Here is a 47,629-nt window from a genome sequence, read left to right as displayed (position 1 = left end):
GGCCGCTCCTACAAAGAACAGCGCGCGGCCTGCAAGAAATGAATATGTTCTATTTGGCAGAGCGAGAGTGGATGTGAGCAAACGAGCCTTTAACTTCTGCGCAGGCCCTGCCGCGCTTCCTGACGCTGTGTTGCAGCGCGCCCAGGCCGAGATGCTGGACTGGAACGGCAAGGGCTTGTCGGTGATGGAAATGAGCCATCGCAGCGACGACTACGTGGCCATCGCCGAAAAGGCCGAGCAGGACCTGCGTGACCTGCTGTCCGTCCCCTCCAACTACAAGGTCCTGTTCCTGCAGGGCGGTGCCAGCCAGCAGTTCGCCGAAATTCCGCTGAACCTGCTGCCGGAAAACGGCACTGCCGACTACATCGAAACTGGCATCTGGTCGAAAAAGGCCATCGAGGAAGCGCGCCGCTTCGGCACCGTCAACGTCGCCGCCAGCGCCAAGCCCTACGATTACCTGGCCATCCCGGGCCAGAATGAGTGGAAGCTGACCAAGAACGCCGCCTACGTCCACTATGCGTCCAACGAGACCATCGGTGGCCTGCAGTTCGACTGGGTTCCGCAAACCGGCGACGTGCCGCTGGTGGTCGACATGTCTTCCGACATCCTCTCGCGCCCCATCGATGTCTCGCAGTACGGCATGATCTACGCTGGCGCGCAGAAGAACATCGGCCCGAGCGGTCTGGTGGTGGTGATCGTCCGTGAAGACCTGCTCGGCCGTGCCCGCAGTAGCTGCCCGACCATGCTCGACTACAAGGTCGCGGCTGACAACGGCTCGATGTACAACACCCCGGCCACCTATTCCTGGTACCTCTCTGGCCTGGTGTTCGAGTGGCTCAAGGAGCAGGGTGGCGTCGAGGCCATGGAGCAGCGCAACCGCGCCAAGAAGGACCGCCTGTACGGCTTCATCGATGCCAGCGAGTTCTACACCAACCCGATCAGCCTCAACGCCCGTTCGTGGATGAACGTGCCGTTCCGCCTGGCTGACGAGCGCCTGGACAAGGCCTTCCTCGCTGGTGCCGACGCCCGTGGCCTGCTCAACCTCAAGGGGCACCGTTCGGTTGGCGGCATGCGCGCCTCAATCTACAACGCCCTGGGCCTGGAAGCGGTTGAAAGCCTGGTGGCCTACATGGCCGAATTCGAGAAGGAGCACGGCTGATGTCCGAACAGGAACTCAAAGCCCTGCGCGTTCGCATCGACAGCCTCGACGAGAAGATCCTCGAGCTGATCAGCGATCGCGCCCGCTGCGCCGAAGAAGTGGCGCGGGTCAAGACCGCCTCCCTGGCCGAGGGCGAAAAGCCGGTGTTCTACCGCCCGGAGCGTGAAGCCGCCGTGCTCAAGCGCGTGATGGAGCGCAACAAGGGGCCGCTGGGCAACGAAGAGATGGCGCGGCTGTTCCGCGAAATCATGTCGTCCTGCCTGGCCCTGGAAGAGCCGCTCAAGGTCGCCTACCTCGGCCCGGAAGGCACCTTCACCCAGGCCGCGGCCATGAAGCACTTCGGCCATGCCGTGGTCAGTCGCCCGATGGCAGCCATCGATGAAGTCTTCCGCGAAGTGGCGGCCGGCGCCGTCAACTTCGGCGTGGTGCCGGTGGAAAACTCCACCGAGGGCGCGGTCAGCCACACCCTGGACAGCTTCCTCGAGCACGACATGGTGATCTGCGGCGAAGTCGAGCTGCGCATCCACCACCACCTGCTGGTGGGCGAAAACACCAAGACCAACAGCATCACCCGCATCTACTCCCACGCGCAGTCGCTGGCCCAGTGCCGCAAGTGGCTCGACGCGCATTACCCGAACGTCGAGCGCGTTGCCGTTTCGAGCAATGCCGAGGCGGCCAAGCGGGTGAAGGGCGAGTGGAACTCGGCGGCGATCGCCGGGGACATGGCAGCCAACCTGTATGGTTTGACTCGCCTGGCTGAAAAGATCGAAGACCGCCCGGACAACTCCACGCGCTTCCTGATGATCGGCCAACAGGAAGTGCCGCCAACCGGTGACGACAAGACCTCGATCATCGTGTCGATGAGCAACAAGCCAGGTGCGCTGCACGAGCTGCTGGTGCCGTTCCACGATAACGGCATCGACCTGACCCGCATCGAGACCCGCCCGTCGCGCAGCGGCAAGTGGACCTACGTGTTCTTCATCGACTTCGTCGGCCACCACCGCGACCCGCTGATCAAGGCGGTGCTGGAGAAGATCAGCCAGGAGGCTGTGGCGCTCAAGGTGCTGGGTTCCTATCCAAAGGCGGTGCTTTGATTTGAGAGTGTTGGGGCCGCTCCGCGCCCCATCGCGACACAAGGCCGCTCCTACAGGAGTGCGCGGTACCTGTAGGAGCGGCCTTGTGTCGCGATGGGCTGCAGAGCAGCCCCAATGGCCCTCACACACTGTCTAGCTTTCTGAACAGGGTTCGCACCAGTGGTAAATGCAGCAAAAACCAAACCCGCGCCAATCATCAATCGCCTGGTCGTGGTCGGCCTCGGCCTGATCGGCGGTTCCTTCGCCAAGGGCCTGCGTGAAAGCGGCCTGTGCCGCGAAGTGGTCGGTGTCGACCTCGACGCCCCGTCGCGCAAACTGGCCGTGGAGCTGGGCGTGGTCGACCGCTGCGAAGCCGACCTCGCCGCCGCCTGTGTTGGCGCCGACGTCATCCAGCTCGCCGTGCCGATCCTGGCCATGGAAAAGGTCCTGGCCCGTCTGGCCCAGCTCGACCTCGGCGATGCGATCATCACCGACGTCGGTAGCGCCAAGGGTAACGTCGTACGTGAAGCGCGTGCCGTTTTTGTAAACGAGAGCGGTGAGCGCCTGCCGCGCTTCGTGCCAGGCCACCCCATCGCCGGCTCCGAGCAGAGCGGGGTAGAGGCCGCCAACGCCACCCTGTTCCGTCGCCACAAGGTCATCCTCACGCCACTGCCGGAAACCGACCCGGCCGCCCTGGCCCTGGTCGACCGCCTGTGGCGCGCGCTGGATGCCGATGTCGAGCACATGCCGGTGGAGCGCCATGACGAAGTGCTGGCTGCCACCAGTCACCTGCCGCACCTGCTGGCCTTCGGCCTGGTCGATTCGTTGGCCAAGCGCAATGAAAACCTCGACATCTTCCGGTACGCTGCGGGAGGTTTCCGCGATTTCACCCGAATCGCCGGCAGCGACCCAACCATGTGGCACGATATCTTCCTCGCCAACCGCGAGGCTGTCCTGCGCACCCTGGACACATTTCGCAGCGACCTCGACGCCTTGCGCGACGCGGTCGATGCTGGGGACGGGCACCAGCTGCTGGGTGTTTTCACCCGTGCGCGCGTTGCCCGCGAGCATTTCAGTAAAATCCTGGCCCGCCGGGCCTATGTGGACGCTATGAACGCCAACGATCTGATTTTCCTGGCCCAACCGGGTGGCCGCCTGACCGGGCGAATCCGCGTACCGGGCGACAAGTCGATTTCCCACCGTTCGATCATGCTCGGCTCGCTGGCCGAAGGCACGACCGAAGTCGAAGGGTTCCTCGAAGGCGAGGACGCCCTGGCGACCCTGCAGGCATTCCGCGATATGGGTGTGGTCATCGAGGGGCCGAACCACGGCCGCGTGACCATTCACGGCGTCGGCCTGCACGGCCTCAAGCCGCCACCAGGTCCGCTGTACGTCGGTAACTCCGGCACATCGATGCGCCTGCTCTCCGGCCTGCTGGCCGGTCAGTCGTTCGATGTCACCATGACCGGCGACGCCTCGCTGTCCAAGCGCCCGATGAACCGTGTGGCCAACCCGCTGCGCGAAATGGGTGCCGTGGTCGAGACTGGCCCGGACGGCCGCCCGCCGCTGACCATTCGCGGTGGCAGCAAGCTCAAAGCGCTGACCTACACGCTGCCGATGGCCAGTGCCCAGGTCAAATCCTGCCTGCTGCTGGCGGGCCTGTACGCCGAAGGCAAGACCACGGTCACCGAGCCGGCCCCGACCCGCGACCACACCGAGCGCATGCTGCGCGGCTTCGGCTACTCGGTCGAAAGCAACGGCCCGGTCGCCTCGCTGCAGTCCGGTGGCAAGCTCACCGCCACTCGCATCGAAGTGCCTGCGGATATCTCTTCGGCAGCGTTCTTCCTGGTCGCAGCGTCGATCGCCGAAGGCTCCGAGCTGGTGCTCGAGCACGTCGGCATCAACCCGACCCGTACCGGCGTGATCGACATCCTGCGCCTGATGGGCGGCGATATCACCCTGGAGAACCAGCGTGAAGTCGGCGGCGAGCCGGTGGCTGACCTGCGCGTGCGTGGCGCCAAGCTCAAGGGCATCGACATCCCCGAGGAGCTGGTGCCATTGGCCATCGACGAGTTCCCGGTGCTGTTCGTTGCCGCCGCCTGCGCCGAAGGGCGTACCGTGCTGCGTGGCGCCGAAGAGCTGCGGGTGAAGGAATCCGACCGCATCCAGGTGATGGCTGACGGCTTGATCACCCTGGGCATCAAATGCGAACCGACCCCCGATGGCATCATCATCGACGGCGGTCAGCTCGGTGGTGGCGAAGTGCACGGTCATGGTGATCACCGTATCGCCATGGCCTTCAGCGTTGCCTCGCTGCGTGCCAGCGCGCCGATCCGCATCCATGATTGCGCCAACGTCGCCACCTCGTTCCCGAACTTCCTCAAGCTGTGTGCCGATGTCGGTATCCGTGTCGCCGAAGAGGGAAAAGCGTGAATACTCAGGCTCCGGTCATCACCATCGATGGCCCAAGCGGCTCGGGCAAAGGCACGGTCGCCGGGCTGCTGGCTCGCGAGCTGGGCTGGCACTTGCTGGATTCGGGTGCGCTATACCGGTTGCTGGCCTTCAATGCCAGCAATCACGGCGTCGACCTGACCAACGAAGAGCTGCTCACCAAGCTTGCCGCTCATCTGGATGTGCAGTTCATCGCTGCCCAGCCCGGTAAGCTTCAGCAGACCATCCTCGAGGGCGAGGACGTCAGCCAGGTCATTCGTACCGAAACCGTCGGTGCTGGCGCTTCGATGGTCGCGTCGTTGCCGGCGGTGCGTGATGCACTGCTGGAGCGTCAGCGGGCGTTTCGTGAAATGCCAGGCCTGATCGCCGACGGCCGCGACATGGGCACCGTGGTGTTCCCGGACGCGCCGCTCAAGGTCTTCCTCACCGCCAGCGCCGAGGAACGCGCCCGTCGCCGTTACCTGCAGTTGAAGGGCAAGGGTGAAGATGTTAGTCTGTCGAGTCTGCTAGATGAGATTCGTGCGCGCGACGAGCGTGACACCCAGCGTGCAGTGGCCCCGCTGAAACCAGCGGCCGATGCCATTCAGCTGGACTCTACCGAGTTGTCCATCGAGCAGGTGCTGCAACGTATCAGGAGCGAGCTCGCCCAGCGCGACTTGGTCTGATAGCCAGGAGAGCAGGCAGGGGCACCAGTCAACGTCCTGCCTGCTTTCCTTTACTTAAAACAAACCCACATTGTCTGGAATGTGGCGAGGGGCGTCTGTTTCGCCCGAATCTACAGGAATTAAAATGAGCGAAAGCTTTGCAGAACTCTTTGAAGAAAGCCTGAAAACCCTCAATCTTCAGCCGGGTGCAATCATCTCCGGTATCGTTGTCGACATCGACGGCGACTGGGTTACCGTACACGCTGGCCTGAAGTCCGAGGGCGTCATCCCGCTCGAGCAGTTCTACAACGAAGCTGGCGAGCTGACCATCAAGGTCGGTGACGAAGTTCACGTTGCGCTGGACGCGGTCGAAGACGGCTTTGGCGAAACCAAACTGTCCCGTGAAAAAGCCAAGCGCGCCGAGTGCTGGATTGTTCTGGAAGCAGCTTTCGCCGCCGAAGAAGTGGTCAAGGGCGTTATCAACGGTAAGGTTAAGGGCGGCTTCACTGTCGACGTTAACGGCATCCGTGCGTTCCTGCCGGGCTCCCTGGTTGATGTCCGCCCAGTGCGCGACACCACCCACCTGGAAGGCAAAGAGCTGGAATTCAAGGTCATCAAGCTGGACCAGAAGCGCAACAACGTTGTCGTTTCCCGTCGCAGCGTGCTGGAAGCCGAGAACTCCGCCGAGCGCGAAGCCCTGCTGGAAACCCTGCAGGAAGGCCAGCAAGTCAAAGGTATCGTCAAGAACCTCACCGACTACGGCGCATTCGTGGACCTGGGCGGTATCGACGGCCTGCTGCACATCACCGACATGGCCTGGAAGCGCATCAAGCACCCATCGGAAATCGTTAACGTTGGCGACGAAGTCGACGTACGCGTTCTGAAGTTCGACCGTGAGCGCAACCGCGTTTCCCTGGGTCTGAAGCAGATGGGCGAAGATCCGTGGGTAGCTATCACTGCACGTTACCCAGAAGGTACTCGTGTACAGGCTCGCGTTACCAACCTGACCGACTACGGCTGCTTCGCTGAGCTGGAAGAAGGCGTTGAAGGTCTGGTACACGTTTCCGAAATGGACTGGACCAACAAGAACATCCACCCGTCGAAAGTCGTTCAGGTTGGCGACGAAGTGGAAGTCATGGTTCTGGACATCGACGAAGAGCGTCGTCGTATCTCCCTGGGCATCAAGCAGTGCAAGTCCAACCCATGGGAAGACTTCTCCGGCCAGTTCAACAAGGGTGACAAGATCACCGGTACCATCAAGTCGATCACCGACTTCGGTATCTTCATCGGTCTGGACGGCGGCATCGACGGCCTGGTTCACCTGTCCGACATCTCCTGGAACGAAACCGGCGAAGAAGCCGTACGTCGTTTCAAGAAGGGCGACGAGCTGGAAACCGTCATCCTGTCGGTTGACCCAGAGCGCGAGCGCATCTCCCTGGGCATCAAGCAGCTGGAAGACGATCCGTTCTCCAACTTCGTTGCTGTCAACGACAAGGGCGCTATCGTCAAGGGCATCGTGAAAGAAGTTGACGCCAAGGGCGCCATCATCACCCTGGCCGACGACATCGAAGCCACTCTGAAAGCTTCCGAAATCAGCCGTGACCGCGTTGAAGACGCGCGTAACGTCCTGAAGGAAGGCGAAGAGATCGAAGCCAAGATCATCAGCGTTGACCGCAAATCGCGCGTCATCAGCCTGTCGATCAAGTCGAAAGACGACGCTGAAGAGCGTGAAGCCATCCAGAGCCTGAAAAACGCTCCGGAAGCGGCTGCCGACACCACCATGGCTGCGCTGCTGCGCGAAGCGATGGCCAAGCAGAACTGAGTTCTGTTTGATCGGTAAAAAGGGGTGGCCTTCGGGCCACCCTTTTTTTATGCCCGAATTTCTATCCCAGGCCATGCGCAACCCCTGTAGGAGCTGGCTTGCCTGCGATGGGCTGCAAAGCAGCCCCAGTTGCAATGGACCTTATTTCCTGACACGTCGATCTTGAATTTTTTTATTAAGTCAAGAACCGGCCTGTTCAAATCCCTCCGAGCGTGCTACAAACTGATTAAGCAATGATCTAGCTGCTTGATAACGAAGGGAAAAATATGACGAAGTCGGAGCTGATCGAACGTATTGTCACCCATCAGGGGCTGCTCTCGTCCAAGGACGTGGAGCTGGCCATCAAGACCATGCTTGAACAGATGTCCCAATGCCTGGCCACAGGGGATCGCATCGAGATCCGCGGTTTTGGCAGCTTCTCGCTGCACTATCGCGCCCCCCGCGTGGGTCGCAACCCGAAGACGGGGCAGTCGGTCAGCCTGGAGGGCAAGTTCGTGCCGCACTTCAAGCCCGGCAAAGAGCTGCGCGACCGGGTCAATGAAGAAGACGAAGCTGAAGCCTGATCAACAAGGAGTAATCTGATGCGTAACCTCAAGCGCGCCCTGGCGGCGGTATTCGTGCTGCTGTTGGCGGCTGTGGTGCTGTTCTTCGTATTGGAGAACCAGCAGGCGGTTGCGCTGGTACTGTTTGGCTGGTCAGCGCCGGCGATGCCTGTTGCGGTGCCCGTGTTGGCGGCTTTGGTCGTCGGCCTGGCGGTTGGGCCGCTGCTGGGGGCTTACGGTGTGCAGCGCAGCAAGCGCAAGATCCGCGCATCGGCACGTCAGGCAGCACTGAGCGGGGACTGACGAAATTTCCTACATCTATGTAGGAAAGTCTCACCTATGCATGCGCCCGTCGAAATGGAGTAATAGGCACCTCATTTCGGCCTTGGCGAGCGTGCAGCAGTATGGAGTTTCCCGCCCTTTCCCATCATGGTGGCACCCGAAGCGTCACAGGGTCGTGCCATCAGCTTCATCTCGACCCGGCCACCAGCCTGTTGATCGATTGTGGTCTGGAGCAGGGGAGCGAGGCTCCTCCAGGCGCTGAGTTTGCGCCTATTGGTTTCGATATCGCCGGTATCCAGGCACTCGTCGTCACCCATGTCCATCTCGACCATGTCGGTCGTATCCCGGCGCTGCTGGCCGCGGGGTTTCGCGGGCCAATCCTCTGCAGCGAACCCTCTGCCAAGCTATTGCCGTTGGTGCTGGAGGATGCCTACAAGCTAGGTATCAGCGCAGATCCAGTCCAGATCGATCGTTATCTGACGCTGTTGGAGCGCCTGATCGTTCCGCTTCCCTATGAGCAGTGGCATTGTGTTGTCGAGCGGGGTGGTGTCGCCTGCTCCATTCGCCTGCAGTGTGCCGGCCATTTGCTCGGTTCGGCCTATGTGGAGTGTGATGTGCGGGGCGGGGGCGATGAGCCTAGTTCACGCGTCGTCTTTTCGGGTGACCTTGGGGCGCCCGGCAATCCACTATTGCGCCCTGTGCAGCCGCCAGAACGGGCCGATATCCTGGTGTTGGAAAGCACATACGGTGATCGGCTGCATGCAGACCGCAGCGATCGCCAGCAGCGGCTCGAAGCGGTGATCGATCGGGCGCTGGCCGATAACGGTACCATCCTGATACCGGCTTTCAGTCTCGGTCGCACCCAGGAGCTGCTGTACGAGATTGAAGATATCCTCCATCGCAAGGCGCTGCTCAACGAGTCTCGGCAGGCCCCTGGCGACGATCCGGTGCAAGCGATCGACTGGTCGCGCTTGCCGATCATTCTGGACTCGCCGCTGGCCCAGCGCATCACCCAGGCCTACCGCGAACTGCATGAATACTGGAATCACGAGGCTCGGAAGCGGCTGAGCGAGGGCAGGGCGCCGCTGGGGTTTGCCCAGTTGGTGTGCGTGGATACCCATGCACAGCATCAGAAGGTGGTGAACTATCTCAAGAGCACTGGCCGGCCAGCGATTGTGATTGCCGGTAACGGGATGTGTTCGGGGGGACGGATCGTCAATTACCTGAAAGCGATGCTGGGGGATGCTCGGCATGAGGTGGTGTTTGTTGGCTACCAGGCGAAAGGCACGCCGGGGGCGGTGATACAGGCGAGCGAGGGGGCGGAGGGGTTTGTGCAGATTGATCTGGATGGGCGGATGTATGACATCAAGGTCAAGGTCATGACTCTGGGAGGGTATTCCGCACATGCTGATCAAAAGGGGCTCGCTGCGTTTGCGACAGCAATGGCGGCCGCACCTGCCCAGATATTGCTTGTGCACGGAGATATGAAGGCGAAGAGAATGCTAAGAAATGTGCTTGAACAAATGTTTGCAAGCAAGGGGGAGGTGCCGCAGATGATGATACCGTACTGACCGTTCAGCGCCTCGTACCAGGTGCAGAATCAAGCTGAGGAACATCTGGCATCATCGCAGATCTAAGACCGTCTGCGAATTTCGACCTGCCGCGTTTGCTTGGAAGGGCGCAATCGTGTACAGATAGCAGGCAAAATGCCGCACTGCCCAGACAGCCCGCACAGTGCGTGCGACGGTCGATGCTTTGATGATTTTAGACGGACCTCAGGATAATCAGAATAAATGCTTAACGAACCACAGCACCCTCGGCGGGACGATGAAATTGAACTTGTTGACTTGGTGCAGGGCATCTGGCGCCAGAAGGTATGGGTTGCACTAGTTGCAGCGCCCATTGTGGCGGCTGGTGTCGCCTATGCGTTGAAGGCCATGCCAGTCTACGAAGCGAAATTATTCGTCGAGCCGCCGACACAAAATGATATCGCACAGCTGAATTTCGGTCGTGGCGGTGCGTCTGGTCTGGCGCCTGTAACTGTAAAAGAGGTATACGACACCCATCTGCAGGCGTTGCAGTCGGAAGCTGTGCGTAACAAGTTTTTCCGAGAAGTGTATTTGCCTGGTTTGAGCGAAGAGCAACGTCGTGGTTCGCGAGACGCACAATACGGTGACTTTAACAACTCGCTCTCGGTGGCACTCGCGGGCAAAGGGTCGTCTACCCGTTACGCCGTCACTGCATCAGTTTCAGACCCTCAGCAAGCTACGCAGTGGGTGGTAGCCTTTAACGAGCTGGCCTCAGAAAGCGCGAAGCGTAAGGTACTGCAAAGCAATCGCAGCGACATGTTGATCAAGGCAGATAACCTGCAAAATCAGATTAACAGCGCGAAAAGCAGCGCGCGCAAGGAGCGAGAAGATCGGATCGCTCAGTTGAAGGAGGCATTGGTTGTTGCCAAATCCGTGGGCCTTGAAAAGCCTCCGCTTATTTCAGAGCCGTTGTCATCCCAAGTGTCTTCTGCAATGGGCGGTTCTCTGACCTACATGCGCGGCAGTAAAGCGCTTGAGGCTGAAATCTCTACGCTTGAAGCTCGCTCTTCAGATGACCCGTTCATCGAAGGATTGCGAGCAAAGCAAGAAGAAATAGCGTTTTATCGTAATCTCAAGCTTGATCCAGCGGTGGTTCAGGTTTTTGAGCAGGACGGTGCGGTCGAAGTGCCTGATCAGCCAGTCAAGCCGAAAAAGTCTCTAATCGTCATGCTGAGCTTGGTGCTGGGGCTTGGCGCAGGATTCCTGACTGCGATTGTCAAGGATTTGTGGGTCAGACGTAGTGAACGCCGGGCTTAGTTAGCTGGCTAAGTATAAAGTCGGTGCCCAGTGCTTTGCTGCTGCTGGGCCGACGCAATCGGCGGTAGCTCAGTTAACTGAGACGGTGTACTGTGATCCGGCAATGGTCATCAGAAGCTTGGCAGGCGTCCATCTACTGTAGGTTGGTGCGAGAGCTCACAGCGCGTCAAAAGCAAGAGTACGCTGTGTTTTTAGCTGGAGCTTACCCGGTCAATGGGTGACCTGGACATTTTTAGCACCCCGTCTCCCGCCATGCGCGCAGACGGGTAATATAAAGGGTGAGTTGCGCGATATGACGGATATCAAAAAGCAGGCGGTTGAAAAGTTCCAGAGCAAAGCAGCCTTGATCGGTATTGTCGGGCTCGGCTATGTGGGTCTGCCGTTGATGCTGCGTTACAATGCTACGGGCTTCAAAGTATTGGGCATTGACATCGATGCAGTCAAAGTTGATCGGCTCAATGCGGGTCAGAGCTATATTGAACATATCCCGGCCGAAAAAATCGCGGAAGCCCGCCACAGTGGATTTGAAGCCACTACTGACTTCAGTCGCGCCACCGAGTGTGATGCGCTCATTCTTTGTGTTCCAACACCGCTGAATAAGTACCGTGAACCGGACATGAGCTTTGTCATTAACACGACGGATGCGATCAAACCGTATCTGCGTGCGGGGCAAGTCGTCTCATTGGAAAGTACGACCTATCCCGGCACCACTGAAGAAGAGCTGCTGCCTCGTGTGCAGGAAGGCGGCTTGAAGGTGGGCGAAAATATCTTCCTGGTCTATTCACCAGAGCGTGAAGACCCGGGCAATGTCAACTTCGAAACGCGCACTATCCCAAAGGTCATCGGTGGTCATACACCCGATTGCCTGGAGGTAGGTATTGCCCTCTATGATCAGGCGATCGATCAGGTAGTTCCGGTCAGTTCGACCAAGGCTGCCGAAATGACCAAGCTGCTTGAGAACATACACCGTGCGGTGAATATCGGCCTGGTCAACGAGATGAAAATCGTTGCTGATCGAATGGGAATCGATATCTTCGAAGTCGTGGACGCAGCAGCCACCAAGCCGTTTGGTTTCACAGCCTATTACCCAGGCCCTGGGCTCGGAGGGCATTGCATTCCAATCGATCCCTTCTACCTGACCTGGAAAGCCCGTGAGTATGGCGTCAATACTCGTTTTATCGAGCTGTCGGGCGAGGTAAATCAGGCGATGCCAGAGTACGTCCTAAGCAAACTCATGGATGGGCTCAACAACACTGGCAAGGCGTTGAAAGGTAGCCGAGTTCTTGTGCTGGGTATCGCATATAAGAAGAACGTCGATGATATGCGCGAATCGCCTTCGGTGGAGATAATGGAGTTGATCCAGGCGAAAGGCGGTGTCGTTGCTTACAGTGATCCCCATGTGCCTGTATTCCCTCGCATGCGCGAGCACCATTTCGATCTCAGCAGCGAGCCGCTGACGGCGGAGAACCTTGCTTCCTTTGATGCTGTCGTGCTTACCACGGACCACGACAGGTTTGATTACGCTTTGATCGAAGCGAAGGCCAAGTTGATCGTCGACAGTCGCGGCAAGTATCGCACGCCGGCGGCTCATATCATCAAGGCTTGACCCGAAGATAGGCCCGATACTCCGCCCGGTCAGCCACCGGGCGTATTCAATGCTTTCGAAGGAAGAATCATGAAGAATTTCGCTCTGATCGGCGCAGCTGGTTATATTGCTCCTCGCCACATGCGCGCCATCAAGGATACTGGCAACCGCCTGGTTTCCGCCTACGACATCAACGACTCGGTCGGGATCATCGATAGCATCTCGCCGCAAAGTGAGTTTTTCACCGAGTTCGAGTTTTTTCTCGATCATGCTCATGCCCTGAAGCGTGACGCGGCGACTGCGCTGGATTATGTTGCCATTTGCTCGCCAAACTACTTGCACTATCCACACATCGCGGCAGGTCTGCGCCTGGGTTGTGACGTCATCTGTGAAAAGCCACTGGTGCCCACCCCGGAAATGCTCGATCAGCTTTCACTCATCGAGCAGGAAACAGGCAAGCGTCTGTACAACATCCTGCAGTTGCGCCATCACCAGGCGATCATCGACCTGAAGAACAAGGTGGCGGCCGAGCAGCGTGACCACAAGTACGAAGTCGATCTTACTTACATTACTTCACGCGGCAAGTGGTACTTGAAGAGCTGGAAAGGTGACCCTCGCAAGTCGTTTGGGGTGGCAACCAATATCGGTGTGCATTTCTACGACATGCTGCATTTCATCTTCGGAAAGCTGCAGCGCAACGTTGTGCATTTCTCCTCGGAGCATAAGGCTGCCGGCTACCTCGAGTATGAAAAAGCACGGGTGCGCTGGTTCCTCTCCGTCGATGCCGATGATCTGCCGGCGTCTGTCAAAGGCAAGAAGCCAACCTACCGCTCCATTACCGTCGACGGTGACGAGATGGAGTTTTCCGAAGGCTTTACCGACCTTCACACCACTAGCTATCAAGAAATCCTTGCTGGGCGGGGTTACGGCATTGAAGACGCACGCCACTGCGTGGAGACCGTCAACGTTATCCGCAGTGCCCCTGTGGTTCAGGCCAAAGACAACGAGGCGCATCCGTTTGTGATCAGCCTTGCTCGTTGACATAACGTAATACCGGCGGTCGTGAGATCGCCCATATCCTCGCAGCGCATTGTTTTCAGGGTCCTGGGTAGCGTGTCTAACAATAACGAAACATCGCTGAAAGCATCGAGTCTGCTGTCACCGAGCAAAAATACCCGCATGGATGTCCAAGGTCTGCGAGCGGTAGCGGTTCTTGCTGTACTGGCTTACCACATGGACAATTCATGGCTCCCATCGGGGTATGCGGGTGTCGATGTCTTTTTCGTCATCTCAGGGTTCATCATCACGGCGTTGCTGACGGAGCCGGGCAGCAAGATCCATTTGCCGTCGTTTTATATAAACCGCATCAAGCGAATTGTTCCTGCGTACGCCATCATGCTGGCTGTTGTCAGTCTAGTGTCGGCCATTCTATTTTTAAGCGCCGATTTCGAGTTCTTCCGTCAGAGCTTGAGGTCTGCAGCGCTCTTTACCAGTAACCATTATTTTTCGAGTTTCGGCAGTTATTTTGCTCCTCGCGCAGAGGAATTGCCCTTACTGCATACCTGGTCGCTTGCGATCGAGATGCAGTTCTATCTCTTCTTCCCTATGATGCTGCTGTGCTTGCCGCCCGCTTGGCGGCTACAGACTCTGTCATTACTCACCGCAGGTCTATTCTTGTGGGGTGGCATCAAAGTCTCGGGCGGTGAGCAAGCTAGCGCGTATTTTTCGTTGCTCGCCCGTATGCCTGAATTCCTGCTCGGTGGGGTAGTCGCGGTTGGTCTGCGGCATCGAGAAATGCCTGTTCAGCTTGCTGTCGTGCTTGGCTTGCTTGGTGCTGCCTTGCTTACGATCAGTTTTGTCCTGATTGATAACTCGCAGTTCCCAGGTTATTGGTCGGTCCTGCCCTGCGTCGGGGCGGCGCTTGTGATCGCGGCGCGGCGCGGCCCAGTCAACAGGTTGTTGTCCATTCCGGTGCTGGTGTGGATTGGCGGCATTTCCTATTCACTGTACCTGTGGCACTGGCCGGTATTGGCGTTCATTCGCTATTACGTCGGCCAGTACGAGTTGAGTGAGGGATGGCTTCTCGTCGCATTGGTCGCATCGTTCGTCCTGGCGTGGCTTTCCTGTCGATTCATCGAGCAGCCAGCCCGCAAGCTGTCGGCGGTTCGACGTTTGGCTCCCAGATTTGCGATCGCAATGGTCGGGATTGTCTTGATTGTCATGCTGAGTATCAGGTTGAACCCGCAGATTGTCTCGCCAGTGCCTCTGGAGCAAGCTCGTTATGCGGCGCCAGAGCTGATCTGCCACGGGCAACAGGTAGGGGAGTGCAAACGGGGCCTACTCAGCGCCATGCCATCAATTCTGGTGATCGGCGACAGTCATGCTGCTCAGCTCAATTACTTTCTGGATGAGGCGGGTACCGAACACGGTGTAGCGTATCGCGTGCTTACCGCTAGCAGTTGCGTGCCCATTTCTGGTTTCGACGTTGAGCGTTTACCTGAATATGCCCAGCAGCCTTGCCGGTCACAAATCATCGCGGTGAAACAGGCGTTGCTGACAATGGATAAAGTGGTCATTGCAGGTATGTGGCAATATCAGATGCCGAGCCCAGCATTCGTCAAAGCGCTACAGGCATTCTTGAATGATGCGTCAGCGGCCCATAAGCAGGTTGTGGTCCTGGGGCAGATTCCGATGTTCCGCACGGATGTGCAACGGGTTCGACGCTTCAGGGAGCTCGGGTTGCCCGCTTCCCTGGTGTTTAATAATGAGTGGAGGACAGCTAACCAGCAGGTCGCGGCGCTCACCATGGGCATCCCGGGCGTGCATTATGTGGACTTCTCCAATTCAAGCTTCTTCGCTGACGCACCCTACGAAAAAGGTGATCTTATCTACCAGGATACCCATCATCTCAATGAGATTGGGGCGCGTCGCTACGGGCATTTTGCCGGTGGGCAGCTACAACGGTTGTTCGACCCAACTCAATCCAGCGTGAGTCTCAAACAATGAATCATTATCAGCACCCCAGTGCCATCGTCGATGAAGGCGCGCAAATTGGCAAAGACTCGCGCGTCTGGCATTTCGTACATGTGTGTAGCGGCGCGCGGATCGGCGCAGGGGTTTCCCTCGGACAAAACGTCTTTGTTGGTAACAAGGTCGTGATCGGTGACCGCTGCAAGATTCAGAACAACGTGTCGGTGTACGACAACGTCACTCTGGAGGAAGGGGTGTTCTGTGGGCCGAGCATGGTGTTTACCAACGTCTACAACCCACGTTCACTGATCGAGCGCAAGGACCAGTATCGAGACACGCTGGTGAAGAAGGGCGCGACACTGGGGGCGAACTGCACGATTGTTTGCGGGGTTACAATTGGCGAATTTGCTTTTGTAGGTGCGGGCGCGGTAATCAACAAGGATGTACCGGCCTATGCGCTGATGGTCGGGGTGCCGGCGAAGCAGATCGGCTGGATGAGTGAGTTTGGTGAGCAACTGGATGTAGGTGCAAATGGCCAGGCCACTTGCTCACACACAGGGGCAACGTATGTAGTGCGCGGCAATTTCCTTGAAAAACTGGATGTTTGACCATGATCGAATTCATTGACCTGAAGCAGCAACAAGCACGCATCAAGAGTTCTATCGATGCCGCTATTCAGCGCGTATTAAGTCATGGCCAATACATTTTGGGCCCCGAAGTGGCTGAGTTGGAAGAGCGTCTGGCGGCTTATGTAGGCGTGGATCATTGCATCACCTGTGCCAACGGTACCGATGCCCTGCAAATTGTTCAAATGGCACTCGGTATAGGGCCCGGTGACGAAGTGATCACACCAGGGTTTACCTACATTGCGACGGCTGAAACCGTCGCGCTGCTTGGCGCCAAGCCCGTGTATGTCGATGTTGATGAGCGTACTGGCAACCTGGATGTCAAGAGGTTGGAGGCCGCCATCACGCCGCATACGAAGGCGATAGTGCCTGTGTCTCTGTATGGGCAATGCGCTGATTTTGATGCGATCAATCAGGTTGCAGCTAAATATGATATCCCGGTTATTGAGGATGCTGCTCAGAGCTTCGGCGCGACTTACAAAGGGCGACGTTCCTGTGGGTTGACCACAGTGGCATGCACCAGTTTCTTCCCAAGTAAACCGCTCGGCGGTTATGGCGACGGTGGTGCGATCTTTACTGATGACCCTGAGCTTGCTCTGATTATTCGTCAGATTGCTCGCCATGGCCAGGAAAAGCGCTATCACCATGTAAGGGTAGGCGTGAACAGCCGGCTCGATACTCTACAGGCCGCAGTGTTGCTGGCGAAGCTCGATATTTTCGATAGTGAAATAGTGCTTCGTCAGAAGGTGGCAAAACGCTACAGCGAACTGTTGAGTGGGCAGGATTCAATCAAGCTTCCTCACATCGCAGAAGGTAATACCTCGGTCTTTGCGCAATTTACCGTTCAGGTAGAGGGGCGTGAAAAGGTCCAGGCTGAGCTGAAAGCGTGCGGTGTGCCAAGTGTGGTTCACTATCCCATCCCGCTTAACAAACAAGCTGCAGTCGCTTCTGACGCTTACCTTCCGGTAGGGGACACGCTGGCGACCAAGGTTTTGAGTTTGCCGATGCATCCCTACATGAGTGAGACCGATATTCAAACCGTAGTGGGCGCTCTGATTGCCGCGTGCGGTACGATTATATGAAAGCTTTGAAATATGTCTCGTCGTACTGGCGAGACATTTTCTTGCAAGCTTCAGGCAATACGATTGCACAAATCGTCGGGGTGTTAGGCATTCCGCTGTTGTCGAGGCTGTATGCGCCTCAAGAGTTTGCAGTGCAGAACATTTTCCTGCAGCTTGTGATGTTCTTTGCGGGAATTATGACCTGGCGATATGAGTATTTTTTCCAGATGCTTAAAGACGACCAGCAAGCACGCTGGCTGTTCTCCGGGGTATTGAGGCTTGGTATTGTTATAGGCGTCTTGCTGACAGTGGCACTGTACGTCTTCTCGGCGCAAATTGCTCAACTGTTGTCGCTGGAGCAAGGCGTTAACTTGCTGGTTGTTGCACCGATTAGCGCATTGCTAGTGTCGCTGGCGCTGGCGTTTCAACATAATGCCCAGCGCTTAGGTGCTTACAAGATCTCCGCGCTGTCGGAAGTATTTGGCAAGTCGGCATATGTTGCATCTGGTGCGCTCTTGGCTGCGGTAACCACGAGCGGCCTGCTTTTTACTACACTGTTTAGTGCGTTGGGCAAAATTGGAGCTCTTCTGCCTTACTCTAAAAGTATTATCTCTGGGTCGTGCGCGCATGCACCTGATGCTGTGAGCCCTTTAAAAAAACATGCCAGTGGTGCCAACGCTCTGGTGATGTCTCATGTTCTGGTTACCGTGAGCAGCGCAGCACCTGTTTTCTACATATCAGCCGTGTACGGCACAGAGATACTTGGACAATTTTCGATGGTCATGGCGACTATCTTCCTTCCCTCCGGATTGGTTGGCGCAGCCATTGGTCAGGTATTCTACCAGCGTGCGGCCTTACACGCGGAAGAACCCCTTGTTCTTAAGGGGCTTTGGAATATGACCATTCGAAAATTGGCGCTATTCGGTATACCCATATATTTGTGTGCTGGTATTTTGTCCCCTTGGATTTATCCATTTGTCTTGGGGGGGCAATGGCATGATGCGGGGTTGTACGCGCAAGTGTTGATGGTTGCCGCGCTCAGTGCCTTCGTCAGTACCCCCTTGGATCGCGTTTCACTGGTGCTTCGCTACAATTGGTATTTGCCCTCATTGCATGTGTTCAGACTAATGGCTACCGGGGTGCTACTCTCGCTCGCCACTCATTTAGCCCTCGATTTCGAAGACTTCTTGCTGTTTTATGTCGTGCAGGTTTCGGCGGTATATCTTCTGGATCTTTTATTTGCTCATTTCTTGATCAGGCACGCCGCCCGTAAAGGAGCGACGACAATGGAGGAAGTTTGATTGAATATTGGAAGCAGTCAAGGCCTTTGGTATGGGGCTGGCGTGATTGGCAAGTAAATGGTATCGCCTGAAATGACGATGCGCCGGCTAACGGAAAGAGAGATCAGGATGGACAGTGAAATTGCGGGTCGTTTCAGGGAGCAAGATGCCTCAATGTTGCCAAGCTCTCTGGCAGTGGTAAACGTGGCGCGCATAAAACTTCTGGCGGCTGTTATGTTTTATGTTTTTGCTCTTGTTTATGGTCACGATAAATACCTCTCTCTGGAACAGGCCTTTTGGGGGTTCAATGCGCCTCATTTTAATTTGAGCAGTATGCTGCTGATTATCATGTTGGCGGTAGTTCCTGTTTTCGTCATGCCATTATACTTTACCAGGCCGTCCACACTGTTTATCTATGCCTTGGTGTTCTGCGTATACCTGCCAGGGATCGTCACTGGCATGCTTAATCACGAGGACTCCATAGACCGGTATTTTGGGGTGTTCTTTTGTTTTTGCATAGGTCTCGTTGCTTGTTGCTTGGCTGTACGCTGCATTCCGCTGCGCAGTAACGCTTCCAGATCGTTCTCGAGGCCCTTGTTGCTTACCTGCGTCTCGGGATCACTAACGTGCTTCCTCGTATTGTTCTTGACGTACAGAGATATTCTTTCATTTTCGGGAGTGAATGATATTTATGCGCAACGGGAGAAGGGGGCGGCGACTTCCTTGTTCATAGGATACTGCCAGGTTTATCTGGCATATTTTTTCTCACCGGTGCTGTTTGCTGCCGGTTTGATGTCGAGGCGTGTCCTGCTTGCGCTGCTCGGTTTTGCTGGCTTCATCTTTGTGTTCATGATAACCGCTGAGCGAACAGTGCTGCTGTTGCCGTTCGCAATGTTATTGATGGCGCTCATTTTCAAGACGCGTAGTGCGAATCCCAATGCCCCGGTGTACTTGTTTGCGGGCGGTGGCGTGGTAGTTTTCCTTATTGCAGCGCTCCATGATCAAATTGGGGTTTTTCGGGAGTTGGGGTTCTATTTCTATACGCGGCTGATCGCTTGCCCAGGGTTGTTTGTTACCCAATATTATGACCTGTTCTCCACGCAAGGCTTTACATACTGGGCTCACGTGTCGGGTATCGGTCGGCTTGCTGAAGTTCCAGCAGCGTACGCAATGGATGAAAAATGGCCTGCTCTGGGTAAAATTCTGGCTGAGCGGGTGCTGGGTGTGGAGAGTCAGTCCAATGCCAGTTTTATCGCTACCGACGGCGTCGCCGCCGCCGGTGGTCCAGGCGTGCTGGTCATCTTCATGCTTTACACTGCCTGGTTGATTGCACTGGATTGGGTCTCCCAAGGGTGGAACAAGGTGCTGCTGCTGACGGCGCTTTTTCCGCTCGCATTTATTAGTACTAATGGTCCTTTTTCTACCATGCTGGCTTCCTTTGGCGGGGGGCTGTGGATTGCCATGCTATGGTTTGATAAATTCAGAATAAAGCTATGGGGGCATCGGCTGTGATTGGATATGTGATCTCGCGAATACTTAAAAAATCACGAGGCGTTGCGTTGATCGATTCGCAAATTCCTCGTAGTTCGAAAGTAGAGTCGGGCAGTACGGTGATTTCTACACATTTTGGTGAGCATAGCTTCTGCGGCTATGATTGCACGTTCATAAGAACGACTGTTGGGTCATTTTGTTCAGTTGCAAACAATGTTGTGGTGGGCGGCGCGCGGCATCCTATTGAGTACGTTTCGACCAGTCCTGTGTTTCTGGCACATAAAGAGAGTATCAAGAAAAAGTTTTCCCGGCATGAGTACAGTTGGGAGCCGACCACGACCATTGGGCACGATGTCTGGATTGGCGAGGGCGTTTTGATCAAGGGCGGGGTTACGATCGGAACTGGGGCTGTGATCGGCATGGGCAGCGTAGTCACCAAGGATGTCCCTCCTTATGCAATCTATGGTGGAAATCCTGCACGCCTGATACGTTTCAGATTTACCGAGTCGATAATCGAGGGGCTTATGAAAAGCCGTTGGTGGGAGCTATCGGATCAGCAGTTGAGTGCAGCAGCTGTCCACTTCACCGACCCGGAAGCTTTCTTGAAAAGTCAGAACTTGCTATGAAAATTATTCACTTATGTGTCTCGTGTTTTTATATTGATGGTTATCGGTACCAAGAAAACGAACTGGTCCGAGAGCACGTAGATACCGGCCACGACGTATTGGTGGTAGCGTCCACGGAAACCTATCTGGACAATTTGACCCTTGGCTACACCGCGCCAGGTGATTATATGGGAACGGATGGTGCTCGGGTCATACGTTTGCCCTACACTGGGCTCGCCCCGTTCTTCATTAAAAAGAAGCTCAGAGTTCACAATGGCCTGGGGCATATTCTTGAGACGTTTGCTCCAGACGTGATCATGTTTCATGGGCTGTGTGGTTGGGAGTTGCGCACCGCTGCACGGTATAAACGCAAGCATCCGGATGTGAAGCTGTATGTCGATAGCCACGAAGACGCAAATAACAGTGCGGTGAGCAAGTTGTCAAAATTGCTGCACAATTTTTATTATCGTCCCATCATCAGGGCGGCGCTGCCCGCCATAGATAAAGTGCTTTGCATTTCTCAGGAAACGCTAGATTTTTGTCGCAGGCAATATGGGATCGACGATTCGGCTATGGAATTTTTCCCGTTGGGAGGAAAGATCGCCGATAATTCGAGCTATGCAAATATTCGTTCTGAAACGCGCGCGGAATTGGGTATTGAGGCGGGCCAGACAGTGTTTATACAGTCTGGCAAGTTCGATGCCAAAAAGAAGCTGATTCAAAGCCTTCGGGCATTCTCGCAATTGCGATCTGAAAATTTCCGATTTTTGATTGTCGGTCAATTGCATGACGCCATTGCCGAGCAGGCGCGTGCGCTCATCGCTACGGACCCGCGAGTCATGTTTTTGGGCTGGAAGCCTGCTGACGAGTTGTACGGCTTGTTGTGCGCTGCTGACGTATACGTCCAGCCGGGCAGCCAGTCAGCGACGATGCAGATGAGCCTCTGCGCTCGTCGACCTGTTATTGTTGCCGACGTGCCCAGCCATGTTCCGTTTGTGCAGGGGAATGGATGGACCGTTCGTGACGAAAGCGACCTGCTCCGCGCCTTTGCACAGATTGAGGCAGACCCTGGAATACTGGATACTTACTCGAGGCGGTCTTACGAAATTGCCTCGAATCTTTTGGACTATCGCCGTATGGCAAAGCGCCTGCTGACCTAATTGCTGGAAGCTAATATGAAGAATTACAAAATCTGTACGCGTTGCATCATGGACACCAGCGACCCGAACATTCGCTTTGATCAGCATGGCGTTTGCGAGTACTGTGCCAACTTCGACAGTGAAATCAAGCCCAATTGGGACACTGGCGCCCGTGGCGAATCTGAATTGATGGCGCTGGCAGAAAAAATCAAGCAGCATGGTAAAGGTAAGGACTTCGACTGCATTATTGGTTTGAGCGGCGGCCTGGATAGTTCGTATGCCGCCTATGTAGCCAAGAATGTCATGGGCCTGAGGCCGTTATTGTTCCACGTCGACGCGGGCTGGAACACTGATCAGGCGGTTGGCAATATCGAGCGCTTGGTCGACGGGCTCGGCCTGGATCTCTACACCGATGTCATTAATTGGGAAGAAATGAAGGACCTTCAAGTGGCCTTCCTGCGTTCGCAGATTTCCGATCAGGACTTGCCGCAGGATGCTGCGTTCTTCTCCTCGCTTTACAAATTTGCACACAAGCACAAGATCAAATATGTCCTGACCGGTGCCAATTACTCGACGGAATGCTGTCGTGAGCCCGAAGAATGGGGAGGCTACCCAGGGATTGATAAAACGCTGTTCAATGACATTCATGGCCAATTCGGCAAGCGGTCACTGAAGAGCTTCCCGCTTGTTGATATTCTCACCTACAAGGTTTATTACCAGCGCATACTCGGTATGCAAATCGTCAAGCCGCTGAATCTCGTACCCTACGTCAAGGCGGATGCAGAAGCCACGCTGGAACGCCTTTTCGGCTGGAAGCGGTTCAAGCATAAACACCACGAGTCGCGCTTCACGCGCTTCTACGAAGACTACTGGATGCCGCGCAAGTTCGGCTACGAAAAGCGCCGCGCGCATTTTTCCAGCCTGATCATGACCGGCCAGTTGACGCGTGAGGCAGCGCTGGGGCGCATCGCCCAGCCTGAAATGGACGAAAATTTCCTGAAATCCGAGTTTGAATACGTTGCGCACAAGCTGGACTTGACTGTGCCTGAGCTTCAAGGCATTTTCGAAGGTCAGAACAAGACCTTCCGTGACTACAAAAACAAGCGTTTCGTGATCGGCATTGGTGCAAGAGTGCTCAGTGCAATCGGATTGGAAAGAAGGCTGTTCAGATGATCACCATCATTGATTACGGCTTGGGTAACATCCAGGCCTTCGTTAACGTCTATCGACGCTTGCACATTCCAGTGGCGATTGCGCAAACCGCAGCGCAACTGGACGGTGCAACCAAGTTGATCCTTCCCGGTGTCGGCGCCTTCGATCATGCGATCGAGCGGCTGGATGCGTCGGGTATGCGTCCCGCCCTCGAAGAGCTGGTGCAGCAGCACAGGGTGCCTGTGCTTGGTATTTGTGTGGGCATGCAAATTCTCGCCAACAGCAGCGAAGAAGGACGCCTGGCAGGCCTGGGCTGGGTGCCAGGGTGCGTTCGCTCCTTCAAGTCAGTCCCCAACCTTGCAGACCTGCCGTTGCCTCACATGGGCTGGAATGACGTGGCTGCCCTCAACGACAACCCCTTGTTCAAAGGCTTCGAAGAAGAGGCGCGGTTCTACTTCCTGCACTCGTTCTTTTTCGACTGTCAGCAGGAACAACACCGTGCGGCGATGTCTTCATACGGCCTTGAATTCAGTTGCGCCGTTCAGGCGGCGAACGTCTATGGCGTTCAGTTCCACCCTGAGAAGAGCCACCATTTTGGTGTCGGCCTGCTGAAAAACTTCGCGGAACTGTGAGCGGATACTGACAATGCTAAGACCCCGGATCATTCCATGCCTGCTCATTCAAGATGGTGGGCTGGTCAAGACGGTCAAATTCAAGGATCCGAAATACGTCGGAGATCCTATCAACGCGGTGAAGATCTTCAACGAAAAGGAAGCCGATGAGCTGATCGTGATCGATATCGACGCTACGGCACATGGCGTCGAGCCCAACTACACGCAGATTGCCAAGCTCGCCGCCGAATGCCGTATGCCGCTGTGCTACGGTGGTGGAATTCGCACTGCGGCGCAAGCCAAGAAAATCATCCAGCTGGGGGTAGAGAAGGTCGCCATCAGCTCGGCTGCCCTGGAAACACCTCAGCTCGTTACGCAGATCGCTGAAGAAATTGGCAGTCAGAGCGTAGTCGTGGTGCTGGACCACAAGTCACGCTTGCTGAGCAAGCATCAGGATGTGTGGACACACAATGGCACTCGTAATACCAAACGCAGTGTGCTTGAAGTGGCCCAGGAGCTGGAAAAGCTTGGTGCAGGAGAGATTGTCCTCAATTCCATCGAAAATGATGGAAAGATGAAGGGCTACGACCTGGATCTGGCGACCAAGCTACGCGCGGCAGTGCACATCCCGATCACTATCCTTGGTGGTGGGGGGTCGCTCGATGACATGGCCAGTGTGGTCAAAGCGTGCGGCGTGGTTGGCGTAGCGGCGGGTAGCTTCTTCGTGTTCAAGGGTGCCTATCGAGCGGTGCTGATCAGCTATCCGAGTGCCCAGCAGAAAGACGATATTATTTATTCAGCTCTCCGCGCTCGATAATCACTCGAGCACGACGCAAGGGTCAGATCATATGTTCAAGGGTAAAAAACTTCTTATCACCGGCGGCACCGGATCTTTCGGCAACGCGGTCCTCAAACGGTTTCTCGATAGCGACATCGCTGAAGTTCGTATTTTCAGTCGAGATGAGAAGAAACAGGACGACATGCGCAAGCTCTACGACAGCGCCAAGCTCAAGTTCTATATTGGCGATGTTCGGGACTATCAGAGCGTATTGAACGCCACCCGCGGTGTCGACTTCATCTACCATGCTGCAGCGTTGAAGCAGGTGCCGTCTTGCGAGTTCCACCCGATGGAAGCCGTCAAGACCAATGTCATCGGTACCGAGAATGTCCTTGAAGCGGCCATTCAAAACGAAGTGCGACGCGTGGTGTGCCTGAGCACCGACAAAGCGGTTTACCCGATCAATGCAATGGGAATTTCCAAGGCCATGATGGAAAAGGTCATGGTCGCCAAATCTCGCAACCTGGATGAGGCCAGGACGGTGATATGCGGGACGCGCTACGGCAACGTGATGGCATCACGTGGGTCGGTGATTCCGTTATTCATCGATCAGATTCGCGCGGGCAAGCCTTTGTCCATCACCGACCCGAACATGACCCGCTTCATGATGACCCTGTCTGACGCGGTAGACCTCGTGCTGTATGCCTTCGAGCATGGCAACAACGGTGATCTGTTCGTGCAGAAGGCTCCGGCAGCCACGGTGCAAACCCTGGCATCGGCATTGACCGAGCTGCTTGGCAAACCAGAGCACCCTATTCAGGTCATTGGTACCCGCCATGGTGAAAAGCTCTATGAGGCGCTGCTTAGCCGGGAAGAAATGGCATGTGCCGAGGACATGGGGGCTTACTATCGTGTGCCGCCAGACCTGCGTGACCTGAACTACAGCAAGTTTGTCGAGCAGGGCGAAGAGAAGATCTCTCATACGGAAGATTACAACTCGCATAACACTCATCGCCTCGATGTGGCGCAGATGCAGGCTTTGCTATTGAAGCTCGATTTCATCAAGGCCATCCAGCGTGGCGAGCATGCGATGCCGGAGGAGTGATCCATGAAGGTTCTGGTCACTGGGAGCAATGGTTTCATCGCCCGCAACTTGCTGGTTCACTTGCGCGAGCGCAAGGACGTTGAAGTCATCCTTTACACGCGTGGTGATGATCAGCAATCGCTGAAAGCCAAGGTTGCGCAAGTCGAGTTCGTCTTTCACCTTGCCGGCGTCAATCGTCCTCAGGATCCTGCGGAGTTCGGCAGTGGCAACAGTGAGCTGACCCAACAGCTGTGCGAGGCGGTGAAGGCCACAGGGCGAAACATTCCGATACTCTATACCTCGTCTATCCAGGCAGTGCTAGACAACCCTTACGGACTCAGTAAGCTGGCAGCCGAACAGGCGTTGACTGCACTAGCCCAAGCGCATGGCAATGACGTCTATATCTTCCGTTTGCCTAACGTTTTTGGAAAGTGGGCACGCCCCAATTACAACTCGGCGGTCGCGACCTTCTGCCACAATATTGCTCATGACCTGCCTATCCAGATCCATGACGCCTCTGCAGCTGTGAGCTTGGTTTACGTCGATGATGTGGTCAGCAAGTTCTTGGCCGTCATGGATGGCGAGAGCGTGGGCAGTGGCAAGGTCGATGTCGAACCGGTCTACAGCACCACGGTGGGCGCGTTGGCAGAGCTGCTGCGCAGTTTCCGTGAGAGCCGCTCGACGCTGATCACCGGAAATGTAGGTGTGGGCCTTGCGCGCGCGCTGTATTCCACCTACCTCAGTTACCTTCCGCCTGCAGCGTTCACCTATGAAGTACCCAAGTACGGCGACCCACGCGGTGTTTTCGTCGAAATGCTGAAAACGCCTCAAGCGGGTCAATTTTCCTACTTTACGGCTCATCCAGGCATAACGCGCGGCGGTCATTATCATCATTCCAAGACCGAAAAATTCCTCGTGATCAAGGGCAAGGCGAACTTCCGTTTTCGCCATGTTGTCACCGAAGAGTTCTACGAGCTTCAAACCAGTGGCGAGTCACCGACGATCGTCGAGACAGTCCCAGGTTGGACCCATGACATTACCAATATCGGTGATGACGAAATGATCGTCATGCTATGGGCCAATGAAATTTTCGATCGTGAACACCCAGATACTTATGCGTTGCCGGTTTGCCCGTGACTCGGTTGGCGTATGAAATGAGGACAGTATGAAAAAGCTGAAAATTGTCACTGTTGTTGGAACCCGTCCCGAGATCATTCGCCTGTCGCGGGTAATGAGTGCGCTTGATCAGCATTGTGAACAGGTACTGGTGCATACCGGCCAGAATTATGACTACGAGCTGAATGAAATCTTCTTTCAGGATCTGGGTATCCGCAAACCTGACCATTTCCTCAATGCTGCCGGAGCCTCTGGTGCAGAGACAATTGGCAATGTGATCATTGCGGTGGATCGCGTGCTGGCCGAGGTGCAGCCTGAAGCGTTGCTGGTTCTCGGGGATACCAACAGCTGCATGGCGGTGATTCCGGCCAAGCGTCGCAAAATCCCGACCTTTCACATGGAAGCAGGCAACCGTTGCTTCGACATGCGTGTCCCTGAAGAGATCAACCGACGCATCGTCGACCACACGGCTGACATCAACCTCACCTACAGCACTATCGCGCGTGACTACCTGCTCCGCGAGGGCCTGCCGCCAGACATGGTGATCAAGACCGGTAGTCCGATGTTCGAGGTACTCAACCACTACCGTCCCTCGATCGACGCTTCCGATGTACTGCAGCGCCTTGGATTGGAAGAGGGGCAGTTTTTTGTCGTCAGCGCGCACCGCGAAGAGAACATTGAGACGGACAAAAACTTCCTCAAGCTGGTGGATGTGCTCAACACCGTGGCCGCTGAGTTCGACCTGCCGGTGATTGTCTCTACCCACCCTCGCACGCAGAAACGAGTCGATGCGCTAGGTGTCAAGTTTCACGCCAACGTACGCCTGCTCAAACCGCTGGGCTTCACTGACTACAACAAGCTGCAACTGGCATCCAGAGCGGTCTTGTCAGACAGTGGCACAATCAACGAAGAATCGTCGATCCTCAATTTCCCCGCACTGAACTTGCGCGAGGCACATGAACGCCCGGAAGGTATGGAAGAGGCTGCGGTGATGATGACAGGACTTGAGGTCACGCGCGTGCTGCAGGGGCTGGCGGTGCTGGACAGCCAATCACGTGGCGAGAGCCGAGGCCTACGCCTGGTGGAAGACTACAGCATGCCAAATGTATCGGAGAAGGTGGTGCGAATTATCCACAGCTACCGTGACTATGTAATGCGTACCGTCTGGAGAAGGTACTGATCCCCCATGGCTACACGTATCCTTCTGTTGACCCAGTGGTTTGATCCAGAGCCGACCTTCAAGGGGCTGGTTTTCGCTCGTGAGCTGGTGGCCCAGGGGTTCGAGGTCGAAGTCGTCACCGGCTTCCCCAATTACCCAGGCGGTAAATTGTACTCGGGGTACAAGGTCAAACTCATACAGCGTGAAGTGATCGATGGCGTCAAGGTGACGCGCGTGCCGCTTTATCCCAGCCATGGGCAAAGCGGTATCGGGCGTGTACTCAACTACGCAAGTTTTGCGGCGACCAGCCTGCTCTATGGGGTGTTCGGTGCGCGCAAACCGGATGTCATCTATGCCTACCACCCGCCGTTGACGGTCGGTATGTCGGCAGCACTCATACGGCTGTTCCGTAGAGTACCGGTGGTCTATGACATACAGGACATGTGGCCGGATACCTTGAAGGCTACGGGTATGTTCTCCAACGAGAAGGCACTGCGGCTGGTCAGTCGGGTATGCGACTGGGTGTACCGGCGTGTTGACCAGATCGTGGTGCTTTCGCCTGGGTTCAAGCGGCTGCTCATCGAACGTGGTGTCTCGGCTGCAAAGATCGATGTGATCTACAACTGGTGCGCTGAAGACATGGTGCGTACTGCTGATGCAGCCAAGCCTGGCAACTTCCCGGAAAGCGACACCTTTCGGGTGTTGTTCGCCGGCAACATGGGCAAGGCGCAAGCTCTTGATGCACTGATGGACGCCGCTGCGATTCTCAAGCAAAGAGCGGCCAATGTATCGCTGGTCTTTCTCGGCGGTGGCGTTGAAGTTACGCGTCTGCAGAATGTTGCGCAGCAAAGGCTGCTCGACAACGTGACTTTTTTGCCAGGCGTACCCATGGCAGAGGTTGGGGCGTATCTGGCCAGTGCTGATGCGTTGATGGTACACCTGAAGAAGGACCCGCTCTTCACCATTACCATACCGTCGAAGACTCAAGCTTACATGGCTGCCGGCAAGCCGTTGATCATGGCAGTGGAAGGGGACGCGGCGCAGCTGGTGCGCGATGCCGACTGTGGAGTGATTGCCGAGCCGCAAAACCCTCAGGCGCTGGCGGATGCCTGCATCGAACTTAGTCTGCTGACTGAGCAGACCAGGGCTCAAATGGGCCAGAGAGGCGCGGAGTTTTATCGTCAGAAGCTCTCCTTGAAAGTGGGCGTACAACGCTTTGGCGAACATTTCAGGCGCTTGGGCAAATAATGGTGCAAACCTTGGTCGGGCCGATGAATTTGGTTAGGTATTGAGATGTTGAAACGATTGTTCGATGTGGTCGCCGCCACGGCTGGCCTGATAGTGCTGTCGCCAGTAATCGTCATCGTGGCGATGATGATCCGCCGTAAGCTTGGCTCACCGGTATTGTTCCGTCAGGTACGGCCGGGTATGCATGGCAAGCCTTTCGAGATGGTCAAGTTCCGGACGATGCGCGATGCGCTCGATAGCAGAGGCAATCCGCTACCTGACGCCGAGCGCATGACCCGCTTCGGTAGCTTCTTGCGTTCCAGCAGCCTCGATGAGTTGCCCGAGTTGTGGAATGTCGTGAAAGGCGATATGAGCCTGGTCGGCCCCCGCCCGTTGCTGATGGAGTACCTGCCGTTGTACGACACCGAGCAACTGCGACGTCACGATGTACGTCCGGGCGTTACCGGCTGGGCGCAAATCAACGGTCGTAACGCATTAAGCTGGGAAGAGAAGTTCAAGCTGGACGTCTGGTACGTAGATAATCGCTCGTTCTGGCTGGACCTCAGAATCATCTTTCTTACGGTAAAAAAAGTCGTCGTACGCGACGGTATCAGTGCGCAGGGCGAAGTCACCATGTCCAAATTCACCGGTTCGCGAAAATGAACCGGTTGGCGATTCTGGGTGCCAGCGGCCATGGAAAGGTAGTGGCCGATGCTGCAGCGCTGTGTGGCTGGGAACAAATCGACTTCTTCGACGATGTCTGGCCTAAGCGCACGGTGTGTGGCGCGTGGTCTATTGTAGGAGGCAGTGCACAGTTGCTTGATGCAGTTGATACTTACGAGGGCGTGGTCGTGGCGATTGGCAACAATGCCATCCGCTGCGCGAAACAGCAGTTGCTCGTGCAGGCTGGCGCCAAGATGGCAACGATCATTCATCCTGCTGCCGTAGTCAGCAAGCACGCGCATCTGGGCGCTGGTAGCGTGGTGTTTGCCACTGCTGTAATCAACCCGTTCTGCGAAATCGGTGACGGTGCCATCCTCAATACCGGTTGCAGTGTCGATCACGATTGCAGCCTAGGGGCGTTTGTTCATGTCAGCCCTGGCGCGCGCCTGGCAGGCCAGGTGCAGGTTGGCGACGAAAGTTGGGTCGGCATTGGTGCCAGTGTGCGTCAACTGACCCGCATCGGCGAGCGTGTCACCGTTGGCGCTGGTGCGGCGGTGGTGTCGGCTGTTGCAGATGACCTGACGGTTGTCGGGGTTCCAGCACGAGCAGTCGGCAAATGACAGCGATCAGCGTTAACGAACCAAGCATTTATGGCTGGCGCAGTAAGTCGTCAGTCTTGTCGAAAATTTTGGATAGCGAGTAGATCACTGTGTTGAATACTTCTTTTGCCCCTTGGCCATCATTCACCGATGAAGAGGCCAATGCAGTCCGCGATGTTGTGCTGTCCAACAAGGTCAATTACTGGACAGGCCAGGAATGCCGCCAGTTCGAGCAGGAGTTCGCTGCCTGGGCCGGTACCGCCCATGCGGTGGCGCTTGCCAACGGCACTGTTGCACTGGATTTGGCGTTGAACGCGTTGGGCATTGGCAAAGGTGACGAGGTGGTCGTTACGCCGCGTACTTTCCTCGCCTCGGTGTCCAGCATCGTCAACGCTGGGGCGGTACCGGTTTTTGCAGAAGTCGACAGGGACACGCAAAATATCACTGCTGAAACCATCCGCGCAGTGCTGACGCCGCGTACACGGGCTGTGATCTGCGTGCACCTTGCCGGTTGGCCATGCGACATGGATCCCATCATGGAGTTGGCGGCCCAGCATGATCTGAAAGTGATCGAGGATTGTGCACAGGCGCACGGTGCAAGTTACAAGGGGCGTTCGGTTGGCTCTATCGGGCATGTCGGCGCTTGGTCGTTTTGCCAGGACAAGATCATGACTACCGGTGGTGAAGGCGGCATGGTCACCACCAACGACCGTGAGCTTTGGGCAAAAATGTGGGCGTTCAAGGATCACGGGAAGAGCTGGGAAGCGGTTTACCAGCGCGAGCATGCCCCCGGATTCCGCTGGTTGCACGAGAGCTTTGGCACCAACTGGCGCATGATGGAAATGCAAGGGGTTATTGGCCGAATTCAGCTGCGCCGCATGCCTGGCTGGAGCAAGGCACGTAAGGAAAATGCCAGCACTATCTGGGAATGTGCGAAGGGGCTCAAGGGCTTGCGGGTGCCTGTTCCAGAGCAGGACATCGGCCATGCGGCCTACAAGTGTTACGTTTTTGTCGAGCCTGGTGCCCTACGCCCGGAATGGTCGCGTGACCGCATTCTGGGGGCGATCATGGAGCGCGGTGTACCTTGCTTCTCCGGCTCTTGTTCGGAGGTCTACCTGGAAAAAGCCTTTGATGGCACCAACTGGCGCCCAGAGCCGCACCTGAGTGTTGCCAGGGAGCTGGGGGAAACCAGCCTGATGTTCCTGGTGCACCCGACTTTGAGTGCTGCGGAAATCGAAAAAACCTGCCAGGCACTGAAAGACGTGATGGCGTTGGCAGCAGCGTAACGCTCCTGCAAATGTAGGAGTTTTGTGATGAATGGCATGGAAGTGCAAGCATGATTAATAGACCGCGCGCCTGGTTGCTAGCCTTGCCAAGGCGTCACAAGCGCCTTGTGCAGGTTGTAGCCGATATCCTGCTGGTTTGGGCAGCCCTGTGGCTGGCTTTCCTCGTCAGGTTGGGTATCGATGAACTGGCCAACCCGGTTCTGGAACATGCATGGCTGTTTGTCGCGGCGCCTGCCGTTTCCATTCCGCTATTTATTCGCTTCGGCATGTATCGGGCGGTCATGCGCTACTTTGGCAACGAAGCCCTGATCGCAATTATCAAAGCGGTCAGCCTGTCTGCGTTGATACTTGGGCTTGTGGTGTATTGGTACAGTAACCATGAACATCTGGTGCCAAGGTCGGTCATTTTCAACTATTGGTGGCTCAGCCTGATCATGGTGGGCGGGCTGCGCCTCGCCATGCGTCAGTACTTTCTCGGCGACTGGTTCACTGCTGCGCAACATGTACCATTCGCTAACCGGCAGGACGGTCTGCCCCGGGTCGCAGTCTACGGCGCTGGTGCTGCCGGCAACCAGCTCGTGGCGGCGCTACGGATGGGCAAGGTGATGCGCCCGGTGGCATTCATTGATGATGACGACAGCATTGCCGACCGAGTGATTTCGGGCTTGCAGGTCTACAAACCTGAGCAAATCGAGAAAATGCTGGACGTTACCGGGGCGCAGGAGATTCTGCTGGCCATCCCTTCTGCCAGCAGGGTCCGTCGCCGGGAAATCCTGACCCATCTTGAGCCATTTCCGCTGCACGTGCGCAGTATTCCAGGGTTCATGGACCTGGCCAGTGGCCGGGTCAAGGTGGATGATATCCAGGAAGTTGATATTGCAGATTTGCTGGGTCGAGATGCAGTGCCTGCACAGGACGATTTGCTGGAGCGCTGCATCGCAGGGCAGACGGTGTTGGTCACTGGGGCTGGCGGCTCGATAGGGTCCGAGTTGTGCAGGCAGATCCTGAGCCTGTCGCCGACGACCCTGCTGATGTTCGAGCACAGTGAGTTCAACCTTTACAGCATTCAATCCGAGCTGGAGCAGCGCATCATTCGCGAAGGCTTGAGCACGCGGTTGTTGCCAATACTGGGTTCGGTGCGCAACCCCAGGTTGCTACTGGATGTGCTGCGCAGCTGGAAGGTTGATACGGTGTATCACGCCGCTGCCTACAAGCATGTACCTATGGTCGAGCACAATATTGCCGAGGGCGTGCTGAACAATGTCATCGGCACCCTCCATACGGCTCAAGCTGCACTGCAGGCAGGCGTTGCCAATTTTGTGCTTATCTCGACAGACAAGGCCGTACGCCCGACAAATGTGATGGGCAGCACCAAACGCCTGGCTGAACTTGCGTTGCAAGCCTTGAGCCATGAAGCGGCGCCTGTGCTTTTTGGCGAAGAGGGCAATGTGTCTCGAGTCAATCGCACGCGTTTTACCATGGTGCGGTTCGGCAATGTGTTGGGTTCTTCAGGTTCTGTAATCCCGCTGTTCCATAAGCAGATCCAGGCCGGTGGCCCGGTGACGGTTACGCACCCCAAAATCACGCGTTACTTCATGACGATTCCCGAGGCTGCCCAGTTGGTGATCCAAGCCGGTTCCATGGGGCAGGGCGGTGATGTATTCGTACTGGACATGGGGGAGCCGGTCAAGATCGTCGAGCTCGCCGAGAAGATGATTCATCTGTCGGGCCTCAGCGTGCGGTCCGAGCGCAACCCCCATGGCGACATCACCATCGAATTCAGCGGCCTGCGGCCGGGTGAGAAACTCTATGAGGAACTGCTCATTGGTGACAATGTGATCGCCACGCGTCATCCGATGATCATGAGTGCACAAGAAGACTGTTTGCCTTGGGACATAATGAAGCAGAGGTTGACGGCGTTACTCGCAGCGATCGAAACGGATGACTACGTGACACTCCGGCAAATCCTGCGTGAAACCGTTGCCGGCTATGCCCCTCAAGGTGAAATTGTCGATTTCATGCATATTCAAAGTCGTCTGAAACCCTGACATACGCCTGCACTGCCTGACGCATTATACAAAAGGCGCGGAGCGCTTTTCGCGCGTAGACGATCCCGTAGATCAACGCCGGATACCGCGTCTAGAGTTACAACCATAACGGGGTAGATGGGGGCGCTATGGGAAACTGGGTCGGCAATAGCATTCGAGAGCGTTTGCAGAAGCTGCCGCGCGGACACAAGCGCTTGTTGCAGGTGGTGACGGACGTTGGTCTGGTCTGGTGCGCCTTGTGGCTGGCTTTCGTGGTCAGGCTGGGGATAGACGACCTGGTCAACCCGTTGATCAAACATGCGTGGCTGTTCTTGTGTGCCCCTGTTGTGGCCATCCCGTTGTTCATACGCTTCGGGCTCTATCGGGCAGTAATGAGGTACTTTGGCAACGACGCCCTGATCGCAATCATCAAGGCGGTTACCCTTTCGGCGTTGATCCTGGGTGTCATCATCTATTGGGTGGGCGACCACCAGGCTGTGGTACCCCGCTCGATCACCTTCAATTACTGGTGGTTGAGCTTGATCATGGTTGGCGGGTTGCGATTGGCCATGCGTCAATACTTCCTGGGTGACTGGTTCAGTACCGCCGTCCAGCACGTGCCGTTCGCCAGTCGTGAAGATGGCCTGCCCAAAGTCGCCGTCTACGGCGCTGGTGCTGCGGGTAATCAGCTGGTGGCAGCTCTGCGCATGGACAAGGCTATGCGTCCCGTTGCGTTCATCGATGACGATGCCAGTATCTCCGATCGTGTCATTGCAGGCTTGCAGGTGTACCACCCAGATCAGCTGCAACGGCTGATCGATGTGACCGGTACTCAGGAGATATTGCTGGCGGTCCCGTCTGCCAGTCGGACCCGTCGAAGGGAAATCCTGACATTCCTCGAAGGTTTCCCGCTGCATGTCCGCAGTGTGCCTGGCTTCATGGACTTGGCCAGTGGCAAGGTCAAGGTCGATGACATCCAGGAAGTCGACATTGCCGACTTGCTGGGCCGTGACGCCGTGCCTGCACAGAGCGACCTGCTGGAGCGTTGCATTGTTGATCAGGTAGTGCTGGTCACCGGCGCTGGTGGCTCGATCGGTTCCGAACTCTGCCGTCAGATAGTTGGGCAATTGCCCAGAACGTTGCTGTTGCTCGATCACAGCGAGTTCAATCTTTACAGCATCTTCACGGAGCTGGAGCAGCGTATCGCCCGTGAGTCGTTGTCGGTCAGCCTGATCCCGATCCTGGGCTCTGTACGCAACCAACCCCAGATGCTCGACATCATGAAAACCTGGCACGTCGACACCGTCTACCACGCTGCCGCCTACAAGCACGTGCCCATGGTCGAGCACAACATCACCGAAGGCTTGTTGAACAACGTCATCGGCACTCTGCACACGGCCCAAGCCGCCCTGCAAGCCGGCGTCGCCAACTTCGTGCTGATCTCCACCGACAAGGCCGTACGCCCAACCAACGTGATGGGCAGCACCAAACGTCTGGCCGAAATGACCCTGCAAGCCCTCAGCCAGGAGCTGGCGCCAGTGCTGTTCGGCGATGCCGGCAACGTCTCGCAGGTCAACAAGACCCGTTTCACCATGGTGCGCTTCGGTAACGTGCTGGGTTCGTCCGGCTCGGTGATCCCGCTGTTCCACAAGCAGATCAAGGCCGGTGGGCCACTGACCGTGACGCACCCGAAGATCACGCGTTACTTCATGACCATTCCCGAAGCCGCTCAGTTGGTCATCCAGGCCGGCTCCATGGGCAAGGGCGGGGACGTGTTCGTGCTCGACATGGGCGAGCCGGTGCGCATTGTCGAGCTGGCTGAGAAGATGATTCACCTGTCCGGCTTCAGCGTGCGCAATGAGCGCAACCCGATGGGGGATATCACCATCGAGTTCACCGGTCTTCGCCCAGGTGAAAAGCTCTACGAAGAGTTGCTGATCGGTGACAACGTGCTCGCAACACGCCACCCCATGATCATGAGTGCCAACGAGGACCTCTTGCCATGGGACACGCTGAAGGATGCTTTGCAGCAGCTGCTGGCTGCAGCATCCAGCGACGACTTCGTGCGGGTACGGCAATTGCTGCGCGAAACGGTGATCGGCTATGCGCCCGAAGGCGAGATCGTCGACTGGATCTACCAGCAACGTCGCCTCGAACCCTGAGTGGCTTTCGATGCCTGTGCTCGCCTTTTCGTGGGGCGCAGGCATGAAGATTGTCGTTTGCCACACCCACAGAGGCCATGTCACTGACCCCCAGGGTTTTCCCACCCCCCCAACCCGCGTATCATTCCCTCACACAAATCTGAAATTCCCCACGCCAGCCCCCGACCACAAGTCTTGCTTCCCTCGCGTGCACAGCAGCTTCAGATAACCAGACAATCATCAGTACAAAGGATGACCGGCCACCCACGTGGCCAGGCCAGGCATGCCGGCTGTCCGCAGGATGGGACGGTGCCAGATGAGCTTTGAAGGAATGGGTTTTGATCAAGCGTAGACAGGTTGCAATCGTTGGTTGTTCGTATCGTTTCCCCGGTTCCGCCTCTGCCAGCTTCTGGCAGAACCTGATGGAGGGGCGTGACCTGGTCACCCAGGTTGACGCCTCGCGTTGGGAGAAGGCCGAGTTCCTGCACCCGGACAAGGCCAACCCTGCCACCAGCTACACATTTGCCTCGGGCACCCTGGGCGACATCAGCGCCTTCGATGCGGGCTTCTTCAACATCTCGCCGCGCGAGGCCGCGATGATGGACCCGCAGCAGCGCATGCTGCTGGAAATGTGCTGGGAAACCTTCGAGAACGCCGGCGTTCGGCCTTCGAGCCTGCGTGGCAGCAACTGTGGCGTGTACCTGGGCATCGCCGCCGTCGAGCAGGCCTACCGCCTGGTCGACGACATGGCATCGATCGACGGCGCAACCGCCACCGGCAACACCATGAGCATCGCCGCCAACCGGCTGTCGTTCTTCTACGACCTGCGCGGCCCGAGCATGGCCATCGATACCGCCTGCTCCTCGTCGCTGGTGGCATTCCACCAGGCCTGCCAGGCGATCCTCAGCGGTGATGTCGACCAGGCCGTGACCGGCGGCATCAGCCTGCACATGCACCCGTTCGGCTTCATGATCTTCTCCAAGGCCACCATGCTGTCGCGCACCGGCCGTTGCCAGTCGTTCGATGAAAACGGCGACGGCTACGCCCGCTCCGAAGGCGGTGGCCTGTTCCTGCTCAAGGACTACGACCAGGCCGTGGCCGATGGCAACACCATCCTCGCGGTGGTGGCGGCCAGTGCGGTGAACACCGATGGTCGCAAGTCCAGCCTGACCCTGCCCAATGCCGAAGCCCAGGCCGCGCTGTTGCGCAAGGCCTACGCCAAGTCGGGCATCGCCCCTGAACAGCTCGACTACCTCGAAGCCCATGGCACCGGAACGTCGGTGGGCGACCCGATCGAAACCCGCGCCATCGGCGAGGCGCTGGGCCAGGCGCGTGGCGCCGGCAACCCGCTGCCAATCGGCTCGGTCAAAAGCAACCTCGGCCACCTCGAAGCTGCCTCCGGTGTGGCCGGCCTGGTAAAGGCGCTCAATTGCATGGCCGAGCGCACCGTACCCGCGACCATCGGGGTCAAGGCGCTCAACCCGAATATCCCGTTCGGCGACCTCAACCTGCAGGTAGTCACCGAGCCGCTGGCGCTCAAGCGTGAAGGCCAGTTGACCGTAGGCGTCAACTCGTTCGGCTTTGGTGGCGCCAATGCCCACGTCATCCTGCAGAGCCCCGAGCCACAGCACAGTGCCGCGCCACAGGTCGGCAAGCGCAGCGTACCGCTATTGCTCAGTGCCAAGACCGAGCAGGGCCTGCGGGCCACGGCCGAGCGTTTTGCCGCCTACCTGGCCGAGCATGCCGACGCCGATTACTACGACGTGGCCTATCAGGCCATGTTCCGCCGCGACGCCCACGCCCATCGCCTGCTGCTGATCAGCGACAACCTCGCCGAAGCCGCGCAGGCGCTGGACGACTACGCCCAGGACCCGAGCCTCAGCGAGCTCAGTGCCGTGCTCGAAGCCGGCCAAGCGCTGGAGGGGGCCAGTGGCCCGGTGTTCGTCTACTCCGGCAATGGCTCGCAATGGCAGGGCATGGGCCGTGCGATGCTCGGCCACGCGCTGTTCGCTGCCGCAGTGGATGAAGTGGATGCCCTGTTCCAGCCGCTGGCGGGGTACTCGCTGCGTGCCGAGTTGCTCGGTGACAACGGCGAAGGCCGCTACGCCCGTACCGAAATCGCCCAGCCGGCGCTGTTCGCCCTGCAAGTGGCGGTCACCCGGGTACTGGCCGCCGAAGGCATTCGCCCGGTGGCGGTGATCGGCCACAGCGTGGGCGAGGTGGCGGCCGCCTGGGCCAGCGGTGCGTTGAGCCTGGCGGACGCCACCCAGGTCATCTACCACCGTAGCCGCCTGCAGGGCCTTACCCGCGGCTGCGGGCAGATGACCGCCGTCGGCCTGTCGGGTGAAGCCACTGCGGCACTGATCGCCGACTTGGGGCTGGACGGCCGCGTGGTCGTTGCCGGCGAAAACAGCGCCCGCGGCGCTACCGTGGCCGGTGAGACCGACGCCCTGGCCGTGCTCGAGGAAACCCTGGCCGAGCGCCAGGTGTTCGCTCGCCGCCTGGACCTGGACTACGCCTTCCACTCGCCGGCGATGAACCCGATCGAGCAGGCGGTGGTCGCCGACCTGGCGCATATCCACCCGCAAGCGACGCAGGTCCCGTTCTACTCCACCGTGGTCGGTGGCGAACTGCCCGGCGAGCGCCTGGACAGCCAGTACTGGTGGCAGAACATCCGCTTCCCGGTCCTGTTCCAGGGCGCCCTCGACGCGTTGGTGCGCAACGGCCTGAACCTGTTCGTCGAAGTCGGCCCGCACCCGATCCTGCGCAGCTACGTGACCGATGTGCTGGCCGAGTGCGAGCAACCGGGGCAGGTGGTGGCCACGCTCAAGCGCAACGACCACAGCACGCAGTTGCTGGAGCGCAGCGTTGCACGCCTGTTGATTGCTGGCGTCGAGCCACAGTGGCCGGTGCGCTTCCCGGTTGCCGGCCGCCCGGTCAGCCTGCCTAACTACAGCTGGCAGCGTGATCACTTCCAGCTGCCGGTCAGCGCCGAGACATTCAACACCTTGAGCCGCGAGCGCGTGCACCCGTTGCTGGGCTACCCGCTGGTCGATCAGGCGCTGACCTGGGAAAACCGCCTCGACACGCAACTGTTCCCCACCCTCGCTGACCACAAGGTCGGTGAGTCGGTACTGTTCCCGGGGGCCGGCTTTACCGAGCTGGCGCTGGCCGTGGCGCAGCTGCACCAGCCTGGCGAGTTCGTCGACATCGAAGAGCTGGAAATCCACAACCCGTTGCTGCTCGGCAGCGAGGGCAGCAAGAAGGTGCGCGTGCAGGTCGAAGAGGCCGATGGCACCCTGCGCATCACTTCGCGCTCCCTGGCCCAGCGCGAAGACTGGGTGCAGCATGTGGTCGCGCGCCTGCCTGGCGAAGCGCGCGGCGTGCTGCTTGGCGGCCGCGCACCCGCCTTGCCACAGCGCCCGGCGGATTTCAGCGCCGAGCAGCACCTGGCGCTGACCTGCGCGGTCGGCCTCAACTACGGGCCGGCCTACCAGACCGTCGCGGCGGCCTGGGTCGAGGCGGAGCGGGTATTGGCCCAGCTGACCGTGCCGGCGGTGATCGAACACGAACTGGCAAGCCTGCACCTGCACCCGGCTTTGCTCGATGGTGCCTTCCAGCTGATCACCGAGCTGCTGGCCAGCCGACCGGGCCGTAACCACGGCCTGGCGTTCATCCCTGTCAAGCTTGGCCGCATTGCCTTCAGCAAGGCCGGCGGTGTGCCGGTGCTGGCCGAAGTGCGCCAGCTCAAACGCACCGAACATTCGCTGCTGGTCGACTTCACCCTGTTCGACGGCAACGGTGACGCCGTGCTGGCAATCAAGGATGCGCGCATGCGTGCCGTGCGCCTGCAATACGACCGCAGTGGCGAGATCAAGCGCCTGGGCCACGTCGGCCTGGCCGCCCCCGGCAAGGTGCTGCCCGTGCAGCGCCAGGCCCTGGCCGCGACGCCGCTGGCGGGCATGCTGCAGAGCCTGGCCGACGAACCGGCGCAGGTACGTTACCTGAATGAAGTCGAGCCGCTGCTCGATGTGCTGTGTGCAAGTTTTCTGCTCGACCTGGTCGAGCAGGCCGGTGGCCGCCTGAGCGCCGAACAGGTGGCGCTGTGGTCCCAGAGCCAGGGTGAGTTCCTGGCCAGCCTGCTGCGCCATGCCGCGCAGGATGGCAGCCTGGTGCACGGCACCGATGGCAGCTGGCAGCTGACTGACAACGGCGAGCGTCCGTCGTCCGAAGCCATCTGGCAGGAGCTGTTCCATAGCTACCCGGAATACTTCCAGATCATCCACTCGGTTGGCCGCATTGGCCGCCACCTGCTGGCGCTGCTTGATGCCAGCCAATCGCTCGACAGCCTGCTGCCGCGGGAAACCAGCGGCGCCAGCCTGTCGCGCCTGGTGCTGGGCGCAACGGGCCAGCAGCGCCTGCTCGCCGGCATCGGTCAGACCCTCGACGCCCGCCTGGCGCAGCTGCCAGCCGGCCAGCGTCTGCGCGTGCTGGAGTTTGGCTTTGGCGGGCCATCGTTTGCCGAGCTGTTGTATGCCGGGCTGGATTTCGACCGCATCGACCTGGTCTACGCCGTGGCCGAACCGGAGCTTGAGCAACGTCTGCGCGATGACTGCCCGGCACTGAGCGTGGTTGGGCTCGAGCAACTGGCCGACGCCGGCAGTTTCGACTGGGTGCTGGTGCCGACCGACCTCAGTGCCCTGGGCGCCGTGGGTGATGCCGTGCGCCAGGCCGCTGCACAACTGAATCCGCATGGCCAGTTGGCGTTGCTGGGGCAGTACCCGGCACGCTGGGCCGATTTCGTCTTCGGTGCCCAGGCCGACTGGTGGCTGGCTGGCCCGCAGCGCGCGCTGTCACGCCAGCAGGCGCCGGCCTTCTGGGCCCATGAACTGCAACGCCATGGCCTGACCACGCTACGTACGCTCGATGCACTGCCAGGCAATGCCTGCGGCAGCTACCTGCTGCTGGCCGACAAGCCTGCAGGCTGCGAAGCTGCCACTGCCGTGATGGCCGTGCAACGCTGGGCCGTGCTGGCCGAAGCCGGGCAGGGCGCCGCCGAGTGCCTGGCCGCGCAATTGCGCGAGCAAGGTCAGCAGGTCAGCCTGTTGCTGCCGGGTGATGCCCAGGCCCTGGCCGCGCAACTTGGCGCCCTCGATCAGCCCCCGGAGCATGTCTTGCACCTGGCCGGGTTCGACAGCTCGGCCGGCCTGGATGGCCAGGCCGAACGCTGCATGCAGGCCGCCGCCCTGGTGCAGGCTTGCGAGGCGCTGAACATCGCGCCGCAGTGCTGGCTGTTCAGCCGCGGTGCTGCCGAGCACCTGTATGCCAGCGACAGCGCCACTGCAGTCGATGCTATCGCCGACGCCGCCTTCTGGGGCTTTGGCCGCACCCTGGCCAATGAATCGCCAGCTTGCCGCATCCGCTTGCTCGACCTGGCCCACGGCGCCTCGCCGGCGCTGGCGCTGCCCGCGCTGCTGAACGCCGACAGCGAAACCGAACTGGCTCTCGATGGCGAAGGGCGCCGCTATGTGCCACGCCTGCGCGTGCTGGCCAGCGCCGCGCCAGCCGAGCAGGCCCGCGAGCAGTGGGTGTGCCTGGGCTTCGACCTGCCGGGCCAGCTGCGCAACCTGCGCTGGGAAGTGCGCGAGCCGCGCCAGCCGGCGGCCGACGAGCTGGACATCGCCGTGCGCGCCACCGGCCTGAACTTCCGTGACGTGATGTTCGCCCTCGGCCTGCTGTCTGACGAAGCCATCGAAAACGGCTTCTCCGGCCCGACTCTGGGCTTCGAATTTGCCGGTGTGGTGCAAGGCAAGGGTGCCGACGTGCTGGGCGACTTCGCCCCGGGCGATCGCGTGGTCGGCTTCGGCCCCTGCAGCTTCGCCAACCGCCTGGTGACCAACGCCAACGCCGTGGCCCGCATCCCCGAAGGCATGTCGTTCGAGGCGGCAGCGACCATCCCGAGCACGTTCTTCACGGTGTACTACGCGCTGCATCACCTGGCGCGCCTGGAGCCGGGCGAGAAGGTGCTGATCCACGGCGCCGCCGGTGGTGTGGGCATTGCCGCGATCCAGGTTGCCAAGTGGCTGGGCGCCGAGATTCACGCCACCGCCGGCAGCGACGAGAAGCGCGACTTCCTGCGCCTGCTGGGCGTCGACCACGTCTACGATTCGCGCTCGCTGGCCTATGCCGACCAGGTGCTGGCGGCCACGGGCGGGCGCGGCGTCGATGTGGTGCTCAACTCCCTCGCCGGCGAGGCGATCAACCGCAACTTCCGCGTGCTCAAACCGTTCGGCCGCTTCCTGGAACTGGGCAAGCGCGACTTCTACCAGAACACCCGCATCGGCCTGCGCCCGTTCCGCAACAATATCAGCTACTTCGGCATCGACGCCGACCAGTTGATGAGCGAGCGCCCGCAACTCACCCGGCGGCTGTTCGCCGACATGATGGCGCTGTTCGAGCAGGGCATCCTGCACCCGCTGCCGTTCCGCGAGTTCGACGCCAACCAGGTGGTCGAGGCTTACCGCTACATGCAGCAGGCGCGGCAGATCGGCAAGGTCGTGGTCACCTACGGCAGCGCCATCGAGCACACCGTCGAGACCCGTGAGCAGCCGCAGCGCGCGCTGCACCTGGCCGCCGATGGCAGCTACCTGGTCACCGGTGGCTTGGGCGGCTTCGGCCTGCGCACGGCGCAATGGCTGATCGACAAGGGCGCGCGCCACCTGGTGCTGCTTGGTCGTCGCGGCCCGGCCAGCACCGAGGCCCAGCCGCAACTGGCGCTGTGGCAGGCCCAAGGCATCGATGTGCAGGCCGTGGCCTGTGACATCACCGACCGTGCCCAGCTGCAAGGCGTAGTCGAGCGTATCGCTGCCAGCCCGTGGCCACTGCGTGGCCTGGTGCACGCTGCGACGGTGATCGACGACAGCCTGATCCGCAACCTCGACGGTGAGCAGATGCAGCGCGTGCTGGAGCCCAAGGCCAAAGGTGCGCAGTACCTGCACGAACTGACCCAAGGCCTGGCGCTGGACTTCTTCGTGATGTTCTCGTCCGCCACCACGCTGTTCGGCAACCCGGGCCAGGCCAACTACGTAGCCGCCAACCACTGGCTCGAAGCCCTGGCACGGCATCGTCGGGCCCAGGGCCTGGCCGCTACTGCCGTGCTCTGGGGGGCTATTGATGATGTCGGCTTCCTGGCCCGCAACAGCCAGATCAAGGACGCCCTGCAAAGCCGCATGGGCGGTGCCGCGCTGCGTGCCGAGGCGGCCCTGGCGCAGCTCGAAGCCATGCTGCTCGACGGTGACAACGGCCATGGCGTGCTGGAGCTGGATTTCAAGGCGCTGTCGCGCTTCCTGCCTACCGCCAGCACCCCGCGCTTCATCGAGCTGGCCCGCGCTCACGGCGGCGAACAGGACGATGACAACGACGGTGAAGATATCCAGCGCATGCTCGCCGAGCTTGACGACGCCGAGCTGCTGGAGCGCTTTGCCGAGATGCTCAAGCATGAGGTGTGCGAAATCCTGCGCCTGCCGCCAGCGCGCCTGGACAGCCAGCGCCCTTTGCAGGAGCTGGGCCTGGACTCGTTGATGAGCGTGGAACTGGTGGTTGCCCTGGAAGAGCGCTTCGGCATCCGCCTGCCAGTGATGGAGCTGAGTGAAAGCTCAAGCATCGACAAGCTCAGCGTGCGCCTGCTGCAGCTGCTGCGCGGCGAAGCCGGCAGCGGCGACGCGCAGCTGGCGCAGAACGTGCTGGCCCGTCACGGCAGCGAACTCAGCGCCGAGCAGGTGGCTGAGCTGAATGCAGAGCTGGCCGATGCCAGCGTGGCACCTAACCGTCTGATTGATTAAGAGCCGCCCTAGATGACAGCCAGAACCCCCACCGGCCTCGGTGGCGACACCAAGCAACGTCTGATCCAGCAAGCGCTTGCGCGCCGGCGCAGCGAGGGCGGCGCAAGCGCCGAAGGTGCGACGTTGGAGCAGGCGCAGCAGGCTGCGCTGAAGGTGCCAGAAGCGTTCTACCGCTTCGACCAGCATCCGGGTTACCAGCAGTTGCGGGTGATGCAGCAGGGCGCCGTGCGCCTGGGCTTGAGCAACCCGTTCTTCCGCCTGCACGAAGGCACTGCCGGTGCCGAGACCCGCATTGGCGAGCGCGAGTACCTGAACTTCGCCAGTTACAACTACCTGGGGTATTCCGGCCACCCGGCGGTGGCCGAGGCGGCCAAGGCGGCCATCGACCGCTACGGCACCTCGGTGTCGGCCAGCCGCCCGGTCTCGGGCGACCGCCCGCTGCACCGCGAGCTCGAGCGTGAGCTGGCCAGCCTGTACGAGGTGGATGATGCCGTGGTCATGGTCAGCGGCCATGCCACCAACGTCACCACCATCGGTTACCTGTTCGGCCCGCGCGACCTGGTGGTGCATGACGAACTGATCCACAACAGCGTGCTGCAGGGCATTCAGTTGTCCGGCGCGCGCCGCCTGAGTTTCCCGCACAACGACTGGCAGGCGCTCGACCGCCTGCTGGGCGAGCAGCGCCAGCATTTCGAGCGGGTGCTGGTGGTGGTGGAGGGCATCTACAGCATGGATGGCGACTACCCGGAGCTGCCGCGCTTCGTCGAGCTAAAGCGCAAGCACAAGGTGTTCCTGATGGTCGACGAAGCCCACTCGCTGGGTGTGATGGGCGCGACCGGCAAGGGCATTCGCGAGCACTTTGGCCTGGCGGGTGATGATGTCGATATCTGGATGGGGACGCTGAGCAAGACCCTGTCCAGCTGCGGCGGGTACATCTGTGGCAGTACGGCACTGGTCGAGCACCTGAAGTTTCTGGCGCCCGGGTTTCTGTACAGCGTGGGCATGCCGCCTGCGGTCACGGCCTCGGCGCTGGCAGCGCTGAAGTTGCTGGCGGGGGACCGCGAACGGGTCGCCCAGGTGCAGGCACGTGGCGAGCTGTTCCTGCGCCTGGCGCGCGAGGCCGGGCTGGACACGGCGACCAGCACGGGGTTGGCGGTGATTCCGGTTATTACCGGCAGTTCGTTCAAGGCCGGGCGGTTGTCCGGTGCCCTGTTCGAACGCGGGATCAATGCCCAGCCGATCCTCTACCCCGCAGTGCCCGAGCAGTCGGCGCGGGTGCGGTTTTTTGTGTCGTGTGAGCATACCGAGGAACAGATCCGGCATACCGTGGCGGTGGTGGCTGAGGAGATGGTGCGGTTGGGCTGACAGGGGCCTGACATACCATTTCTAGCGCCTGTGAGATCGAGCGCCGCGCGGGCGGCGCTCGATCTCACAGGCGCTGAAGATATTGTGGCAGGCACCTGCCAGCCTCACCCACCTCACAACCAGACAGCATCCCAGTGCGGGTAATCACCTACCCTGTTCACCAACCCCGCTCTTACCGGGTTGTAAATGACATACCGCGCAACCTTCACCACATCTTCATCCCGTCGCAAGGCGCGGTCGTGATAGGCGCTCTGCCAGACTGGAGACGCCCGCGCGCCGGCTTTTCGCAATGCATGGCTGGATCGCGACTTGAAGCGGCGCATCAAGGCGCCCAGCGTCACTTCTTTCAATTCGATCAACCAATGTACATGGTCAGGCATCACGACCCATGCAAGGGTCTGGCAGTCGTTTTCCTGGTCGGCCTGGCGAAAATGCCTGATCACCAACCTGGCAGAATGGAAATCATGGAACAGAGGCCTGCGTTGGTCAGTGGTAGAAGTGAGTAAATAGAGCCTGCCGGGTTCAGAGCAGCGGCCGCGGCGGAGCAAGCAGTTTTGGGGAGAGGGCATGCGATCATCCTTGAGTAGACATGGCCATCGGAAGGCTAGCTATTTCTGTGGTGGATGAGCAGTCAATCCGTTTCAAGATTTGAGGCTGTAGATGCATGGGATTGCATCAGGGCTTGCAGGTGCCTGTCTGGGAATGGCATCAGGGCTGACAGGTGCCTGACACAAGATCTTCAGCGCCTGTGAGACCGAGCGCCGCCCGCGCGGCGCATCGCGACCAAGGTCGCTCCTACATCTGTTTCGGGCCAGTCCCTCCTGTGAAGCCAACAGGGACCGCCTTGTTGGCATGACGATGTATTTCGGTGGGCGCTGATGCCGCTCCACCTGTCTCCAGTCATGCACCAAGGCGGATCCTGTTGGCGGCACAGGAATGACTGGCCCGAAACAGATGTAGGAGCGACCTTGGTCGCGATGCGCCGCGCGGGCGGCGCTCGATCTCACAGGCGCTGAAGAGCTAAAGGCAGGCACCTCTCAGCCCTGGCACTCTCCAGAGGCATACACCCGCCAACCCCTCAGATATGCGGCGCCTCATAAGCATTCAACTGTTCCACAAACCGCCAATGGCTCTTCTTGTCGAACCCCATCCAGCGCTTCAACCGGATGTCCCAGCGCATGTGATGGTTGGCAATCCACGGCAGTGCAAACAGGTGCGCACCGCGCCACGGGATGAACGGGTTGCGCCGCAGGCTGGCATAGATCTCCACCCGGTGGCTGGCCTGGCGGCTGGCGCAGCGGGCGTGGAAGCCGGAGGTGTCGGCCACCACCAGGGTGTTGGCCGGCACGGCGAAGCGGCGGGGGGCAGGCAGGCCGAGGGCGGCCAGGTCCGGCTCGTCGATACGGAACGACCCTTCACGGTGCATCTGCTCCTGCGAGCGCGCCGCACCCAGGCTCTGCCGATACTCCCAGGCCAGGCGCTCCGGGGTCAGCCGGTGCGAGCCCGGCACATAGCTGAACGGGCCCTGGTCATCTTCCACATCATCCAGGAACAACCACGCCTTGGCCGTGGGGTGGAAGGTGTCGGCGTGCAGCCGGGTCTGCGGGTCCTGGTCGGCATTGGCAGCGTCGATCACGATCGACTGCAACTGATAGGTGATACCCCCGGTATTCGACGACGCATAGGCAATCAGGTCGCGCACGCCACGGTCGGCAACGAACGCCGCACTGGCCGGGTTGGCCGCCAGCACGTCCTGGTCAAGGCTGACCCGGCGCGTGACGGCGCGGCCCTGGCGCATCTCCCAGCCAGTGCTGCGCAGTGCCCCCAGTTCGGCGCGCAAGGCAGCGAACTGCGCGGCCGGCAAGGCGTTCTCGCGGATGAAGAAACCGTTCTGTTCGAAGTGCTCGCGCTCGGCCGGCGCCAGGCGTGCGGCCAGCGCCTGGCGGCGGTAAGCGGCCATGGCCATCGCCAGTTGCCGGCGCTGCACGTGCAGGCCCAGGGCATTGAGCCGGGCGCTGCCCAGCACCGGGTTGTTCTCGAACGATTTGGCGTGCGTGGCCAGTTGCAGGCAATGCCAGGGTAGCGCGGCGTAACGGCCGATGTCCTTGATCGATACAGGCATGGTCTAGTCCTTTGCTGGGGCCAGGGCCCGGCCGCAGCCGAGCATGGTCCGGGTGTAGTTGAGCAACGGCGCCACTCGCGGGTGGTCGGCCAGGCGCACCGGGCGGGGTGCGTTCAGGCAGGCGAGGGCGTGCCAGGCATCGCAGGGCAGGGCTTGCTGAACGTCGGCATAGCGCGCATAGCGCATCAAGGCGCCGGCTACCAACTGGTCCAGGGTCAGGCGCCGGGTACGGCGCGGCAACGGCTGATGATCCTGGGTCAGGCCCCAGCCGGCGTAGAACGGTGTGCCATAGGTCACCACTGGCAGACCGCGCAGCAGTGCTTCGAAACCGGCAGTGGAACTCAACGTGTGCAGCTCGTCGACCTGGCCATACAGGGTGGCAATGTCGACCCCGCCCAGCACCTGGTCGGCGAGGCCCGCCAGTTGCCCGGCAGTGACCTGGCCTTGGCGCTTGCCGGCTTCGACATCCGGGTGCGGCTTGTACAGCACCCAGGCGTCTGGCTGGCTCGCCCGCACCTGCTGCAGCAGGCGCAGGTTGCAACCCGCGCCGCCGCCGCTGCTCAGGGCCGAGGCGTCGTCTTCGACCTGGCCGACCACCAGCACCCGGCGTTGGCCTGGCTGGCCCAGCAGCGTGGGCAGCGGCCCCTGGCGCAGGTTGAACTTGCTGGTGCCGTTGGCGACGATGCTGGCGCGAAGCTGCGCAGCGTCGGCCAGGCAGGCGGGGCTGAATTCGCCGTGTTGCAGCAGGTGCTCCAGGTCGCTGGCGGAGCGGGCATCGTAATGGATGCCGCCACGGTCGAGCACCAGCGACAAGGCCGGGCTGTTGTTCACGCCCAGCCCGGTAGAGCGCATGAAACCATCCTCGACCCGCCATACGGGCAC

35 protein-coding genes (1 of these 35 running past the window's edge) are annotated in these 47,629 nt (G+C 59.1%); 32 read left to right on the top strand and 3 right to left on the bottom strand.

Annotation, left to right across the window (positions count from 1 at the left end; all coding sequences use genetic code 11):
- Positions 1–73 precede the first annotated feature (73 nt).
- The 32 genes from serC (at position 74) to ACIPW4_RS15280 (ending at position 44,625) form a co-directional block, all read left to right on the top strand.
- Complete coding sequence (gene serC, locus ACIPW4_RS15435) at positions 74–1,159, top strand: 3-phosphoserine/phosphohydroxythreonine transaminase (RefSeq protein WP_400659143.1); 1,086 nt, start codon at positions 74–76, stop codon at positions 1,157–1,159.
- Entirely contained in the window at positions 1,159–2,253 is a 1,095-nt protein-coding gene (gene pheA, locus ACIPW4_RS15430) for a prephenate dehydratase (protein WP_400659141.1), read from the top strand. The genes serC and pheA overlap by 1 nt, the downstream gene beginning before the upstream one ends.
- A gap of 159 nt (positions 2,254–2,412) precedes the next feature.
- On the top strand, positions 2,413–4,665 hold the full coding sequence (locus ACIPW4_RS15425) for a bifunctional prephenate dehydrogenase/3-phosphoshikimate 1-carboxyvinyltransferase (RefSeq protein ID WP_400659140.1): 2,253 nt from the start codon (positions 2,413–2,415) through the stop codon (positions 4,663–4,665).
- Positions 4,662–5,348: a (d)CMP kinase gene (gene cmk, locus ACIPW4_RS15420; protein ID WP_400659138.1), complete on the top strand. Its 687-nt coding sequence runs from the start codon at positions 4,662–4,664 to the stop codon at positions 5,346–5,348. The genes ACIPW4_RS15425 and cmk overlap by 4 nt, the downstream gene beginning before the upstream one ends.
- A gap of 124 nt (positions 5,349–5,472) precedes the next feature.
- A complete protein-coding gene (gene rpsA, locus ACIPW4_RS15415) occupies positions 5,473–7,149 on the top strand; it encodes a 30S ribosomal protein S1 (RefSeq protein WP_027918186.1) in 1,677 nt (558 codons plus the stop codon).
- A gap of 266 nt (positions 7,150–7,415) precedes the next feature.
- Complete coding sequence (gene ihfB, locus ACIPW4_RS15410; protein WP_003252675.1) at positions 7,416–7,712, top strand: integration host factor subunit beta; 297 nt, start codon at positions 7,416–7,418, stop codon at positions 7,710–7,712.
- Positions 7,713–7,730: 18 nt separating this feature from the next.
- Positions 7,731–7,994, top strand: a complete 264-nt coding sequence (locus ACIPW4_RS15405; RefSeq protein ID WP_400659136.1) for a lipopolysaccharide assembly protein LapA domain-containing protein — start codon at positions 7,731–7,733, stop codon at positions 7,992–7,994.
- 101 nt (positions 7,995–8,095) lie between these two features.
- The gene (locus ACIPW4_RS15400) at positions 8,096–9,544 is read left to right on the top strand and encodes an MBL fold metallo-hydrolase (protein WP_400659135.1); all 1,449 of its coding nucleotides are present in this window, start codon (positions 8,096–8,098) and stop codon (positions 9,542–9,544) included.
- A 222-nt stretch (positions 9,545–9,766) separates the two neighbouring features.
- Positions 9,767–10,819: an LPS O-antigen chain length determinant protein WzzB gene (locus tag ACIPW4_RS15395; protein ID WP_400659133.1), complete on the top strand. Its 1,053-nt coding sequence runs from the start codon at positions 9,767–9,769 to the stop codon at positions 10,817–10,819.
- A gap of 292 nt (positions 10,820–11,111) precedes the next feature.
- Positions 11,112–12,425, top strand: a complete 1,314-nt coding sequence (gene wbpA / locus ACIPW4_RS15390; RefSeq protein ID WP_400659132.1) for a UDP-N-acetyl-D-glucosamine 6-dehydrogenase — start codon at positions 11,112–11,114, stop codon at positions 12,423–12,425.
- A gap of 69 nt (positions 12,426–12,494) precedes the next feature.
- Positions 12,495–13,445, top strand: a complete 951-nt coding sequence (wbpB, locus tag ACIPW4_RS15385) for a UDP-N-acetyl-2-amino-2-deoxy-D-glucuronate oxidase (protein WP_400659130.1) — start codon at positions 12,495–12,497, stop codon at positions 13,443–13,445.
- Positions 13,446–13,517: 72 nt separating this feature from the next.
- A complete protein-coding gene (locus ACIPW4_RS15380) occupies positions 13,518–15,410 on the top strand; it encodes an acyltransferase family protein (protein WP_400659128.1) in 1,893 nt (630 codons plus the stop codon).
- Positions 15,407–15,982, top strand: a complete 576-nt coding sequence (wbpD, locus tag ACIPW4_RS15375; RefSeq protein WP_400659126.1) for a UDP-2-acetamido-3-amino-2,3-dideoxy-D-glucuronate N-acetyltransferase — start codon at positions 15,407–15,409, stop codon at positions 15,980–15,982. Before ACIPW4_RS15380 ends, wbpD begins: the two co-directional genes overlap by 4 nt.
- A 2-nt stretch (positions 15,983–15,984) precedes the next feature.
- Positions 15,985–17,082, top strand: a complete 1,098-nt coding sequence (locus tag ACIPW4_RS15370) for a DegT/DnrJ/EryC1/StrS family aminotransferase (RefSeq protein WP_400659124.1) — start codon at positions 15,985–15,987, stop codon at positions 17,080–17,082.
- Positions 17,079–18,362, top strand: coding sequence for a lipopolysaccharide biosynthesis protein (locus tag ACIPW4_RS15365; protein WP_400659122.1), 1,284 nt, complete (start codon positions 17,079–17,081; stop codon positions 18,360–18,362). Before ACIPW4_RS15370 ends, ACIPW4_RS15365 begins: the two co-directional genes overlap by 4 nt.
- A 108-nt stretch (positions 18,363–18,470) precedes the next feature.
- Positions 18,471–19,853 (top strand): hypothetical protein, encoded by a 1,383-nt coding sequence (locus ACIPW4_RS15360; RefSeq protein ID WP_400659121.1) that lies wholly within the window; start codon positions 18,471–18,473, stop codon positions 19,851–19,853.
- Between the two features lie 47 nt (positions 19,854–19,900).
- A complete protein-coding gene (locus ACIPW4_RS15355; protein WP_400659119.1) occupies positions 19,901–20,458 on the top strand; it encodes a CatB-related O-acetyltransferase in 558 nt (185 codons plus the stop codon).
- Positions 20,455–21,597 (top strand): glycosyltransferase family 4 protein, encoded by a 1,143-nt coding sequence (locus ACIPW4_RS15350; protein ID WP_400659118.1) that lies wholly within the window; start codon positions 20,455–20,457, stop codon positions 21,595–21,597. The genes ACIPW4_RS15355 and ACIPW4_RS15350 overlap by 4 nt, the downstream gene beginning before the upstream one ends.
- Before the next feature lie 15 nt (positions 21,598–21,612).
- Positions 21,613–22,749, top strand: a complete 1,137-nt coding sequence (locus tag ACIPW4_RS15345) for an N-acetyl sugar amidotransferase (RefSeq protein ID WP_400659116.1) — start codon at positions 21,613–21,615, stop codon at positions 22,747–22,749.
- Positions 22,746–23,360: an imidazole glycerol phosphate synthase subunit HisH gene (hisH, locus tag ACIPW4_RS15340; protein ID WP_400659114.1), complete on the top strand. Its 615-nt coding sequence runs from the start codon at positions 22,746–22,748 to the stop codon at positions 23,358–23,360. Before ACIPW4_RS15345 ends, hisH begins: the two co-directional genes overlap by 4 nt.
- Before the next feature lie 13 nt (positions 23,361–23,373).
- Positions 23,374–24,156, top strand: coding sequence for an AglZ/HisF2 family acetamidino modification protein (locus ACIPW4_RS15335; protein ID WP_400659112.1), 783 nt, complete (start codon positions 23,374–23,376; stop codon positions 24,154–24,156).
- A 31-nt stretch (positions 24,157–24,187) separates the two neighbouring features.
- Entirely contained in the window at positions 24,188–25,222 is a 1,035-nt protein-coding gene (locus ACIPW4_RS15330; RefSeq protein WP_400659111.1) for a polysaccharide biosynthesis protein, read from the top strand.
- A 3-nt stretch (positions 25,223–25,225) separates the two neighbouring features.
- Complete coding sequence (locus tag ACIPW4_RS15325; protein WP_400659109.1) at positions 25,226–26,338, top strand: capsular polysaccharide biosynthesis protein CapF; 1,113 nt, start codon at positions 25,226–25,228, stop codon at positions 26,336–26,338.
- A 28-nt stretch (positions 26,339–26,366) separates the two neighbouring features.
- On the top strand, positions 26,367–27,497 hold the full coding sequence (wecB, locus tag ACIPW4_RS15320; RefSeq protein ID WP_400659108.1) for a non-hydrolyzing UDP-N-acetylglucosamine 2-epimerase: 1,131 nt from the start codon (positions 26,367–26,369) through the stop codon (positions 27,495–27,497).
- A 6-nt stretch (positions 27,498–27,503) separates the two neighbouring features.
- Positions 27,504–28,724: a glycosyltransferase family 4 protein gene (locus ACIPW4_RS15315; protein WP_400659106.1), complete on the top strand. Its 1,221-nt coding sequence runs from the start codon at positions 27,504–27,506 to the stop codon at positions 28,722–28,724.
- Positions 28,725–28,769: 45 nt separating this feature from the next.
- Positions 28,770–29,366 carry a sugar transferase gene (locus ACIPW4_RS15310; RefSeq protein WP_400659104.1) on the top strand — a complete coding sequence of 199 codons (597 nt, stop codon included), beginning with the start codon at positions 28,770–28,772 and terminating at the stop codon, positions 29,364–29,366.
- Complete coding sequence (locus ACIPW4_RS15305; protein ID WP_400659102.1) at positions 29,363–29,986, top strand: acetyltransferase; 624 nt, start codon at positions 29,363–29,365, stop codon at positions 29,984–29,986. Before ACIPW4_RS15310 ends, ACIPW4_RS15305 begins: the two co-directional genes overlap by 4 nt.
- 89 nt (positions 29,987–30,075) lie before the next feature.
- A complete protein-coding gene (locus ACIPW4_RS15300) occupies positions 30,076–31,251 on the top strand; it encodes a DegT/DnrJ/EryC1/StrS family aminotransferase (protein ID WP_400659100.1) in 1,176 nt (391 codons plus the stop codon).
- Between the two features lie 50 nt (positions 31,252–31,301).
- Positions 31,302–33,299 carry a polysaccharide biosynthesis protein gene (locus ACIPW4_RS15295; protein WP_400659099.1) on the top strand — a complete coding sequence of 666 codons (1,998 nt, stop codon included), beginning with the start codon at positions 31,302–31,304 and terminating at the stop codon, positions 33,297–33,299.
- A 128-nt stretch (positions 33,300–33,427) separates the two neighbouring features.
- Positions 33,428–35,440: a polysaccharide biosynthesis protein gene (locus ACIPW4_RS15290; protein WP_400659097.1), complete on the top strand. Its 2,013-nt coding sequence runs from the start codon at positions 33,428–33,430 to the stop codon at positions 35,438–35,440.
- Between the two features lie 317 nt (positions 35,441–35,757).
- Positions 35,758–43,260, top strand: a complete 7,503-nt coding sequence (locus tag ACIPW4_RS15285) for an SDR family NAD(P)-dependent oxidoreductase (RefSeq protein ID WP_400659095.1) — start codon at positions 35,758–35,760, stop codon at positions 43,258–43,260.
- Between the two features lie 12 nt (positions 43,261–43,272).
- A complete protein-coding gene (locus tag ACIPW4_RS15280) occupies positions 43,273–44,625 on the top strand; it encodes an aminotransferase class I/II-fold pyridoxal phosphate-dependent enzyme (protein WP_400659094.1) in 1,353 nt (450 codons plus the stop codon).
- A gap of 113 nt (positions 44,626–44,738) precedes the next feature.
- Here the strand turns inward: ACIPW4_RS15280 and ACIPW4_RS15275 are convergent, their stop codons facing one another.
- The 3 genes from ACIPW4_RS15275 to ACIPW4_RS15265 form a co-directional block, all read right to left on the bottom strand.
- Positions 44,739–45,194 carry an REP-associated tyrosine transposase gene (locus ACIPW4_RS15275; RefSeq protein ID WP_400659092.1) on the bottom strand — a complete coding sequence of 152 codons (456 nt, stop codon included), beginning with the start codon at positions 45,192–45,194 and terminating at the stop codon, positions 44,739–44,741.
- Positions 45,195–45,703: 509 nt separating this feature from the next.
- A complete protein-coding gene (locus ACIPW4_RS15270) occupies positions 45,704–46,747 on the bottom strand; it encodes a phytanoyl-CoA dioxygenase family protein (protein ID WP_400659090.1) in 1,044 nt (347 codons plus the stop codon).
- Positions 46,748–46,750: 3 nt separating this feature from the next.
- Positions 46,751–47,629, bottom strand: the end of a protein-coding gene (locus ACIPW4_RS15265; protein WP_400659089.1) for a capsular polysaccharide biosynthesis protein. It continues 1,242 nt past the right edge of the window; 879 of the gene's 2,121 nt are visible here — the last part of the coding sequence; the start codon falls outside the window, past its right edge; it ends in the stop codon at positions 46,751–46,753.

Source organism: Pseudomonas sp. NPDC089996, assembly GCF_044748405.1.
Taxonomy (GTDB): Bacteria; Pseudomonadota; Gammaproteobacteria; order Pseudomonadales; family Pseudomonadaceae; genus Aquipseudomonas.
The sequence above is the reverse complement of the archived record's forward strand: the minus strand, read 5'-3'. Positions and strand labels throughout refer to the sequence as shown.

Coding starts and splice junctions, on each gene's coding strand:
- pheA (WP_400659141.1), top strand. CDS start 1,159: ATGTCCGAACAGGAACTCAAAGCCCTGCGCGTTCGCATCGACAGCCTC.
- rpsA (WP_027918186.1), top strand. CDS start 5,473: ATGAGCGAAAGCTTTGCAGAACTCTTTGAAGAAAGCCTGAAAACCCTC.
- ihfB (WP_003252675.1), top strand. CDS start 7,416: ATGACGAAGTCGGAGCTGATCGAACGTATTGTCACCCATCAGGGGCTG.
- ACIPW4_RS15405 (WP_400659136.1), top strand. CDS start 7,731: ATGCGTAACCTCAAGCGCGCCCTGGCGGCGGTATTCGTGCTGCTGTTG.
- ACIPW4_RS15400 (WP_400659135.1), top strand. CDS start 8,096: ATGGAGTTTCCCGCCCTTTCCCATCATGGTGGCACCCGAAGCGTCACA.
- ACIPW4_RS15395 (WP_400659133.1), top strand. CDS start 9,767: ATGCTTAACGAACCACAGCACCCTCGGCGGGACGATGAAATTGAACTT.
- wbpA (WP_400659132.1), top strand. CDS start 11,112: ATGACGGATATCAAAAAGCAGGCGGTTGAAAAGTTCCAGAGCAAAGCA.
- wbpB (WP_400659130.1), top strand. CDS start 12,495: ATGAAGAATTTCGCTCTGATCGGCGCAGCTGGTTATATTGCTCCTCGC.
- wbpD (WP_400659126.1), top strand. CDS start 15,407: ATGAATCATTATCAGCACCCCAGTGCCATCGTCGATGAAGGCGCGCAA.
- ACIPW4_RS15370 (WP_400659124.1), top strand. CDS start 15,985: ATGATCGAATTCATTGACCTGAAGCAGCAACAAGCACGCATCAAGAGT.
- ACIPW4_RS15365 (WP_400659122.1), top strand. CDS start 17,079: ATGAAAGCTTTGAAATATGTCTCGTCGTACTGGCGAGACATTTTCTTG.
- ACIPW4_RS15360 (WP_400659121.1), top strand. CDS start 18,471: ATGGACAGTGAAATTGCGGGTCGTTTCAGGGAGCAAGATGCCTCAATG.
- ACIPW4_RS15350 (WP_400659118.1), top strand. CDS start 20,455: ATGAAAATTATTCACTTATGTGTCTCGTGTTTTTATATTGATGGTTAT.
- ACIPW4_RS15345 (WP_400659116.1), top strand. CDS start 21,613: ATGAAGAATTACAAAATCTGTACGCGTTGCATCATGGACACCAGCGAC.
- hisH (WP_400659114.1), top strand. CDS start 22,746: ATGATCACCATCATTGATTACGGCTTGGGTAACATCCAGGCCTTCGTT.
- ACIPW4_RS15335 (WP_400659112.1), top strand. CDS start 23,374: ATGCTAAGACCCCGGATCATTCCATGCCTGCTCATTCAAGATGGTGGG.
- ACIPW4_RS15330 (WP_400659111.1), top strand. CDS start 24,188: ATGTTCAAGGGTAAAAAACTTCTTATCACCGGCGGCACCGGATCTTTC.
- ACIPW4_RS15325 (WP_400659109.1), top strand. CDS start 25,226: ATGAAGGTTCTGGTCACTGGGAGCAATGGTTTCATCGCCCGCAACTTG.
- wecB (WP_400659108.1), top strand. CDS start 26,367: ATGAAAAAGCTGAAAATTGTCACTGTTGTTGGAACCCGTCCCGAGATC.
- ACIPW4_RS15315 (WP_400659106.1), top strand. CDS start 27,504: ATGGCTACACGTATCCTTCTGTTGACCCAGTGGTTTGATCCAGAGCCG.
- ACIPW4_RS15310 (WP_400659104.1), top strand. CDS start 28,770: ATGTTGAAACGATTGTTCGATGTGGTCGCCGCCACGGCTGGCCTGATA.
- ACIPW4_RS15305 (WP_400659102.1), top strand. CDS start 29,363: ATGAACCGGTTGGCGATTCTGGGTGCCAGCGGCCATGGAAAGGTAGTG.
- ACIPW4_RS15295 (WP_400659099.1), top strand. CDS start 31,302: ATGATTAATAGACCGCGCGCCTGGTTGCTAGCCTTGCCAAGGCGTCAC.
- ACIPW4_RS15290 (WP_400659097.1), top strand. CDS start 33,428: ATGGGAAACTGGGTCGGCAATAGCATTCGAGAGCGTTTGCAGAAGCTG.
- ACIPW4_RS15280 (WP_400659094.1), top strand. CDS start 43,273: ATGACAGCCAGAACCCCCACCGGCCTCGGTGGCGACACCAAGCAACGT.
- ACIPW4_RS15275 (WP_400659092.1), bottom strand. CDS start 45,194: ATGCCCTCTCCCCAAAACTGCTTGCTCCGCCGCGGCCGCTGCTCTGAA.
- ACIPW4_RS15270 (WP_400659090.1), bottom strand. CDS start 46,747: ATGCCTGTATCGATCAAGGACATCGGCCGTTACGCCGCGCTACCCTGG.